The organism is Streptococcus sp. SPS1 (assembly GCF_030439915.1).
GTDB lineage: Bacteria > Bacillota > Bacilli > Lactobacillales > Streptococcaceae > Streptococcus.
The window spans coordinates 57,672-99,151 of record NZ_JAQFJG010000008.1; the positions used below are offsets into that span (position 1 = coordinate 57,672).

The 41,480-nt window shown below is 37.2% G+C and carries 41 protein-coding genes, 1 tRNA gene, 1 rRNA gene and 2 pseudogenes (1 of these 45 only partly in view); 34 read left to right on the forward strand and 11 right to left on the reverse strand.

The annotated features are described in order from the left end of the window. The 5 genes from PCY12_RS07035 to pheT all read left to right on the forward strand — a co-directional run. A protein-coding gene (locus tag PCY12_RS07035; protein ID WP_301352191.1) for a beta-glucoside-specific PTS transporter subunit IIABC crosses the window boundary here: on the forward strand, nucleotides 1-206 show its 3' portion. Its footprint begins 1,633 nt before the window's first position; the window shows 206 of its 1,839 coding nt (coding positions 1,634-1,839); its start codon lies beyond the left edge, outside the window; its stop codon occupies nucleotides 204-206. Nucleotides 207-218: 12 nt separating this feature from the next. Further along, entirely contained in the window at nucleotides 219-1,634 is a 1,416-nt protein-coding gene (locus PCY12_RS07040) for a glycoside hydrolase family 1 protein (protein WP_173282612.1), read from the forward strand. Between the two features lie 590 nt (nucleotides 1,635-2,224). Continuing rightward, on the forward strand, nucleotides 2,225-3,271 hold the full coding sequence (gene pheS, locus PCY12_RS07045) for a phenylalanine--tRNA ligase subunit alpha (protein ID WP_112445101.1): 1,047 nt from the start codon (nucleotides 2,225-2,227) through the stop codon (nucleotides 3,269-3,271). Continuing rightward, the gene (locus tag PCY12_RS07050) at nucleotides 3,271-3,780 is read left to right on the forward strand and encodes an N-acetyltransferase (protein WP_301352192.1); all 510 of its coding nucleotides are present in this window, start codon (nucleotides 3,271-3,273) and stop codon (nucleotides 3,778-3,780) included. Before pheS ends, PCY12_RS07050 begins: the two co-directional genes overlap by 1 nt. A gap of 76 nt (nucleotides 3,781-3,856) precedes the next feature. Beyond that, complete coding sequence (gene pheT, locus PCY12_RS07055) at nucleotides 3,857-6,262, forward strand: phenylalanine--tRNA ligase subunit beta (RefSeq protein WP_301352193.1); 2,406 nt, start codon at nucleotides 3,857-3,859, stop codon at nucleotides 6,260-6,262. On the opposite strand, the gene PCY12_RS07060 is transcribed toward pheT, so the two are convergent. Next, on the reverse strand, nucleotides 6,259-6,381 hold the full coding sequence (locus PCY12_RS07060; protein WP_301352194.1) for a hypothetical protein: 123 nt from the start codon (nucleotides 6,379-6,381) through the stop codon (nucleotides 6,259-6,261). The genes pheT and PCY12_RS07060 overlap by 4 nt on opposite strands. Before the next feature lie 116 nt (nucleotides 6,382-6,497). On the opposite strand from PCY12_RS07060, the gene PCY12_RS07065 reads away from it, so the two are divergent. The 23 genes and pseudogenes from PCY12_RS07065 to rpsI all read left to right on the forward strand — a co-directional run bounded on the left by PCY12_RS07065 (nucleotide 6,498) and on the right by rpsI (nucleotide 26,411). Further along, nucleotides 6,498-7,391: an ABC transporter ATP-binding protein gene (locus tag PCY12_RS07065; protein WP_301352195.1), complete on the forward strand. Its 894-nt coding sequence runs from the start codon at nucleotides 6,498-6,500 to the stop codon at nucleotides 7,389-7,391. Then, entirely contained in the window at nucleotides 7,388-8,587 is a 1,200-nt protein-coding gene (locus PCY12_RS07070; RefSeq protein WP_301352196.1) for an ABC transporter permease, read from the forward strand. The genes PCY12_RS07065 and PCY12_RS07070 overlap by 4 nt, the downstream gene beginning before the upstream one ends. A gap of 262 nt (nucleotides 8,588-8,849) precedes the next feature. After that, on the forward strand, nucleotides 8,850-10,457 hold the full coding sequence (locus PCY12_RS07075) for a CTP synthase (protein ID WP_301352197.1): 1,608 nt from the start codon (nucleotides 8,850-8,852) through the stop codon (nucleotides 10,455-10,457). Between the two features lie 120 nt (nucleotides 10,458-10,577). Next, nucleotides 10,578-11,651: an N-acetylmuramoyl-L-alanine amidase family protein gene (locus PCY12_RS07080; RefSeq protein ID WP_301352198.1), complete on the forward strand. Its 1,074-nt coding sequence runs from the start codon at nucleotides 10,578-10,580 to the stop codon at nucleotides 11,649-11,651. 204 nt (nucleotides 11,652-11,855) lie between these two features. After that, nucleotides 11,856-12,155, forward strand: coding sequence for a DUF4651 domain-containing protein (locus PCY12_RS07085; protein WP_301352199.1), 300 nt, complete (start codon nucleotides 11,856-11,858; stop codon nucleotides 12,153-12,155). After that, nucleotides 12,152-12,469 (forward strand): thioredoxin family protein, encoded by a 318-nt coding sequence (locus tag PCY12_RS07090; RefSeq protein WP_301352200.1) that lies wholly within the window; start codon nucleotides 12,152-12,154, stop codon nucleotides 12,467-12,469. The genes PCY12_RS07085 and PCY12_RS07090 overlap by 4 nt, the downstream gene beginning before the upstream one ends. A gap of 14 nt (nucleotides 12,470-12,483) precedes the next feature. Then, nucleotides 12,484-13,110: a YtpR family tRNA-binding protein gene (gene ytpR / locus PCY12_RS07095; RefSeq protein WP_301352201.1), complete on the forward strand. Its 627-nt coding sequence runs from the start codon at nucleotides 12,484-12,486 to the stop codon at nucleotides 13,108-13,110. Nucleotides 13,111-13,151: 41 nt separating this feature from the next. Further along, a complete protein-coding gene (locus tag PCY12_RS07100) occupies nucleotides 13,152-13,913 on the forward strand; it encodes an SDR family NAD(P)-dependent oxidoreductase (RefSeq protein WP_301352202.1) in 762 nt (253 codons plus the stop codon). Nucleotides 13,914-13,990: 77 nt separating this feature from the next. Further along, entirely contained in the window at nucleotides 13,991-14,386 is a 396-nt protein-coding gene (locus tag PCY12_RS07105) for a single-stranded DNA-binding protein (protein WP_000282442.1), read from the forward strand. A gap of 87 nt (nucleotides 14,387-14,473) precedes the next feature. Continuing rightward, nucleotides 14,474-15,439, forward strand: a complete 966-nt coding sequence (locus tag PCY12_RS07110) for a substrate-binding domain-containing protein (protein WP_020903141.1) — start codon at nucleotides 14,474-14,476, stop codon at nucleotides 15,437-15,439. After that, nucleotides 15,439-16,776 carry a sensor histidine kinase gene (locus PCY12_RS07115; protein WP_301352204.1) on the forward strand — a complete coding sequence of 446 codons (1,338 nt, stop codon included), beginning with the start codon at nucleotides 15,439-15,441 and terminating at the stop codon, nucleotides 16,774-16,776. The genes PCY12_RS07110 and PCY12_RS07115 overlap by 1 nt, the downstream gene beginning before the upstream one ends. Beyond that, nucleotides 16,751-17,434, forward strand: a complete 684-nt coding sequence (locus PCY12_RS07120; RefSeq protein ID WP_033683129.1) for a response regulator transcription factor — start codon at nucleotides 16,751-16,753, stop codon at nucleotides 17,432-17,434. Before PCY12_RS07115 ends, PCY12_RS07120 begins: the two co-directional genes overlap by 26 nt. Further along, entirely contained in the window at nucleotides 17,431-18,723 is a 1,293-nt protein-coding gene (locus PCY12_RS07125) for an extracellular solute-binding protein (protein WP_301352206.1), read from the forward strand. The genes PCY12_RS07120 and PCY12_RS07125 overlap by 4 nt, the downstream gene beginning before the upstream one ends. 160 nt (nucleotides 18,724-18,883) lie before the next feature. Then, nucleotides 18,884-19,321 (forward strand): PTS fructose transporter subunit IIA, encoded by a 438-nt coding sequence (locus PCY12_RS07130; RefSeq protein WP_301352208.1) that lies wholly within the window; start codon nucleotides 18,884-18,886, stop codon nucleotides 19,319-19,321. Nucleotides 19,322-19,347: 26 nt separating this feature from the next. Further along, a complete protein-coding gene (locus tag PCY12_RS07135) occupies nucleotides 19,348-19,842 on the forward strand; it encodes a PTS sugar transporter subunit IIB (protein WP_020903146.1) in 495 nt (164 codons plus the stop codon). Between the two features lie 23 nt (nucleotides 19,843-19,865). After that, the gene (locus tag PCY12_RS07140) at nucleotides 19,866-20,708 is read left to right on the forward strand and encodes a PTS sugar transporter subunit IIC (RefSeq protein WP_061864587.1); all 843 of its coding nucleotides are present in this window, start codon (nucleotides 19,866-19,868) and stop codon (nucleotides 20,706-20,708) included. Beyond that, entirely contained in the window at nucleotides 20,689-21,543 is an 855-nt protein-coding gene (locus PCY12_RS07145) for a PTS system mannose/fructose/sorbose family transporter subunit IID (RefSeq protein ID WP_033683132.1), read from the forward strand. The genes PCY12_RS07140 and PCY12_RS07145 overlap by 20 nt, the downstream gene beginning before the upstream one ends. A gap of 299 nt (nucleotides 21,544-21,842) precedes the next feature. Further along, nucleotides 21,843-22,127, forward strand: a complete 285-nt coding sequence (groES, locus tag PCY12_RS07150) for a co-chaperone GroES (RefSeq protein ID WP_301352210.1) — start codon at nucleotides 21,843-21,845, stop codon at nucleotides 22,125-22,127. 15 nt (nucleotides 22,128-22,142) lie between these two features. Next, a complete protein-coding gene (groL, locus tag PCY12_RS07155; protein ID WP_301352212.1) occupies nucleotides 22,143-23,765 on the forward strand; it encodes a chaperonin GroEL in 1,623 nt (540 codons plus the stop codon). 138 nt (nucleotides 23,766-23,903) lie between these two features. Further along, on the forward strand, nucleotides 23,904-24,671 hold the full coding sequence (locus PCY12_RS07160) for an epoxyqueuosine reductase QueH (protein WP_000567567.1): 768 nt from the start codon (nucleotides 23,904-23,906) through the stop codon (nucleotides 24,669-24,671). Between the two features lies 1 nt (nucleotide 24,672). After that, nucleotides 24,673-25,351: pseudogene (locus PCY12_RS07165) on the forward strand (IS630 family transposase); the annotation flags it as partial. Nucleotides 25,352-25,553: 202 nt separating this feature from the next. After that, the gene (gene rplM / locus PCY12_RS07170) at nucleotides 25,554-26,000 is read left to right on the forward strand and encodes a 50S ribosomal protein L13 (protein WP_001044624.1); all 447 of its coding nucleotides are present in this window, start codon (nucleotides 25,554-25,556) and stop codon (nucleotides 25,998-26,000) included. Between the two features lie 18 nt (nucleotides 26,001-26,018). Further along, the gene (rpsI, locus tag PCY12_RS07175; RefSeq protein WP_000075964.1) at nucleotides 26,019-26,411 is read left to right on the forward strand and encodes a 30S ribosomal protein S9; all 393 of its coding nucleotides are present in this window, start codon (nucleotides 26,019-26,021) and stop codon (nucleotides 26,409-26,411) included. 107 nt (nucleotides 26,412-26,518) lie between these two features. On the opposite strand, the gene PCY12_RS07180 is transcribed toward rpsI, so the two are convergent. The 6 genes from PCY12_RS07180 to PCY12_RS07200 form a co-directional block, all read right to left on the reverse strand. Continuing rightward, nucleotides 26,519-27,736, reverse strand: coding sequence for a site-specific integrase (locus PCY12_RS07180; protein ID WP_301352214.1), 1,218 nt, complete (start codon nucleotides 27,734-27,736; stop codon nucleotides 26,519-26,521). Between the two features lie 68 nt (nucleotides 27,737-27,804). Further along, entirely contained in the window at nucleotides 27,805-28,029 is a 225-nt protein-coding gene (locus PCY12_RS07185) for a helix-turn-helix domain-containing protein (protein ID WP_301352227.1), read from the reverse strand. A gap of 471 nt (nucleotides 28,030-28,500) precedes the next feature. Continuing rightward, complete coding sequence (locus PCY12_RS07190) at nucleotides 28,501-29,613, reverse strand: Rep family protein (protein ID WP_367316720.1); 1,113 nt, start codon at nucleotides 29,611-29,613, stop codon at nucleotides 28,501-28,503. 279 nt (nucleotides 29,614-29,892) lie between these two features. Further along, a complete protein-coding gene (locus PCY12_RS10340) occupies nucleotides 29,893-30,237 on the reverse strand; it encodes a hypothetical protein (RefSeq protein ID WP_367316722.1) in 345 nt (114 codons plus the stop codon). Then, on the reverse strand, nucleotides 30,213-31,244 hold the full coding sequence (locus PCY12_RS10345; RefSeq protein ID WP_367316723.1) for a cell division protein FtsK: 1,032 nt from the start codon (nucleotides 31,242-31,244) through the stop codon (nucleotides 30,213-30,215). Before PCY12_RS10345 ends, PCY12_RS10340 begins: the two co-directional genes overlap by 25 nt. Next, nucleotides 31,237-31,581 (reverse strand): hypothetical protein, encoded by a 345-nt coding sequence (locus PCY12_RS07200; RefSeq protein ID WP_301352215.1) that lies wholly within the window; start codon nucleotides 31,579-31,581, stop codon nucleotides 31,237-31,239. The genes PCY12_RS10345 and PCY12_RS07200 overlap by 8 nt, the downstream gene beginning before the upstream one ends. 758 nt (nucleotides 31,582-32,339) lie before the next feature. Here PCY12_RS07200 and PCY12_RS07205 point away from each other — a divergent pair. Both PCY12_RS07205 and PCY12_RS07210 read left to right on the forward strand, forming a co-directional pair. After that, nucleotides 32,340-32,876 (forward strand): hypothetical protein, encoded by a 537-nt coding sequence (locus PCY12_RS07205; RefSeq protein WP_301352217.1) that lies wholly within the window; start codon nucleotides 32,340-32,342, stop codon nucleotides 32,874-32,876. A 94-nt stretch (nucleotides 32,877-32,970) separates the two neighbouring features. Next, the gene (locus PCY12_RS07210) at nucleotides 32,971-35,565 is read left to right on the forward strand and encodes an N-6 DNA methylase (RefSeq protein WP_301352219.1); all 2,595 of its coding nucleotides are present in this window, start codon (nucleotides 32,971-32,973) and stop codon (nucleotides 35,563-35,565) included. Between the two features lie 323 nt (nucleotides 35,566-35,888). On the opposite strand, the gene PCY12_RS07215 is transcribed toward PCY12_RS07210, so the two are convergent. Next, on the reverse strand, nucleotides 35,889-36,311 hold the full coding sequence (locus tag PCY12_RS07215; protein ID WP_301352221.1) for a tyrosine-type recombinase/integrase: 423 nt from the start codon (nucleotides 36,309-36,311) through the stop codon (nucleotides 35,889-35,891). Between the two features lie 192 nt (nucleotides 36,312-36,503). Between PCY12_RS07215 and tnpA the strand changes: the two are divergent. Next, nucleotides 36,504-37,018, forward strand: a pseudogene (tnpA, locus tag PCY12_RS07220) (IS200/IS605 family transposase). A 404-nt stretch (nucleotides 37,019-37,422) separates the two neighbouring features. On the opposite strand, the gene PCY12_RS07225 reads toward tnpA, so the two are convergent. The 3 genes from PCY12_RS07225 to PCY12_RS07235 all read right to left on the reverse strand — a co-directional run bounded on the left by PCY12_RS07225 (nucleotide 37,423) and on the right by PCY12_RS07235 (nucleotide 39,607). Next, on the reverse strand, nucleotides 37,423-37,956 hold the full coding sequence (locus PCY12_RS07225; protein ID WP_000775316.1) for a DUF402 domain-containing protein: 534 nt from the start codon (nucleotides 37,954-37,956) through the stop codon (nucleotides 37,423-37,425). A gap of 88 nt (nucleotides 37,957-38,044) precedes the next feature. After that, nucleotides 38,045-38,821, reverse strand: coding sequence for a recombination regulator RecX (gene recX / locus PCY12_RS07230; RefSeq protein ID WP_301352223.1), 777 nt, complete (start codon nucleotides 38,819-38,821; stop codon nucleotides 38,045-38,047). A gap of 9 nt (nucleotides 38,822-38,830) precedes the next feature. Beyond that, nucleotides 38,831-39,607, reverse strand: coding sequence for an aminoglycoside 3'-phosphotransferase (locus tag PCY12_RS07235; RefSeq protein WP_049511264.1), 777 nt, complete (start codon nucleotides 39,605-39,607; stop codon nucleotides 38,831-38,833). 56 nt (nucleotides 39,608-39,663) lie between these two features. Here PCY12_RS07235 and rlmD point away from each other — a divergent pair, with 56 nt between their 5' ends. From rlmD to PCY12_RS07250, 3 genes are all read left to right on the forward strand, one after another. Then, complete coding sequence (rlmD, locus tag PCY12_RS07240; RefSeq protein WP_138702682.1) at nucleotides 39,664-41,019, forward strand: 23S rRNA (uracil(1939)-C(5))-methyltransferase RlmD; 1,356 nt, start codon at nucleotides 39,664-39,666, stop codon at nucleotides 41,017-41,019. A gap of 61 nt (nucleotides 41,020-41,080) precedes the next feature. Continuing rightward, nucleotides 41,081-41,152: transfer RNA gene (locus tag PCY12_RS07245), tRNA-Glu, on the forward strand. A gap of 242 nt (nucleotides 41,153-41,394) precedes the next feature. Next, a 16S ribosomal RNA gene (locus PCY12_RS07250) occupies nucleotides 41,395-41,480 on the forward strand; the annotation flags it as partial.

The window sequence follows — 41,480 nt, forward strand, 5'->3', positions numbered from 1 at the left end:
AAGGTTTTATTAGTCATGTAGAAGAAGGAGACAGAGTTTTCAAAAATCAGTTGATTTTTGAAATGGACTTAAATTTAATCAAGAGTAAAGGCTACGAAACAGTTACACCAGTAATTGTAACGAATACCAACGATTTTCTAGATGTATTAGTATTACCTAATAATCAGACAATCGAGCATTCTAAGGAATTACTGGTAATATTATAATGGAGGAAAGTTATGGCCATTTTTCCAGATGATTTTCTTTGGGGTGGAGCTGTTGCAGCTAATCAAGTAGAGGGAGCATATAATGAAGATGGTAAGGGATTATCAGTTCAGGATGTGTTACCCAAAGGTGGATTAGGAGAAGCAACAGAAAATCCTACAGAAGATAACTTAAAACTGTTAGGTGTTGATTTTTATCATAAATATAAGGAAGATATATCCTTGTTTTCTGAAATGGGCTTTAATGTTTTTCGTACTTCTATTGCATGGAGTAGAATTTTTCCAAAAGGAGATGAGGAAGAACCTAACGAAGCTGGTTTGAAATATTATGATGAATTGTTTGATGAGCTACATGCTCACGGGATAGAACCACTTGTAACTCTTTCACACTATGAGACTCCATTATATTTAGCAAGAAAATATCATGGATGGGTTGATAGGAGAATGATTCATTTTTATGAAAAATTTGCTCGAACAGTTTTAGAAAGGTATAAAGATAAAGTTAAATATTGGCTTACATTTAACGAAGTAAACTCTGTTTTGGAATTACCATTTACTAGTGGAGGAATAGATATACCTAAGGAGAATCTTTCGAAACAAGAATTATATCAAGCTATACATCATGAATTAGTTGCCTCGAGTTTGGTTACAAAAATTGCTCGTGAGATTAATTCAGAGTTTAAGGTGGGATGTATGGTATTAGCTATGCCAGCTTATCCAATGACTCCAAATCCAAAAGATGTATGGGCGACTCATGAGTATGAGAATCTAAATTATCTATTTTCAGATGTGCATGTTAGAGGTTATTATCCGAATTATGCAAAAAGATATTTTAAGGAACATGACATTAACATAGAGTTTGCAGCTGAAGATACAGAGTTATTAAAAAATTATACTGTAGATTTTTTATCGTTTAGCTATTACATGAGTGTGACTCAATCTGCTCTTCCAACACAGTATAATTCAGGAGAAGGGAATATTATTGGTGGTTTAGTAAATCCTTATTTAGAGTCTTCTGAGTGGGGATGGCAAATTGATCCAATTGGACTACGTATAATTTTAAATAGATATTATGACCGTTATCAAATCCCATTATTTATAGTAGAAAATGGATTAGGTGCTAAAGATCAACTAATAAAAGATGAACTTAATAACTTAACCGTCCAAGATGATTATAGAATTCAGTATATGAAAGAACATTTATTGCAAGTAGCTGAAGCTCTACAGGATGGTGTTGAAATTATGGGCTATACGTCTTGGGGATGTATTGACTGTGTTTCTATGTCCACTGCACAACTTTCTAAAAGGTACGGTCTCATTTATGTTGATCGAAACGATGATGGAAGTGGTACATTAAATCGATATAAGAAAATGTCTTTTACTTGGTATAAAGAAGTGATTGAATCAAATGGAGAATCCTTATTCAAATAGTTTTTTATTGATGACTAACTATTATCACGGTTAAGGCAAAATCTCATTAAATATGAAATAAAGAGATTTGGAAGACATCAAATTCTAAACCTCTTTATTTTATAGGGGGATTAATTAATTTAATTTTGTTACAGAGAGCCGATTATAAATAGTTAACTTAGGATAGATTGGTTATATATAGTAGACTGAATCTAAAATAGTACGAAACAATTGCTAAAACATTTATAGAAATTAATTTTACTTTCCCAATCGATTTGTTCTCATCTTATTTCAATCCGCTATAAAGTTAGATAAGAATAAGCTAACAAGCAGAAGTGAGATAGGTCTTGCAAGAATGGTAAAAATCTGATAAACTAAGTAGTAATTGAATAGAAATCTGCAAGACTAGTAACTCAAGGGAAGTATATCAGGGAGGAGAGCCGTGACTGTAAGCTCTCTATATGAAAGCTGGGTGAATTCACTTGCGCATGGATTTAGAAATGAAGGTCTGACTTGTCAGATGAAAACGGATGGTACCGCGTGTCAACGCTCCGAGTGGAGTTTTTGGCATGTGGTTTTCTTTTTATCTACGAGCGACTGATGGAGGAATTATGTCAACTATTGAAGAACAATTAAAAGCGCTTCGTGAAGAAACGCTGGCTAGCTTGAAGCAGATTACTGCTGAAAATGAAAAAGAGATGCAAGATTTGCGTGTCTCTGTCCTTGGTAAAAAGGGTTCGCTCACTGAAATCCTCAAAGGGATGAAAGATGTTTCTGCTGAGATGCGTCCAATCATTGGGAAACACGTCAATGAGGCTCGTGATGTCTTGACAGCAGCCTTTGAAGAAACAGCTAAGCTCTTGGAAGAAAAGAAAGTCGCTGCACAGTTAGCTAGCGAGAGTATCGATGTGACGCTTCCAGGTCGTCCAGTTGCTACTGGTCACCGTCATGTTTTGACACAAACTAGTGAAGAAATCGAAGATATTTTCATTGGGATGGGTTACCAAGTCGTGGATGGTTTTGAAGTAGAGCAAGACTACTATAACTTTGAACGTATGAACCTTCCCAAAGACCACCCAGCTCGCGATATGCAGGACACTTTCTATATCACAGAAGAGATCTTACTCCGTACCCATACGTCTCCTGTTCAGGCGCGTGCCATGGATGGCCATGATTTCTCTAAAGGTCCTTTGAAAATGATCTCACCAGGGCGTGTGTTCCGTCGTGATACGGACGATGCGACCCACAGTCACCAATTCCACCAAATTGAAGGCTTGGTTGTTGGGAAGAACATTTCTATGGCAGACCTTCAAGGAACCCTTCAATTGATTGTGCAAAAAATGTTCGGTGAAGAGCGTCAAATTCGTTTGCGTCCATCTTATTTCCCATTCACAGAGCCATCTGTTGAGGTGGATGTTTCTTGCTTCAAGTGTGGTGGAGAAGGCTGTAATGTATGTAAGAAAACAGGTTGGATCGAAATTATGGGAGCTGGTATGGTTCACCCACGTGTCCTTGAAATGAGTGGTATCGATGCGACTGTTTACTCTGGATTTGCCTTTGGTCTTGGTCAAGAACGTGTAGCTATGCTCCGTTACGGAATCAATGATATCCGTGGATTCTACCAAGGAGATGTCCGCTTCTCAGAACAGTTTAAATAATGATTAGAAAAGTAGAAAAGGCAGATATTGGGGTGTTATCCAAAATTGCCAAACAAACCTTTCGTGAAACATTTGCTCATGATAATACGGAAGAGCAGTTACAGGAATACTTTGAAGAGGCTTATAGTCTGAGAGTTTTGTCAACTGAGTTGGAAAATCCCGAATCCGAAACCTATTTCATTATGCATGAAGAGGAGATAGCTGGTTTTCTCAAAGTCAACTGGGGAAGTGCTCAGACTGAGAGAGAATTAGAGGACGCTTTTGAAATTCAACGTCTCTATGTGCTACAAAAATTCCAAGGATTTGGATTCGGTAAGCAACTGTTTGAATTCGCTCTTGAACTTGCTACAAAAAATAGTTTTTCTTGGGCTTGGTTAGGTGTTTGGGAGCATAATACAAAAGCTCAAGCGTTTTATAATCGATATGGTTTTGAAAAATTTAGCCAACATCATTTTATGGTTGGTCAAAAAGTAGATACGGATTGGTTACTGAGAAAGAAATTAAGGTAAGAAGAGGATTCTTCTATTGAAATGATAGGAAAGGAAAAGAACTAGAGTGGCAACTGTCATTCTGGAGAACTAAATTATGCTTGTATCTTATAAATGGTTAAAAGAATTGGTGGACATTGATGTGCCATCACAAGAGTTGGCTGAAAAAATGTCAACTACAGGGATCGAGGTAGAAGGTGTCGAATCACCTGCTGCTGGTCTCTCAAAAATTGTCGTCGGTGAGGTCTTGTCTTGCGAAGATGTGCCAGAAACTCACCTCCATGTTTGTCAGGTTAACGTTGGCGAAGAAGAAGCCCGTCAAATCGTTTGTGGTGCACCGAATGTGCGTGCTGGCATCAAGGTTATGGTGGCTCTTCCAGGAGCTCGCATCGCTGAAAACTACAAAATCAAAAAAGGAAAAATCCGTGGTTTAGAGTCACTTGGAATGATCTGTTCGCTTGGCGAATTGGGAATTTCTGACTCAGTTGTGCCTAAGGAATTCGCAGATGGCATCCAAATCTTGCCAGAAAATGCCGTTCCAGGTGAGGAAGTCTTCTCATATCTAGACTTGGATGATGAAATCATCGAACTTTCTATCACACCCAACCGTGCAGACGCTCTTTCTATGCGTGGGGTAGCTCACGAAGTGGCAGCCATCTATGACAAGGCGGTCAACTTTAAAGAATTTACTCTAACAGAAACTAATGAAGCTGCGGCAGATGCCCTTTCTGTAGGTATTGAGACAGACAAGGCGCCTTACTATGCAGCTCGAATCTTGGACAATGTGACTATCGCACCAAGTCCACAATGGTTGCAAAACCTTCTCATGAATGAAGGAATCCGTCCAATCAATAACGTAGTGGACGTGACTAACTACATCCTTCTCTACTTTGGTCAACCAATGCACGCCTTTGACTTGGATACCTTTGAAGGGAGTGACATCCGTGTACGTGAAGCGCGTGCTGGTGAAAAATTAGTGACTTTAGATGGTGAAGAACGTGATTTGGACGTGAATGACCTAGTCATCACTGTAGCTGACAAGCCAGTAGCTCTTGCAGGTGTTATGGGTGGTCAAGCAACAGAAATCTCTGAAAAGTCTAGTCGTGTCGTCCTTGAAGCTGCAGTCTTCAACGGAAAATCAATCCGCAAGACTAGCGGACGTCTCAACCTTCGTTCTGAGTCATCTTCTCGCTTTGAAAAAGGCATCAATGTGGCAACAGTTAATGAAGCACTTGATGCGGCAGCTAGTATGATTGCCGAACTTGCAGGTGCAACTGTGCGTAAGGGCATCGTTTCAGCGGGTGAGCTTGATACCTCCGATGTGGAAGTTTCTTCAACTCTTGCTGATGTTAACCGTGTCCTCGGAACTGAGCTTTCTTACGCGGATGTAGAAGACGTCTTCCGACGTCTTGGCTTTGGCCTTTCTGGAAATGCAGATAGCTTTACAGTCAGCGTCCCACGTCGCCGTTGGGATATCACCATCGAAGCGGACCTCTTTGAAGAAATCGCTCGTATCTATGGCTATGACCGCTTGCCAACCAGTCTTCCAAAAGATGACGGTACAGCTGGTGAATTGACTGCGACACAAAAACTTCGCCGTCAAGTTCGTACGATTGCTGAAGGGGCAGGTTTGACAGAAATCATCACCTACGCTCTGACAACTCCTGAAAAAGCAGTTGAGTTTACGGCTCAACCAAGTAACCTTACTGAGCTTATGTGGCCAATGACCGTGGATCGTTCTGTCCTCCGTCAAAATATGATTTCTGGTATCCTTGATACGGTGGCTTATAACGTAGCTCGTAAGAACAAAAACTTGGCCCTTTACGAGATTGGAAAAGTCTTTGAACAAACAGGTAATCCAAAAGAAGAACTTCCAAATGAAATCAACAGCTTTGCCTTTGCCTTGACAGGCTTGGTTGCTGAAAAAGATTTCCAAACAGCAGCAGTTCCAGTTGATTTCTTCTATGCTAAGGGAATCCTAGAAGCGCTATTTGCTCGTTTGGGACTAGAAGTGACCTATACAGCAACATCTGAAATCGCTAGCCTTCATCCAGGTCGTACAGCAGTCATTTCACTCGGTGACCAAGTTCTTGGTTTCCTTGGCCAAGTGCATCCAGTCACCGCTAAGGCTTACGATATTCCAGAAACGTATGTAGCTGAGCTCAACCTTTCAGCCATCGAAGCTGCCCTTCAAACTGCTGCTCCATTTGTAGAAATCACGAAATTCCCAGCAGTCAGCCGTGACGTTGCCCTTCTCCTCAAGGCAGAAGTGACTCACCAAGAAGTTGTGGACGCGATCCAAGCTGCCGGTGTGAAACGTTTGACAGATATTAAACTCTTTGACGTCTTCTCAGGCGAAAAACTAGGACTTGGTATGAAGTCAATGGCTTATAGCTTGACCTTCCAAAATCCAGAAGATAGCTTAACGGACGAAGAAGTCGCACGCTACATGGAAAAAATCCAAGCATCGCTCGAAGAAAAAGTCAATGCAGAAGTGCGTTAACTCATCAATCCATCCTTCGGGGTGGATTTTTGCTTTTCAAATAACAATTCAGGATCAAAAATAGACAGTTGAGGAGCAGAGAAGATAAATTGGAGTTTACCAGTGTATAATGTACTCATAACTCAAAGTACCCTAAGATTTTCTACTAAAATGAGGATGATAAAAATGGACGGAAAGCATTGTAAAGGCTATCAAAAAGGAGTATAATGAGTGCAAGACATTTCGGAGGTGAAAGATGCTAGAAGTAAGAAGTCTAGAGAAAAGTTTTGGATCCAAGCAAGTTTTGTTTGGTATTGATTTTCAAGCGCGACCAGGTCGTATTTTGGGATTAGTCGGGAAAAACGGTGCTGGGAAGACAACGATTTTCCATAGTATTTTGAAGTTTTTAGAATATCAAGGAGAAATCAGTCTGGATGGTCAGGATATTCATCAGGAGACCTATGCTCGGATTGGCTATTTGCCTGAAGAACGCAGTCTCATGCCTAAATTGACAGTCCTTGAACAAGTTCGCTACTTGGCGACTCTAAAAGGCATGGATGCCAAGGAGGTCAAGGAAAAACTCCCTCAATGGATGAAGAAGTTGGAAGTGAAAGGAAAGCTGACAGATAAAATTAAGAGTCTGTCAAAAGGAAATCAGCAGAAGATTCAGCTCATTATTACTCTGATTCATGAGCCAGACTTGATTATCCTGGATGAGCCTTTCAGTGGATTGGATCCAGTCAATACAGAATTGCTCAAGCAAGTCATTTTTCAAGAAAAAGAACGTGGGGCAACCATTATCTTTTCTGACCATGTCATGACTAACGTCGAGGAGCTTTGTGACGATATTCTCATGATCCGAGATGGTCGTGTGGTCTTGCATGGACCCGTTCAGGATGTTCGCAATCAATACGGGAAAACACGTCTCTTTGTTTCAAGTGAACGAAGCAAGGAAGAATTGGAAAAACTTCCTCATGTCAAACAGGTGAGCTTGACCAAGCAAGGCAGTTGGAAATTGATTTTGGAGGATGAGAGCGCTGGAAGAGAACTTTTCCCAATCTTGACTCAGGGGCAGTATATCGCAACCTTTGATCAACAAGCGCTAACAATCGATGAAATCTTTAAACTAGAATCAGGGGTGGAAGTATGAGAAATATGTGGGTTGTAATCAAGGAAACCTATCTTCGACATGTCAAATCGTGGAGTTTCTTCTTTATGGTGATTTCACCGTTCCTCTTTTTAGGAATCTCTGTAGGAATTGCCTATCTCCAAGGCTCTTCAATGGCTAAAAATGATAAAGTGGCAGTAGTGACAACAGTACCGTCTGTAGCAGAAGGGCTGAAGAATGTAAATGGTGTTAACTTTGACTATAAAGACGAAGCAAGTGCAAAAGAAGCGATTAAAGATGAAAAATTAAAAGGCTATCTGACCATTGATCAAGAAGATAGTGTTCTAAAGGCCGTTTATCATGGCGAAACATCGCTTGAAAATGGAATTAAATTTGAGGTTACAGGTACACTCAATGAACTGCAAAATCAGCTTAATCGTTCAACGGCCTCCTTGTCTCAAGAGCAGGAAAAACGCTTAGCGCAGACGATTCAATTCACAGAAAAGATTGATGAAGCCAAGGAAAATAAAAAGTTTATTCAAACAATGGCAGCAGGCGCCTTAGGATTCTTTCTTTATATGATTCTGATTACCTATGCGGGTGTAACTGCTCAGGAAGTTGCCAGTGAGAAAGGCACCAAAATTATGGAAGTCGTCTTTTCTAGCATAAGGGCTAGTCACTATTTCTATGCGCGGATGATGGCTCTGTTTCTGGTGATTTTAACGCATATCGGGATTTATGTTATAGGTGGTCTGGCAGCCATTTTGCTCTTTAAAGATTTGCCATTCTTGGCTCAGTCTGGTGTTTTGGATCACTTGGGAGATGCTTTCTCACTGAATACCTTGTTCTTTATCTTGGTCAGTCTCTTTATGTATGTAGTATTGGCAGCCTTTCTAGGTTCTATGGTTTCTCGTCCTGAGGACTCAGGGAAAGCCCTGTCGCCTTTGATGATTTTGATTATGGGTGGTTTTTTTGGAGTGACAGCTCTAGGTGCAGCTGGTGACAATCTTATCTTGAAGATTGGTTCTTATATTCCCTTTATTTCGACTTTCTTTATGCCATTTAGAACCATTAATGGCTATGCAGGGGGAGTAGAAGCATGGATTTCACTTGTGATTACAGTGATTTTTGCAGTGGTAGCAACAGGATTTATCGGACGCATGTATGCCAGCCTAGTCCTTCAAACGGATGATTTAGGGATTTGGAAAACCTTTAAACGTGCCTTAGCTTATAAATAGAAGAGCCTCGCGAAAGCGAGGAATAAAAGTTAGCTATTGACAATTATCCTATTTTTAGGTATCATATTGTTCGGGCACCTCTTTTAGAGGTCGGGGCTCCCTAGTTCTTAGGGAGCTATTTTTGTTTTTTCAAGAAGTTATCTTCTTGTATTTTAGTTGTGAATCTGGTGCAGTCGTCCCAGATTATTCTTATTAGTAGGGTCTTGTTTTCTATGTCCCCTCGTAGTTAACAAGACCTTGAGGATTTTAGAAAGAGGAATCTATGTCTACGAAATATATTTTTGTAACTGGTGGTGTGGTATCGTCTATTGGGAAAGGGATTGTGGCAGCGAGTCTGGGTCGTCTCTTGAAAAATCGTGGTCTCAAAGTAACCATTCAAAAGTTTGATCCTTATATCAATATCGATCCGGGAACTATGAGCCCTTACCAGCACGGGGAAGTTTTTGTGACAGATGACGGAGCTGAGACAGATTTGGACTTGGGTCACTATGAACGCTTCATCGATATCAATCTCAACAAATATTCCAACGTGACAACTGGTAAAATTTACAGTGAAGTTCTTCGTAAAGAACGCCGTGGAGAATACCTTGGGGCAACTGTTCAAGTCATTCCTCATATCACAGATGCTTTGAAAGAAAAAATCAAGCGTGCCGCTCTAACGACTGACTCTGATGTCATTATCACAGAGGTCGGTGGAACTGTTGGGGATATCGAGTCCTTGCCATTCCTAGAGGCCCTTCGTCAGATGAAGGCAGATGTGGGTGCAGATAATGTCATGTACATTCATACAACTTTGCTTCCATATCTCAAGGCAGCTGGTGAAATGAAAACCAAACCAACTCAACACTCTGTAAAAGAATTGCGTGGATTGGGAATCCAACCAAATATGTTGGTTATTCGTACAGAAGAGCCAGCTGGTCAAGGAATTAAAAACAAACTGGCCCAGTTCTGTGATGTGGCACCAGAAGCCGTTATCGAGTCTTTAGACGTTGAACATCTTTACCAAATTCCGTTGAATTTGCAGGCACAAGGTATGGACCAGATTGTCTGTGACCATTTGAAATTAGACGCACCAGTAGCAGATATGACAGAGTGGTCAGCTATGGTGGACAAGGTCATGAACCTGAAAAAACAAGTCAAGATTTCCCTTGTCGGTAAGTATGTGGAGTTGCAAGATGCTTACATTTCTGTGGTTGAAGCCTTGAAACACTCTGGTTATGTCAACGACGCAGAAGTTAAGATCAATTGGATCAATGCCAATGATGTGACAGCAGAGAATGTGGCAGAGCTTTTGTCTGATGCGGACGGAATCATCGTACCAGGTGGTTTTGGTCAACGGGGTACTGAAGGGAAAATCCAAGCCATCCGCTATGCGCGTGAGAATGATGTTCCAATGTTGGGAGTCTGCTTGGGAATGCAGTTGACTTGTATCGAGTTTGCTCGTCACGTTTTGGGTCTTGAAGGTGCCAATTCTGCAGAGCTTGCACCAGAAACAAAATACCCTATCATTGATATCATGCGTGATCAGATTGATGTTGAGGATATGGGTGGAACCCTTCGTTTGGGACTTTATCCATCTAAGTTGAAACGTGGATCTAAGGCAGCGGCCGCTTATCACAATCAAGAAGTGGTGCAACGCCGCCACCGTCACCGTTATGAGTTTAACAACGTCTTCCGTGAGCAGTTTGAGGCAGCAGGCTTTGTCTTCTCAGGAGTTTCTCCAGATAATCGTTTAGTAGAAATTGTGGAAATTCCAGAAAATAAATTCTTTGTAGCGTGTCAGTATCACCCTGAACTGTCAAGTCGTCCAAACCGCCCAGAAGAACTATACACTGCCTTTGTCACTGCAGCAGTTGAGAACAGCAATTAGCTAGATTATAACCTTTGAGAACAATCTCAGAGGTTTTTTTGCTTGCATATTTAGGATATGAGTTGCAAAATAAAAACATAGTGATATAATTAACATAAAAAATCCTAAGGAGGATATACAATGAAAAAAATCACATTATTTGGTTTGTCTCTAGCTGGTCTAGCTTTACTAGCTTTCCCTCATTCGGGAAAGGCCTTCGATCTTGAAGAAGAGTGGGTTATTAAGGGTGGCGTTAAGTATCAAGATGGCAAGATTCTTCGGTTTAACAATGGTCATGAAGTGGATATTAAAGTTTTAGATTTGCCAAAAACCGAGAAAATCGAGTGGACAGTCAGTCTCAATGGTCAAGATCAGACTGTCAATTTCCTAGGTCAAGAAAAGGACAAGTCTATGGTCGGTACAGAGGGGCGTTACCTGAATTTCTACGTACCTTATGGCTATAGAGGAGATATCAAGGTAGAAGCCAAGAGCGGAAATGAAGTAAAGACCTGGTCCACTAAAGTGGTAGATGACGTTTATAATGGTGGAAAGAGTGGTTACTACCGTATTGAAGAATCAAATAATCAATACACCTACCTTGATACTAAATGGGACTATCAAACCAAGACCTACACAGCTACCTTACCAGAAACTGTCAATGGTCAAAAAGTCTATGCTTGGGAAGACTATGATCATGGTGAGTTAAAACTTACAAAACCAGAATCTATTAGTCATTTCTACAAAGGGGGAGGAGCCTTCAGAGAACTTTATCCAATTGTGAAAGCAGAAAGCTGGCTAAAATCAGACCAAAACTGGTACTATCAAAAACAGGGTCAATTAGTGCAGAATGCTTGGGTTAAAGACAAGGGAACTTGGTACTTTATGAATGATAAAGGAGTCATGTTCAATCAAACTTGGCTTTATCAAGGTAGCAACTGGTATGCCTTTAAATCATCAGGAGCCATGATTGCGAGTGATTGGCTTTACGATCAAGGCAAGTGGTACTATTTATCAACTTCAGGAGCCATGAAAGCCAGCACTTGGGTTTATGACAAGGGAGAATGGTATTATGTAAGTTCTTCTGGTGCCATGATTGCGAATGATTGGGTCAAAGACAATGGCCAGTGGTATTATCTAGCTTCATCAGGTAAGATGCTTCGCAATACCTACACGCCTGATGGTTACTACGTTGGCAACTCAGGTGCCTGGCAATAAGAATAATACTCTTCGAAAATCTCTTCAAACCACGTCAGCTTCATCCACAACCTCAAAGCAGTGCTTTGAGCAACCTGCGGCTAGCTTCCTAGTTTGCTCTTTGATTTTCATTGAGTATAAGAAGTCCTTTTCCTTAAAGGAAGAGGCTTTTTACTTGCTTTTCTGCTGCTTCCTCATTTGTCCTAAAGCCTTTTTTGTGTTAAAATGAATGGTATGAAAGCTAAAAAAATGTGGATGGCAGGTCTGGCTCTGCTTGGTATTGGGAGCCTTGCCCTTGCTACGAAAAAAGTTGCAGATGACCGTAAGCTCAGGAAGACTCAGGAAGAGTTGACAGCGATTGTACGAGACCATTTTTCAGACATGGGGGAAATTGCGATTCTCTATGTTCAAGTTTATGAAAGCAGTCTGGAGAGCTTGGTTGGTGGCGTCATTTTTGAGGATGGCCGTCATTATACCTTTGTCTATGAAAATGAAAACTTAGTCTATGAGGAGGAAGTCTTATGATACAACCAGCAAGTTTAGAAGAATTGGCATCTTTGGTGGAAAAAGAGGGCAAGAAGGTCTTTCTTTTTGTGGCAGACTGGTGTGGCGATTGTCGTTATATCTATCCTGCCTTACCAGAAATTGAGGAGACCAATCCAGAGTTCACCTTTATTCGAGTGGATAGAGACCAGTATATGGATTTGGCCACACTCTGGGATGTATATGGAATTCCTAGCCTTGTTGTTCTAGAAAAAGACAAGGAAATTGGTCGTTTTGTTAATCGCGACCGTAAAAGCAAACAACAAATTAATGACTTTTTAGCAGGACTGAAATAGGAGAAAAGGAAACAATGATTTTTACATATAACAAAGAACATGTCGGTGATGTCCTTATGGTCATCGTGAAAAATAGCGGAGATGCCAAACTGGATGTGGAGCGCAAAGGCAAGGTAGCCCGTGTTTTCCTCAAAGAAACTGGGGAAACAGTGGCTTGGAATATTTTTGAAGTTTCAAGTTTATTTGAAATTGCAGAGCGCGGTCAAGTCTTTTTATCAGATGAGCAAGTCGCTCGTTTGAACCAAGAATTACAAACGGAAGGTTTTGCAGAAGAAATTGTCAATGACAAGGAACCTAAGTTTGTTGTTGGTGAAATTGTCGAGATGGTAGCTCATCCAGATAGTGACCACCTCAACATCTGCCAAGTTGCAGTCGCAAGTGACAAGACAGTGCAAATTGTTGCAGGGGCTCCTAATGCGCGTCTTGGGTTGAAAACCATTGTAGCTCTTCCTGGAGCAATGATGCCCAAAGGCAATCTTATTTTCCCAGGTGAACTTCGTGGTGAAAAGAGTTTTGGAATGATGTGCAGTCCTCGTGAATTGCATCTGCCAAATGCTCCGCAAAAACGTGGTATTATTGAATTATCAGAAGATCAAGTTGTTGGAACTCCATTTGATCCAGCTAAACACTGGACTGCCTAAGAAGTTGTTAGTATCTGATAGATCAGCTAGAGGGAAATAAGATGGCAAAAAATGTTGTGATTACAGGAGCGACATCAGGCATTGGTGAAGCGATTGCGCGTGCTTATCTGGAGCAGGGTGAGAATGTCGTTCTAACTGGACGACGGATAGACAGACTAGAAATCCTCAAGTCGGAGTTTGCAGAAACTTTTCCAAATCAAACAGTTTGGACTTTTCCGCTAGATGTCACGGATATGAACATGGTAAAGACTATCTGCTCTGATATTCTAGAAACGATAGGTCAGATTGATATTCTGGTCAACAATGCAGGACTGGCTCTAGGTTTAGCACCCTATCAGGATTATGAAGAGCTGGATATGTTGACAATGTTGGATACCAATGTTAAGGGTTTGATGGCGGTTACTCGCTGTTTCTTGCCAGCAATGGTAAAAGTCAATCAAGGACATATCATCAATATGGGCTCAACCGCAGGAATCTACGCCTATGCTGGTGCCGCTGTTTACTCAGCTACCAAGGCAGCGGTTAAGACCTTTTCAGATGGTCTGCGAATTGATACCATCGCAACGGATATCAAGGTGACGACCATTCAGCCTGGAATTGTCGAAACAGATTTTTCGACGGTACGTTTTCACGGTGATAAAGAACGAGCTGCGTCCGTTTACCAAGGAATAGAAGCTTTGCGATCTCAGGATATCGCAGACACAGTAGTCTATGTGACCAGTCAACCTCGTCGTGTGCAGATTACAGATATGACCATTATGGCCAATCAACAAGCTACAGGTTTCATGGTTCATAAAAAGTAAAAAATTTCCTCGAAAAGTTACAAATTTCTGTAACTTTTTTTGAGTTCTTACGAATAGATAAGTAGGAGGAAGAAAATATGTATAATAAAGTTATCTTAATTGGACGTTTAACGTCTACACCAGAATTGCACAAAACCAACAATGACAAGTCAGTAGCGCGAGCAACTATCGCTGTAAATCGTCGTTACAAAGACCAAAACGGGGAACGCGAAGCTGATTTTGTCAATATGGTCCTATGGGGCAGACTAGCAGAAACTTTGGCAAGCTACGCAACCAAAGGTAGTCTCATTTCCGTTGATGGGGAATTGCGTACCCGTCGCTTTGAGAAAAATGGTCAGATGAATTATGTAACCGAAGTCCTTGTGACAGGATTCCAACTCTTGGAAAGTCGTGCCCAACGTGCCATGCGTGAAAATAATGCAGGCCAAGATTTGGCAGATTTGGTCTTGGAAGAGGAAGAATTGCCATTTTAAGAATTAAAAAGTCTGAGTTGGTCTCAGGCTTTTTTATAATGTCTAAATGTGTTACAATGAACTAGTTGAAACTTTTTGGAGGTTGGAATGAGTAGAGAATATACAAGAACAATCGTCAAAATTATATTTTGTACAGTAGTCGTATTTGTTTTTGCGATTTATACTCATGTGAGTCAGACAGATCCTATTCCGGGACAAATAAAAGTTGGAGCGACTTATATGACGATGAATAGTGAATTTTATAGACATTTACATAATGAGATTCAACGCTATTCTGATTCAGAAGGTCAGATATTGTATACTCGGGATGCAGAGATGAGTGAAGAAAAACAGAGTAAACAAATTGATGAGTTTATAGAGAAGCGAGTGAATGTTATTGTTATTAATCCGGTTAAGAGTGATAGCGAGCAAATTGTAGAAGCGTTAAGTAGGGCAAAGAATTTTGGAATTAGAGTTATAGCAGTAGATAGTCAGTTGAATAATATAAAAGTTGATACGAGCATAGTTTCTGATAATTACCATGCTGGGATATTAATTGCCAAGGATTTGATGAAACGTACCTCAAATGCTCATATTCTTTTGTTAACGCACAAAGATGCTTTATCAGCTAATCAGAGAATAACTGGTTTTTTGGATACAATAAAATCAGAAGAACATTATCAAATTATCTCAGAAAGAGAAACAGTTGGTCAAACAGAGTATGCTATGACTACTGTAGGTGATGCCTTATCTGAAGGTTTACAATTTGATGCTATAGTGGCTTTAAATGATAGAGCAGCTATAGGAGCTTTAGCAGCAATTAAAGAATTGAAAGTAACTTCAAAAAAACTTATTTACGGAATAGATGGTTCACCAGATATGAAGCATTTATTAGCTACAACAGATGAAGTTACGGGAACGGTTGCTCAATTTCCATCTCATATGGGTAGAAAAGTATCGGAAACAATAGATTTATTAGTAAAAAAAGAAGAAGTTGAAGAATTATATACTATACCTGTACAATTTGTTGATAAAAATAATATAATTCAGTTTGATATTAATGGGTGGCAGTAATGAAACAGGTAAAAGGTGTCCAGTACTCTATAATTTTGCTTTTATTAATTAATTTTCTAACCATTATATACAATGGAGCTTTGTATATACAGATTACAAACTATGTAATTTCAAAGGGACAGATGATACTCTTATTGGGAGAATTAAACAATATTTCAAAATCACCTGACCAGATTTTTTGGTATTCAATTATTTTTTTTGTCGGTATTATTTTTATATCTACCTATAAAATGTATTCAACTGAGAAAAAGTGGCCAATTTTTTCAAAATGGAATTTGTTTGAAATAGTATTAATGATTGGTGTTATATGGTCACAAAATCTGTCATACAATGGAATAATATTATTAGTTTTTGCTGATATATTCTATAGTTCAAGAGAGTTTCAAGACTCTGATAGTAAACGTTCTTGGATTATTTTTATTTTCTTGAGTTTTTTAATATTACTTTTAACCGACTATGAAATCTTGTCTCTATTTATAAAAGTTCCATCTCTAGCTACCTATATCCAATTTTATCCATCTTCCATACGAGGTGTAGTGTTATTTTTAGAAAATGCATTGACATCATTAAATGTTATTATTTTCATCATCTCTTTATTGTCTTATATCCTATATGTGATTAAAGAACATCATAATATTGAGGAAGAGCTTAAAATGTTATCTAGAGTCAACACTGAATTGAATCATTACATATCGTTATCAGAGAAAATCGCTGAAGATCGAGAAAGGAAAAGAATTGCTCGAGAAATTCATGATACTCTAGGGCATGCGTTGACAGGGATTTCAGCAGGGATTGATGCTGTTTCTGTACTAATTGATGTTCATCCTATCCGTGCTAAAGAACAGTTGAAAAATGTTTCAAATGCAGTTAGAGAGGGGATAAAAGATGTTAGGGGATCATTACAGAGACTGAGACCAGGAGCTTTGCAAAATAATGGTTTAAAAGATGCTCTAATATTAATGATTAGTGAGTATGAGTCTCTATCAAAACTCTCTGTCGATCTAAAATATGAATGGGGAAATATTGATTTAGATGTTATGCAGGAAGATACTATTTTTAGGATTATACAAGAATCTATGACAAATTCTGTTCGTCACGGACATGCTAGTAAAATGAGCATTCGCTTTATAAGTGAGGATAACAACATAATAGTTTTGCACGATAATGGAATAGGTTTTGACGATTTACAAATTGGGTATGGCTTGAAACAAATGAGAGAGCGAGTTTCTATTTTAGGTGGTTCTATACATTTTGAAAATAGGGAAGGATTTTACACTAAAATAGTTTTTCCAAAAATAGGAGGTGAAGTATATGATAAAGGTAATGATTGCAGATGATCAGGCGTTAATTAGAGAGTCCTTGCAGATCATTTTATCAGTATATGCTGATATTGATGTTGTATCCGTCGTTGGTGATGGTATTGAAGCTATGGACAACATCATGACTGTAAAACCGGATATAATTTTAATGGATATTAGAATGCCCAGAATGGACGGAGTATTGGCTACAAAAGAAATCAAAAAACGTTTTCCAAATATAAAAATTATAATCTTAACAACATTTGATGACGACGAATTTATTTTTAGTGCTTTAAAATATGGTGCATCTGGCTATTTATTAAAAGGAGTTTCAACAGACGAGTTATACCAAGCCATTCAGACAGTGTATAAAGGTGGAGCTATGATTAATCCTAATATAGCTAGTAAGGTATTTCAATTGTTCTCGCAGATGGCACAGACCAATTTTTCTATTACTGTGAAGGAAGAGAATATTGAAAATATATCACTGACAGAATGGAAAATTATTCAGCAAGTGGCATTTGGAGAATCAAATAAGGAAATTGCCAGTAATCTTTTTTTATCCGAGGGAACAGTGCGCAATTACCTTTCTATCATTCTTTCAAAACTAAATTTGAGAGATAGGACACAGTTAGCCATATGGGCTGTACAAACAGGTGTGACACAAAAGAATTTTTCGAAGGAAATGGATAAATGAAAGTAAAGCAATTGTTTCTAGCGATACTGTTTGTGTTAAGTTGCTTGAGTTTATTTCTTATTTGGGAAAACAAGCAGATAAAGATTATTAGACTGGGTTTTTATTCTGATTCTAGTTGGGGAATTCCTACAGGGAATAACAGCTATGTACTAGATGAGGCTATTAAGAAATTTGAAGAGCTTCATCAAGGGGTTAAAATTGTATATGATTCAGGTATTCCTAAGGAGGAGTATTCTAATTGGATTTCAAGTCAAATTTTAAAAGGTTCTGAACCGGATGTATTTCTATTATCAAGCGACCAATTATCTTTATTTGCATCAAAAGGTATTTTAAAAAAACTAAATTCCTATCTGTCTCAAGAAGATGCCTCTAATTTCTATGATGTATCTTTGCAGGCAGCAAAATACGGAGATGATTTATACGGTCTTCCATATGAAAGCAATCCCATGTTGATGTGTGTAAATCAAGATTTACTTTTAAGAGAGGGCATTGAAATTCCTAAAGTAGGGTGGACACTGAAAGATCTATATGAGATTAGTAAAAAAATTACAAAAGATACCGATGGAGATGGAATCGTTGATCAATTTGGGATAACAGGATATAGTTGGAAAGAATCTCTAGCAGCCTTTGGAGTTACTATTTCTGAGAGTGGGATTCCTCGTATAGATTCGTCAGAAATGAAGGATGCTTTATCCTATATAAGGGGATTGAATCAATTAAACGGACGCTACAAAGTAACCTATAAAGATTTTGATGAAGGACATGTGGCCTTTTATCCAATGAGTTTGGCACAATATCGTACATATAAACCTTTTCCTTATCATGTGGCCAAATATACAAATTTTAACTGGACATGTATTTCGTTGCCAACGACTAAGGAAGACATTCGTTCGACTGTAACAGATACTTACTTATACGTGGTTTCTTCGCGTGCTCGCAATTCAAACCTTGCCGTATCATTTATAGAATTTTTAACAATTAATCGTGAGATTCAACAAAATTTATTTAATAAAGGTCAAGGAAGCTCAGTATTACCAGAGGTAGTAACTAGTTTGAAGAGTGAAGAGTTGATGAAGAAAGGAATGATTGGTCAAAATGCCTTAACAACTACTTCATTGGATTATATAATGAAAAATTCAATTACAACTATTTCAAAAGGAATAGATTCAAAATCATTGGTTGGAATAGAAGAAAGATTAGAAGCATTATCTATGGATGAAAATAACACGGATATTGAAGGTAGCCTTATTAAGTTACAAAAAGAACTAGATATAGGAATCCTTAAATAGATATCAAGATTATTATTTCTTAAATAATACGAACATGGCAGACGTCTTTATTGACATTTGTCATTTTTTTATTGACATTTATCAATAAACTTTTGTGACATTTAACAATTATAAAGTGAAGATAAGGATGATAGAATGAAATCAATAAAAGGAGGGAAATATGAAGTATTTGATATTAGTCAGTCATGGAGGACTCGCAGAGGGATTGAAATCATCTCTTTCTATGTTTGCTTCGGATAAGGTAGATGATGTCATAGCAATTGGCTTAAAAGATGGAGAAAGTCTTGCAGGTTTTTCTGTAGAGGTCAAGAATGTTATGGAGTCTCTGAATGAAAATGATTCTGTTCTTGTTTTAGCAGACATTGTTGGTGGAAGTCCTTTAACAACTGTTGCAACAGTATTAGAAGAATTTGGAAAATTAGAGAATGCAACTATTTTGGGAGGTATGAACTTAACAATGGCACTTACAGCAGTGGTGATGAAAGACATTCTGACTGGAAGTGAACTTGTTTCTACGATATTAAACGAATCATCATCGGCTCTACAGGAATTTGAAGTCGGATCGGATGATAATCTTAATGAAGAAGACGATATTTAGTTATATAAGGAAAGGAATAAAAAATTATGGTAGTAACATTTGTACGAATTGACGATAGAATGATTCATGGACAAACAGTCACTAGATGGGCAAAAGAACATCCATGTGATGGATTAATTGCAGTAAATGACGCTGCTGCATCTAATAAGGTTTTAATTCAGGCATATAAAGGTGCGTCAGATAAAAAAACATTTGTTTGGACAAAGGAAGCGTTTAAAGAAAAATCATCTAAAGTAACAGAATCGGATAGTAGATATTTTTTAATTACTAAGAATCCAATTGATATGAAAGAAATTTTAGTAGACCAGGGCTTTATTCCAGGAGATGTTAAAGAGATTATTGTAGGACCTGCTAACGATAGACCAGGTGCTATCAAGTTGGGAAATAATCAATCAATTACTCAAGAGGAAGCAGTTGCACTAGAAGCAATTGAAAAAGCAGGATATAAAGTTAGATTCCAATTATTACCAGATGTATCTATTGGCTATTGGAGTGATTTTAAATCAAAATTTGGATTTTAATAATGAAATAAGGAGACAAAATGATGGAAATTTCTTGGATTCAAGCAGCTCTTTTAGGATTGTTTGCAAGTTTAGCATCGATGCCAGGTATGGGGGGATCCAGTATTGGTAACTATACTTTGGGGCGTCCATTAGTTGGTGGTTTAATTGTAGGTTTAATATTAGGAGATATAACAACAGGGGTAATCGTTGGTGTGGCTTTGCAGGTATTATATATTGCCTTAGTGACACCTGGTGGAACTGTATCTGCCGATGTACGGGCAATTTCTTATATCGGAATTCCGTTATCTATCCTATTTGTTCATGCAAATAATATTTCAGGTGAAGTAGCGATTGCAGCAGCAGCAGCGCCAATTGGAGCTGCGGTTGGAACAATTGGAACTGTTTTATTCTATGGTACAGCTACTATGAATTTGCTTTGGCAACACATTGGATGGAAAGCTGTAGAGAAAGGTGATTTTAAGAAGTTATATGCTGTTGATTGGGTATATCCTTGGATTTCACATTTTATCTTTTCTTTCTTACCAACAATGATTATTACAAAATTTGGACCAGATATGGTTGATCTTATGAAATTATATCTTCCGATGGATGGTTTTGTAATGAAGTCTCTATTTACTGTAGGAGCACTCCTTCCATGTGTGGGTATTGCAATACTTTTGAAACAAATTGTTACAAAAACAACAGACTTTATTCCTTTCTTTGTCGGGTTCACGTTAGCAAAATCTTTAGGCTTGAACTTAGTAGCAAGTGGTGTTGTGTCATTAATTTTTGCAGTAATTTATTATGAATTAGAAGTTATTAAATCTGCCCGTACGACAGCAGTTATCAGTGATATGGGATTTGATGAAGAGGAGGATATTTAGAATGAGTCGAAAAAAAATATCAAGAAAAACATTGACAAAATCATTTCACCACTGGTTCTATGGACATCTGACATGTTTTTCTCAAGAACATATGCAAACTTTTGGATATTTAACTTCTATGCTTCCAATTGTAGAAGAAATGTATGATACTAAGGAAGAGCAAAAAGAAGCTATGCAAACATACACAGCATTCTTTAATACTGAGCCGCAGTTGGGTTCTCTAGTAGTTGGGATAACAGCTGGTTTGGAAGAAGCGCGTGCAAATGGAGATGCCGTAGATAGTGAGACCATCAATGGAATGCGAGCCGGTCTAATGGGGCCTATTGCAGGTATTGGAGATTCACTTATTGTAGGAACATTAATTCCTGTTCTTTTGGGGATAGCTCTAGGTCTTTCTAAAGGAGGAAATATTTCTGGTGCAATATTCTATATTATTGCATGGAATCTATTAGTCTATCTTGGAATGCGTTTTGCTTATTTTAAAGGATATGAACTTGGAGATAAAGCAGTAGAATTTTTAGTAGGTCCTAAAGGTCAGGCGCTAAGAAAATCAATTAGTGTTGTTGGTGGTATGGTCATAGGAGCTGTTGCAGCAACTTGGGTATCTGTCACTACGGCGCTAGAGCTGAAAAATGGAGATGGAGAAACATTTTTAAACTTACAAGAAAAGATTGATGGTGTTTATCCAGGTCTTTTAACAGCAGGTTTTATTGTTCTATGTTGGTGGCTGATGGCTAAAAAGAAAGTTTCTCCAAATTGGGTGATGCTATTATTGGTAGTTATTGCACTTGTAGGAGTAGCCTTAGGATTTTTCAATCCAGGATTGAAATATTAATAGTATGTAAAAAAGCAACGGTTTATAATCGTTGTTTTTTATATATGCGTAATATAAGGATTTAGAGTTTCGGTATTTTTTATAAAAGAATTAACGAAAATACTAATTTCATAAATCATGTTCGTTAAAATTCTACATTATTAAAGTGCAAAATTAGGATAAAGAAATTTATATATTCATCCTCAGAAAGTCAGACTTTTTTCTTGACTATTTCTGACCAAGTGATACAATAGAACTATGATTTAGCACTCGGGTCTAAAGAGTGCTAATGCTATCTATCTCATTATGGAGGAAATCAGATGTTGAAACCATTAGGGGACCGTGTGGTCTTAAAAGTAGAAGAAAAAGAACAAACTGTTGGAGGCTTTGTTCTTGCAGGATCAGCTCAAGAAAAAACAAAAACAGCCCAAGTTGTAGCTACTGGACAAGGTGTTCGTACCTTGAACGGTGACTTGGTGGCTCCAAGTGTCAAGGTTGGAGATCGTGTCTTAGTTGAAGCTCACGCAGGTCTTGATGTCAAAGATAGCGATGAAAAGTACATCATCGTAGGCGAAGCTAACATCTTGGCAATCATTGAAGAATAGAAGGAGAAAGTAAGTATGTCAAAAGAAATTAAATTTTCATCTGATGCTCGTTCAGCTATGGTTCGTGGTGTCGATATCCTTGCAGATACTGTGAAAGTAACCTTGGGACCAAAAGGTCGTAATGTCGTTCTTGAAAAATCATTCGGTTCACCACTCATTACCAATGATGGTGTGACCATTGCTAAAGAAATCGAATTGGAAGACCATTTTGAAAATATGGGTGCCAAATTGGTATCAGAAGTAGCTTCAAAAACCAATGATATCGCAGGTGACGGGACTACAACTGCAACTGTTTTGACCCAAGCAATTGTCCGTGAAGGAATCAAAAACGTCACTGCAGGTGCCAATCCAATCGGCATTCGTCGTGGGATTGAAACAGCAGTTGCCGCAGCAGTAGAAGCCTTGAAAAACAACGCCATCCCTGTTGCCAATAAAGAAGCTATCGCTCAGGTTGCTGCCGTATCTTCTCGTTCTGAAAAAGTAGGCGAATACATTTCTGAAGCCATGGAAAAAGTTGGCAAAGACGGAGTCATCACTATCGAAGAGTCACGTGGTATGGAAACAGAGCTTGAAGTCGTAGAAGGAATGCAGTTTGACCGTGGTTACCTTTCACAGTACATGGTGACAGATAGCGAAAAAATGGTGGCTGACCTTGAAAATCCGTACATCTTAATTACCGACAAGAAGATTTCAAATATCCAAGAAATTTTGCCACTCCTCGAAAGCATTCTCCAAAGCAATCGTCCACTTTTGATTATTGCAGATGATGTGGATGGTGAAGCTCTTCCAACTCTTGTATTGAACAAGATTCGTGGAACCTTCAACGTGGTAGCAGTCAAGGCACCTGGCTTTGGTGACCGTCGCAAAGCCATGCTTGAAGATATCGCCATCTTAACAGGCGGAACAGTTATCACAGAAGACCTAGGTCTTGAGTTGAAAGATGCGACAATTGAAGCTCTTGGTCAAGCAGCGAGAGTAACTGTGGACAAAGATAGCACTGTTATCGTAGAAGGTGCTGGAAATCCTGAAGCTATTTCTCACCGTGTTGCAGTTATCAAGTCTCAAATCGAAACTACAACTTCTGAGTTTGACCGTGAAAAATTGCAAGAACGCTTGGCCAAATTATCAGGTGGTGTAGCGGTTATTAAGGTTGGAGCCGCAACTGAAACTGAGTTGAAAGAAATGAAACTCCGCATTGAAGATGCCCTCAACGCTACTCGTGCAGCTGTTGAAGAAGGAATCGTTGCAGGTGGTGGAACAGCTCTTGTCAATGTTATTCCAGCTGTTGCTGCCTTGGAATTGACAGGAGACGAAGCAACGGGTCGCAATATTGTTCTCCGTGCTTTGGAAGAACCTGTTCGTCAGATCGCCCACAATGCAGGATTTGAAGGATCTATCGTTATCGATCGTTTGAAAAATGCTGAAGTTGGTACAGGCTTCAACGCAGCAACTGGCGAGTGGGTCAACATGATTGAAGAGGGAATCATCGACCCAGTTAAAGTGAGCCGTTCAGCCTTACAAAATGCAGCATCTGTAGCCAGCTTGATTTTGACTACGGAAGCAGTCGTAGCCAATAAACCAGAACCAGTGGCCCCAGCTCCAGCAATGGATCCAAGCATGATGGGCGGCATGATGTAAGCTTTCTGTAGATAGCAACTTATAAAAAACACAAAAGGAGGGAATGGCTATTCCTCCTTTTTTATGATATTCACTTCTAAATTGATTTGAGCTCTCCTAACTTATATGATAAAATAAGACTAGAAAAAGGAGAAGAACATGATCGATGTAGAAGAAATTCTGAGCAAGATGAACCCCAATCAGAAGATTAATTATGACCGTGTTATGCAGAAGATGGTACAAGTATGGGAGAAAAATGAGCAACGGCCAACCATTCTCATGCATGTTTGCTGTGCCCCTTGCAGTACCTATACCCTAGAATATTTGACTAAGTATGCAGATGTGACTATCTATTTTGCTAATTCTAATATCCATCCCAAGGCAGAATACCATAAGCGTGCCTATGTTACCAAGAAATTTGTCAGTGATTTCAATGAGCGGACAGGAAATACGGTCCAGTACCTAGAAGCTCCCTACGAACCAAATGAATACCGAAAACTAGTTAGAGGACTAGAGGAGGAGCCTGAAGGTGGCGACCGTTGTAAGGTTTGCTTTGACTACCGCCTGGATAAAACAGCGCAAGTGGCTATGGATTTGGGCTTTGACTACTTTGGCTCAGCCTTGACTATCAGTCCTCATAAAAATTCTCAAACCATCAACAGCATCGGAATTGATGTGCAAAAGATTTATACCACCCACTATCTTCCAAGTGATTTCAAGAAAAATCAAGGCTACAAACGTTCAGTGGAGATGTGTGAAGAGTATGATATCTATCGTCAATGTTATTGTGGATGCGTCTATGCCGCCCAAGCCCAGAATATTGACTTGGTTCAAGTTAAGAAAGATGCTACAGCTTTCTTGCTGGATAAGGATGTTGAAAAAGACTATTCCCACATCAAATTTACAGTTACGAAATTAGATATATAAGGAGTTAGGTCGTTCCTATACACGTGATGCCTTCTATCAACTGTTGAAGCGCCATGGTTGGCGAAATATTACGCCACGTCCAGAACATCCTAAGAAAGCAGACGCTCAAACAATTGTCGCGTCTAAAAATAAAATCTCAATTCAAGAAGACAAGAAAGCGTTTTAAAACTAGTAGACGTTTTCGTAAGGTTCGCTTGATGTATCAAGATGAAGCTGGTTTCGGTAGAATCAGTAAACTGGGATCTTGTTGGGCTCCAATAGGAGTACGTCCACATGTCCATAGTCACTATATACGAGAATTTTGCTATTGTTATGGAGCTGTTGATGCCCATACAGGTGAATCATTTTTCTTAATAGCTGGTGGATGTAATACTGAGTGGATGAACACTTTTTTAGGAGAACTTTCACAAGCTTATCCAGATGATTATCTTTTACTCGTTATGGACAATGCTATATGGCATAAATCAAGTACCTTAAAGATTCCGACTAATATTGACTTTACCTTTATTCCTCCATACACACCAGAGATGAACCCCATTGAACAAGTGTGGAAAGAGATTCGTAAACGTGGATTTAAGAATAAAGCCTTTCGAACTTTGGAAGATGTCATGAATCAACTTCAAGATGTCATACAAGGACTGGAGAAGGAAGTGATAAAGTCCATCGTTAATCGGAGATGAACTAGAATGCTTTTTGAAAACGGTTTGAGAAGTTACCGAAAAATATTTTTCATATCTATTGACTTTTAGGGGTGAAATTTGGTATTATAGTAGGCGGTATTGTTTACCCCATTTGAAAGGCCCCGGAACCTTCCAAATACTTTTCGATGGGAAGGAACACCCATCACCGTAAACAAAAATCGAACTATATATAGGAGAAATCATGAACAAAACAACATTTATGGCTAAACCAGGCCAAGTTGAACGTAAATGGTACGTAGTTGACGCAACTGATGTACCACTTGGACGTCTTTCTGCAGTAGTTGCTAGCGTACTTCGCGGAAAAAACAAACCAACATTTACACCACACACTGATACAGGTGACTTTGTGATTGTTATCAATGCTGAAAAAGTTAAATTGACTGGTAAAAAAGCAACTGATAAAATCTACTACACTCACTCAAACCACCCAGGTGGATTGAAACAAATCTCTGCAGGTGAACTTCGTTCTAAAAATGCAGTACGTTTGATCGAGAAATCAGTTAAAGGTATGCTTCCACACAATACTCTTGGACGCGCTCAAGGTATGAAGTTGAAAGTATTTGTTGGAGCTGAGCACACTCACGCTGCACAACAACCAGAAGTTCTTGACATTTCAGGACTTATCTAAGGAAAGGAACAATAAAGTATGTCACAAGCACAATATGCAGGTACTGGACGTCGTAAAAACGCTGTTGCACGCGTTCGCCTTGTTCCAGGGACTGGTAAAATCACTGTTAACAAAAAAGATGTTGAAGAGTACATCCCACACGCTGACCTTCGTCTTGTAATCAACCAACCATTCGCAGTTACTTCAACTGCAGGTTCATACGACGTTTTCGTTAACGTTGTAGGTGGTGGATACGCTGGTCAATCAGGAGCTATCCGTCACGGTATCGCTCGTGCCCTTCTTCAAGTAGACCCAGACTTCCGCGATTCATTGAAACGCGCAGGACTTCTTACACGTGACTCACGTAAAGTTGAACGTAAGAAACCAGGTCTTAAGAAAGCTCGTAAAGCATCACAATTCTCAAAACGTTAAGAACCAGCTACAATACAGCATTTACAACACTTCATGGTTCACACCATGGGGTGTTTTTTGGTGATTTTAGCAAAATTCACACCTTTTTTCACACCAAATTCACACCATTACTTTTTTAGATTACGATAGGCAATCTCTCCAACAGCCATTGGAATAACATTCGAAGTATTGACATAAGTCTTTGTTGTAATCGTGTCACTATGGGTTAGAGCTTCAGAAATAGCTTCAATAGACGTTCCAGCCTGTTTTGCTAATGTTGCTCCTGTATGTCGTAATTTATGAGGTGTAGCATGTTTAAGTTTTGGATGACGACGTTTGACAGATTTCATTTTATTATTAAGATAGTCAGAGTGTAGAGGGCTATTAACATTACCCTTCATATCGATATAAGTAAAGACATATTGTTCATCGGATTGTATAATTCCAAACTTTGATAGTTCAGCCTTTTGATGTTTTTTCCATTCTTTAAGCAATTCAATCAACTCAATAGGGATTCGGAAAGTGGTTTTTTTATTCCCTTTGGTAGACTTTGGATTTTTGTATTTATCTAAAGCTTGTACCAGTTGAATTTCCTGTTTACTTGTATTGATATGCTTCCATTGTAAAGCGTAGCTCTCTGATTTTCTATCTCCCAAGAAAAAGGTGGTATAAAACAAAACATAGTCTTTGAATAGAATTTTTCCAGTCTCTAAATCCTTTTCAAAAGCTGTAAACCATGCTTGGAGTTCTTCTTGAAATAGATATAAATCTTCGTCTTTTTTAGCATCTTCTAACTTGATTTTCTTAGTGACTTTGATACGACTTATTGTTTTAGATAAGCGGTTAGTTTCTATATACTCTAATTCTTCTGCCCAATCAAAGATAGAATTAACGTAGCTTCTAATAACTTTGAAATTTGCATATTCATTGGCTTTTTGAGTTAATAAATTTAAAACAACTGGCTTATTTTGATTGAGAAACTCAATAGAATAGTTGCCCAGCATAGGTAATATATGCTTTCTAAATACAATTTCAGTACCAGTTATAGTAGCTTTAGAAGGTGGTTTGGCAGTAGAAGTAGTCTGACCTGATTTGTAGGATTCCCACCAAACGTTTTGATAGAAATCTGAAAAGAGGATAGCACCGCTATTCTCTATTGAAGCAGACTCTCCACTAAGAATTTTATCAATCTTGTTTTGAAATTCTAGTTCGTATTTTTTTGCTTCACTCCTTGTTTTGAACCGTTTTTCAATCACTTTCTTATCAACACCTAGTGAAGGTTTAACTTCCTCAGGAATGTAGATGCGTAATCGATAGGTTCCGTTTTTAGTTTTTGTAATTGACATAGTATTCTCCTTTTCAATTGAGCTAGAAAAATACCGTGATTTCATTATAACAAACCACGGTAGAAATGCTACTGATTTTGTAACCAGCGATTGATTTCTTTTTTATCGAATCGAACTGTTTTACCAATACGAATGATAGGGAAACCTTTCTGAATCCAACTATCAAGTGTATTATTGGAAATTCCTAGATAGTCGCAGGTTTGTTGTTTGTTCAAAAATGGACTATTAAGATTGCTGTTGTTCAACCGATTTTCGATTTCTTGCTTGATTAAGTCAGCAATCAAAAGCTGAATTTGATGAATCTGTTCATCTGGTAGAATAACTTGCCATTTGTTTACCTCGCTTGATTATTTAGTAGTAGTGTGAGATAATAGCAATAATAGAAGTAGCTATTGCTATTTTTGTTGAGTATTTGGGTTATCATTGTTGGTTTGGTCGCTTGCATTGATAACCTTTTTTGATTTGTTCCATTGCATATTCTTTATAATCTGTTTTACAAGGATATTGGTTGCATCGTTTTGGTCAAATTGCCCAATATTTGAGAACTTGAAAGAATAATGTCTAGGTTCATACCATGGCACTTCGATTTTTGAATTTGAAGCTGTATGTTTTACGGGAATAGAAAACAGGAACATATCTTCTATCTGAATCAGATAATCAATCCGTCTAATATAGTATATTGAAGTTGAAATAGTACACTCTAGTTTCTAAAACATTGCTAGAAGTTAGGTTAAATTTCCCGATCAATTTGTACATTTTTTATTTCATTTCACTATAAATTGTCCAGGGTCTTCTCCATTGTTTCCTTTAGCTTGCTCAAAGAAAGATAAAGGTTCCTTAGTATTTGTAATAATGATGACTTTAGCTGAACCCATTTTGTTATGGTAACGTGCTGATATAGGACTTATCATGTAGGGGTCGAGCAATTTTAACCAGTCAGATACGGTCAGACTGTCCCCCTTTATATCATCAAGAAATAGAATATCTTGACCATTGTATTCGTCAAAAGCGTTAGTAGAAGCAGTCACGCAATAATCCCAGTTTTCACCATATTTGTTGGCGATACTCTGCAAAAGTTTGATCAGTTTTTTGCTATATTGCGTTTTTCCTACACCACTATCGGCATTTATATAGAGAACTGTCTTTTTGAAATTTCCTAGTTCAAGTTCAGCAATTGTCCTAAAGCTTTTTCGCTCTCCTGCTGTATCCAAAGCTTCATTTACTTTTCGCTTATGTTGTCCATAGATAGCGTAATAATCATCCGTAAGCAAAATATTACTTTTGGTAATTTCTCCGGACAATATCTTTTCAATTAACCAATCAATGCTAAGGTCTGTTTCCTTAGCTTTTTTGGTCGCACGACCTTTAACCCACGTTTCCATACACCTATGATAAACGCTAGTGTAGTTTTCACCTTTTACGGTTACGACTTCGTCTGGTTTGTATTGATATTTGCTTTCGTCCTTCGCATGGACTAAGTAGGCTAAACAATTATTATATCCGTATCGACCAGACTTTAGTTTTTCTAGATATTGCGGTTCAATCCCGATAGATAGTGCGAGTTTTGATAATGAAGCACCTTTCTCAAATTTTAATAATGCATGTATGTGTTCAGTTTTATTTTCGATGACATTTTGCATTTTTTCAGAATCCCAAATGGATACTGTATCTTTATCATGCTTAATGATGTACGCCTCTTTGACACTGATATTATCCTCTTCAAGTTTTTTGGTAATCATTTCAAGCAATGGACGACAGTCGCCCTCTTTTGCTTGTTGAAGATGAGTCTTATAATCAGAAGATAACCAATGTTCATCTTCCAGTTGTTGGACCAGCATGATAGCAGTTAGGTTTGCTTCTTTTTTATTTTTGTTCATTATTAAGAACTCCTTATTTTAATTATTCCTCTAACTATTCCCTAGATAAATCAAGAGATTGACTTTTTATAAATCGCTCAAACCCTTGATATTCCTAGGTTTTTGAATATGCACGGCACTTGACAAGCCCAGTGCCGTGCAGGCGTAAAAATAGTTAGATTTAAAAGTGCTTCATCTTTTTCAAAGATGACCGACCTTGTGACTCGTCGGCTTCGTCATGAATCCATTTGTTGATCCAACAGATTTCTCTAGTTGGAATAACAGATGGATTGTTTCCCCCTAATAATCAAACCAAGGGGTTTCATAAAAGTGTGGAACTTCCCATTTTTTACCAGAGCCAATAATACGAGCTACTCCTTGCCCTTTTCCATAACTGCGTTTAGGCATGTCTGCGAATCCACTCATCAAATATTTACGTTCCTCGGCGGAGTCAGCTGCCCCTCCGAGCATAATTACAGCATCTGAACAATTTACACGAGCAAGTGAAGGAAGGAATCCTTCTTTTGTCGCAAATTGGCTAATAGCTATAATATGGATACCAGAAGAGCCACCAGTGGCAGATAGGCGGTTAATAGCAGTAGTCCACCGTGAAGTGATTTTCAGGGTTTTATCAACTTTATCCAATGATTCAAGTGAAGCATTAGATTCCCTAACTCGTCGAAAAATAAAGCAATATCGGGCATATCTTCCATTTCTAGATATTTGTCTTTACCCGCTTTATTGATTTTTGCTAGTCGGTCATCCATAACGGTACACCAATATTCGGCACGTTTAACAATCTCGATAGGTTCTGATTGACCATTAAATTCCTTGACGTATCGGTCGTATTTAGCAGAATTGTATTCAACTGTCCAACCTTGAAGCAACATAAGTCTAGCTAAGTAACGCCCAGCTAGAACAGACTTGCCTGCACGTGTACGGGCAATGATAGATATTCTGGGTACAATATCCGAATGCCATATTAGGTTTTTTGATAGCTTTATTGCATGTTTATCATCGTTTACAAATGGCTTTAATGAATCTGTATTGTCTTTTACAATCAAGCGCTGTGAAGTAAGTGTATCTTCGAAATAGAAAATGATAAAACTGTCGCCGGCTGTGAGTTCTGAAGTGATTACTGCAAATCTTTGATACTTCCCTGCTAGTATTCCAGATACACGCTGTTCAAATTTTTCACGGTCAGCACGTTCCCAGTTTGCGATATTTTCGATGGCTATATACCCATCTATTAAGGTTTCATTGACCCAGACAGAAATTTCGGGCATTTCATCTCCGTATCTAGTGGAGTTTGAAAGTTTTAGAACATCGGTTATTTGTTTATCATTAAATAGTTTTTTGAGTTTTTTTGAGAGTTGTCTAGCGTTACTAGACATATTAGGGATGGTAATTGTGGAAACTTCTTCACGCTGAATCCATGTGACGATAAAAAGAATTACAAGGATACAATCTAGCACGAGAGCAATAAAAAATGGTACGGTTATAAAAGTAGATATGGTTGGTATAGTATAGCGTACAAAATTTATTGCCCCAGTTAATACTACAGTATTCGCAAAAGCTATCAGAGAGACTTGATAGCTTTGCATTTTACTGTTTTTAGTAGCTTTAATTCTTCTACGTTTTCGTCTAAGCACTTCGCTGTACCAGTTCTACTGAATCTGCAGCATACCAACCAAGCCCATTCTGAAGAGCACCGCCACGAACGTTGTAAAATTTTAAAGTTTTACCAAAGTGAGCATCTACTTTGTTTTTGGTTTTGATGGTATATTGTAAATCATTTTTTACATCAGTAATGTTATACTTGTATTTACCATCTTCAGTTTCTTCCGCAGGAGATATTGAATATACAATAAGTTCAGGGATTACATCTGTTGTATATTCATTTCCGGTTTTATCGCTTACGAATGGTTTTACTTGTGTTGTTTGTTTTAAAACCTCGGACAAAGGTTTAATCCAAGTTGGTTTTGACATTTCTGGTTCCTCCAATTTTCTAAAATTGTCTAAAAATTCTTTTTAGACGAGTTATCAAGATATATTCGTGAAAAATCTGAAAGATTAATTCACTTGTTAACATACATTCAATTTCTGAACTATGTTCAATAGATAAAGTTATAAATGATATATCATTTTTTGAATACCATAACTTTATTAATTCAACAGGGACTTTCTCAAAATACCAATCTTTAGTTTGATATTGGTATGTAACTGTAGAAAGTTTGGTCATACGATACATATATAGGTAACGTAATTTGCTTTGAAAGAATTTTTTCAATAGTCTTCCACCTTTCTAATGTAATTGTAGGATGTCTCTCACTCATACCTTGCAATTACATTATACAATAAAAATAATAATAAGCAAGAAGTCTAACAGCTTTATAAAAACATAACGTGTTACAAATATGATTAAATTAGTTACAAAAATGAAATTCTGTTGTAAGCCTTTTTGTAAATAATGATTATTACAATGGTTATAGAATTACATAAAGGAATTTATAGAAAAGGGAATATTATATCTAGCAAGTCAAAAATAATATAAAGAAGTAAAAATGTAATGAACATTTCATGTTTTAAATAATATCATTGTAAACAAGAACTTCTTCTTTTGATTACATTATAATATAAAACAATGGATTTGCAACATATAAAAATTTGACAAATAAATAAAACGTGTTACAATATAAATATTAAAAATTACATTTTTAATAGATGTTAAGAAAGGGAGTCGAATAATGACAATAAAAGAATTTATTGAGTTGCATCAAGCTATTTATAGATTAGAGAAAAATACCTTTAATAAGATTAAAACAAAGGTTTCAAGAGAATTACAAAATATCCCATCTTGGTTTAAATTGCAAGAAACACAAACTGTAGGAAAAACAACAGCTTATATTTTAGATGAGGAAACTAAAAATGCATTGACTATAGCAATGAGACCATATTTTCAGAAATTAGCCCGTATTCAATCAGAGGATTTGAACCAATCCATTAAAGTTACAGAAACTGATATAGAAACAGGTTTTGTTAGAGATAGTAGAACATCTGATGAAGGCTACCATTATACAGTTCCGAAAGAAGATAAAATGTATGTTATGATAGAATCGCTTTTTAATGAACGTTTTGAACTTGATGAACATGCATGGAATGAAGATTATAATACTCATCAAATTTTTATGTCTGATGAAGAAGTAGCGTTGTCGGATAGTGTAGTTATAGCTAGCTATAGATTAAAAAATCCTATCCAAAACTACGTGAAAAGAAAAGATTAGATTTAAGAAAAACACAGAGAAAAGTATCTCTATGTTTTTTTTTATGATAAAATAATGGTGATATTTTATTTTCATTATGAAGGAGTTTGTACAGATGCCTAAAGGAAAAATTCAATCAGTAGAACCGATGGTAGCTGACTTGGTTAATGGTTGGCTAAAATCGTATAGTTTAAATTACAAGTTAGAGCAAGAATCGTTAAATACAGATATAGATAATGCACTAGATGAGTATTTATCAAAAAGTGGAGGAAAGGGAGGAAATCGCCCAGACGTTAAATTATTGTTAGAAGATAAATATACAGATAAATGGCCAATTCTAATTGAATACAAAGGATACAAAGATAAATTAGAAAAATTAGATGATAGTGGTCAGATATATAATAAAAAAGCTAATAATGAACCACATTTTTCTAATATTAAATCCTATGCTGTTAATGGAGCTGTGCACTATGCAAATGCGATGTTACATTATACAGCTTACTCTGATATTATTTCTATTGGTGTTACTGGTTATAAAGATGAAGAAGGAGAAATTCAGACTCAGATTGGTGTATATTATGTTTCAAAAAAGAATTTTGGCATAGGACAAAAAGTAGGCGACTATTCAGACCTCTCTTTTTTAAAAGAAGAACATTTTGATAATTTTATCGAAAAAATTAAATCTTTAGAGTTAACGGTTGAAGAAGTTGAAAAACTAAGAAATCAAAGAGAAAAAGAAATCGATTTAAGTTTAACAAAGTTGAATAATGATATATATCAAAGTGAGAAGGGCTTAGGAGAAAACGATAGAGTTTATCTAGTTGCTGCATCTATAATTTCAACTTTAGGAGTACCCAAAAAGGTTAAACCATTAGGGAAAGATGAATTACGTTCTTCTGAGGAAGTGGGTAATACTGATGGAGATATAATTATTAGAAAAGTAAATTCTTTTTTAAATGAGAAAAATTTACCAAATGCAAAAGTTGAAATGATTATTCGAACCTTACAAAATACACTTACTACAGAAAATATAAATAAACCCGTTAATGGTGAGAGCCAGTTGAAACGTGTGTTTTGTAAAATTGTAGATGATTTAGGGATATACTATAAGATAGGGCTAAACACAGATTTCACGGGTAAATTATTCAATGAAATGTATTCATGGTTAGGATTTACTCAAGACAAGTTAAATGATGTTGTTCTGACTCCTTCTTATGTCTCTACCTTGTTAGTAAAGCTAGCACGTATTGATAAAGATTCATATGTTTGGGATTTTGCTACAGGTTCTGCAGGCTTGTTAGTTGCAGCAATGAATGAAATGTTAAATGATGCTAAGGAAAAAATTACATCTCCGGATGAGCTGTACAAGAAACAAGCAGAAATAAAAGCAAATCAATTATTAGGTTTAGAGATTTTACCATCGGTGTATATGTTGGCTATTTTAAATATGATTATGATGGGAGATGGGTCTTCGAATATATTAAATAAAAATTCTCTGACACAATTTAATGGAAACTATGGTTTTGGTGATAATAATAATAATAAAAAATTTCCAGCTACAGCTTTTATTCTAAATCCTCCGTATTCCGCTGAGGGAAATGGCATGATTTTTGTTCAAAAAGCTTTATCTATGATGGATAAAGGATATGCTTCAGTAATTATTCAAGGAAGTGCAGGAAATGGAAAAGCTTCTGAAATTAATAAAGAGATTTTGAAAAGTAATACTTTGTTAGCAAGTATTAAAATGCCAACTGACCTATTTGTAGGAAAATCAAATGTTCAAACTTACATTTATGTTTTTAGGGTCGGTGAGCCTCATGATAATAAGGATGTTGTTAAATTTATTGATTTTACTAATGATGGTTATAGTAGAAGTAATCGTAGAAAGTCTAATAGTAATTTGAAGGATGTAGAACATGCACGTGAGAAATATCAAGAGGTAGTTGATTTAGTTAAGTATGGTAAAAATCAATTAAATTATCTTACTGATAATGAATATTATGAAGGTAATATTGATGTAAATAAAGGGAATGATTGGAATCAATCAACACCTCCAAATACTAGACCTAATTTAACTGATTTAGGCGCTACAGTTACAAATTTTTTTGCATGGGAATTTTTCAATGCGGTTTCATCAGTCGATTTTGAAAAAGACGATTATTCAAAAAAACTTATGGATAAACTGAGTAATCAGGAATGGTCAGAAATTCCTCTTGGCGAACTATTCAACATTCAGAGTACTGGTAGCTTTAATAAGAATGCTCTTACAGAGGGGGATGAATATGATTATGTAACAAGAACATCAAACAATCAAGGGATTTTACAAACGACTGGTTTTGTTAATGAAATAAATTTAAATGAATCTGGAGTCTGGAGTCTGGGGTTATTACAACTAGATTTTTATTATAGAAGAAGGCAGTGGTACGCGGGACAGTTTGTTAGAAAAATAATACCTACTTTTGATACAACTGAAAATAATGCTCTATTCTTTACAACTGTTCTAAATAAAACTAAACCAATACTTAGTCAAGTATTGGTGAGGGATATTGATAAAACATTTAAGAAAACAAAAGTTGCGATGCCTGTTAAAAATGGAAAAGTAGATTTTGAATTTATCGAGTTATTTGTTAATCAAATCAAAACAAAATTGGTATTAAATGTTGATAAAGTAATTACAGATTTTGGACTAGTGAGCAACAATGAAAATTAAATTTTATTGTTCTATTACAATATGAAAATATATAAATAATAACAATTTAAATGGTGTGAACTTTTTGGTAAAATCTAGCTCAATTCGTGTATTTTTAGGGCAAAATTCACACCATTCAGATGAAATTAGTTGAAATTGATTGAAATAATGCTTTTAGAGAAGCGGAGGAATATCTGATATTAAAGGCTTTTGAAATTTATTCAAACAAAAGTTGTTCCAACCAGGTCTTAAGAAAGCTCGTAAAGCATCACAATTCTCAAAACGTTAATCAATACGATTATATCAACGTTTCAAAGCACTCAAAAGTTTACCTTATTTTCACCTTATTGTTTTAGAGACTTTAAAGCAAATTCACCAACTGCTATAGGAACTACATTAGAAGTATTGACATAAATCTGAGTTGTTCCTGTGTCACTGTGTGTTAGAGCCTCAGAGATAGCTTCTAAGCTCATTCCTGCTTGTTTAGCAAGCGTGGCTCCTGTATGTCGCAGTTTATGAGGTGTAGCATGTGCCAGCTCTTTATGTCGCTTTCTGATGCTTTTCATTTTATTGTTTAGATAGTCAGCATGTAAAGGCTTGTTGATGTTTCCTCTTGTGTCGACATATGTAAAAACAAATTGTTCTGGATTACTGATGATACCAAATTTTGCTAGTTCATATTTTTGTTGCTCTTTCCAAGATGTAAGAAGCTGAAGTAAGTCATTAGAAATAGAGAAAATGGGAAATATTTCCATAATAAAACGCATAGTATCAAGTTTTTTCAATATCTGATATTATGCGTTTTTTCTGATTATGTGACTATTAGTCCGTCTCACTCCGCTAGGTGCGAGACAAAAACCACCCGCTATGCGGGTGCGCGTCGAAGGTTATACCAAAAAAACACCGAACGCGATACAATAAAGGTGTTCAAGCCAATTGTAAAGCGAAAGGAGAAAAATATGGCACAAAAAGCACATAGTTTATCGTACACAAAGTGGAGGTGTTCTATCACATTGTGTTCACCCCTAGGTATAGACGAAAAGTTATCTATAATCAATATCGAAGTAGTTTAAGCGAAATATTTCATCGCTTGTGTAGTTATAAAGGAGTTGAAATTATCGAGGGTCACTTGATGCCAGACCATGTACACATGTTAGTCAGTATTCCACCAAGGATAAGTGTTTCGAGTTTCATGGGTTATTTAAAAGGCAAAAGTGCACTCATGATGTTTGACAAACACGCCAACCTCAAGTACAAGTTTGGGAATCGGCATTTTTGGGCGGAAGGTTATTATGTGAGTACGGTTGGACTCAATGAAGCCACAATTAAGAAATATATCCAAGATTAAAGAAATTATCCAGTGGATAATTTCTTCATGAGTATGAAAATTTGAGAACGAGTAAAGCATGATATAGCACTAGATAAATTAAGTGTAAAAGAATATGAGGATCCCTTTAGGGATGGTGGTAAGTAATACTAAAGCCTCTTTGAGAGGCAAGTGACGAGTCAAGAGCAATAAGGCTTGAACAAAGTGAAAGCCAGCGTCTTTAGGCGCTGGCTGGTAATTTGGGCTTATAGCCCTGGGACAAACCACCCGTTTGACGGGTGATCATGATTCAGTCCGAGGTTGGGAAAAAGTCTTTAAAATCAGAAAAACGCATAGTATCAGGTATTAAAAAACTTGATATTATGCGTTTTATTATGGGAATACACTTCATTTTCTCCTGAAATTGAGTTTTTGTCCAACCTCATGATTTGTTATGCAAAAAAATAGAAGACAGGATAGAGAATCACTTTGATGACCTCAATCATATCTCCTATTCAAATAGTTAGCTCACTAACTTAATGACATTGGGCTTTCACCCTAGTTTGACAACTTTACCGATTCTTTAGTTCTACATAGCGCTTGTACCAAATGTTTACATAGGCTTCTGAGAAAGGACCACGTCCATTGTTAATCCAATCAACAAGAATTTTGACATGTTCTTTTAAAATATAGTCCAAGTCATCAGAATAATTCATTTTGCGTTTGTGACGCTCATACTCCTCAACGTCCAAAAGACGTTTTTCCCCATCTGTAAAAATTTTAACATCCAAATCGTAATCAATATACTTCAGTGCTTCTTCATCCAGATAGTAGGGGCTAGCCATATTGCAATAATAGGAAATTCCATTATCACGAATCATGGCAATGATATTAAACCAATATTTCTTGTGAAAGTAAACAATAGCCGGTTCTCGAGTGACCCAACGACGACCATCACTTTCGGTAACAAGTGTATGATCGTTGACACCAATAATGGCGTTTTCTGTTGTTTTTAGTACCATGGTGTCCCGCCAAGTTCGGTGGAGACTCCCATCATGCTTATAACTTTGAATTGTAATAAAGTCGCCTTCTTTTGGAAGCTTCATAACTAACCAACTTTCTACAATTTATAAGTTTATCATTTACTATTGTACCATAAAATTACCTAAAATCTGTGAATTTCACTTGGAAATATTAAAGATATTCTCTAAGAGCGCTTGCTATATCCGAAAAATCGTAGCCTTTTCGTGCTAAAACTTGAGTTAAACGCTGTTTAAGTTCGTATCCTTCATACTTTCGGGCATACTTAGCATATTGCTTATCAAGTTCCTTGAAGATGAGTTCTTGAGTCGTTTCTTCGTCGACTTGGCTATCTAAGTCGTCAAAGGCACTTTTAGCATCAGAATAGGAAAACCCCTTGTTAGTCAAGTTCTGGATAATCTTATCTTGCAGGGCACGAGCTGGAAGTTTTCCCTTATATTTTTTCAATAGTTTATTGGCTACACGTTGAGCAACTTCCGAAAAATCAAATTCTTTCAAGTTCTCTTCTATAGTAGATTTTGAAATTCCTTTTTGTGTTAATTTCTGAGTCAGTACATAAGGCCCCTTGTCTCCTGAAAGTTGATTGGCATTGATGATAGCATAAGCGTACTGGCCATCATTAATCCACTTATCTTCTTTAAGATTAATAATGACTTGAGAAACGATGTTTTCATCAATATCGTATTTTTTCAGATATTCTCTGACTTCTTTTTCAGTACGTGCTTTAAAGGATAAGTGGTAGAGGGCCAGATTCTTACCGTAAGAAAATTGGGCAAAGTCCTGAATCTCTTTCAATTCCTCTTCGCTTATCACCTTATCTCTCGATAACATAAAACGAACAATTGTATCTTCGGTGATGTAGCATTTGTCTCCATTATCAAGCTCCATCAGATAGAGTCTTTTTTTCTTTTCAAGTTTTGTGATTTTCATAATTTCCTTTCATCTAAATGCTTCGAAAGCTGCAACAAGTCGGAGTTTATCCATATCTACATATTCTCTACCGTAATAGTCGAGAAATAATTCAGCATACGTAGCATCTTGTAGGTTGTAATGAAGGGACCAAATTGCCCAAAAGAGGTCGATATGTCGGTCACTAAAACCGGCCAATCCCAAGTCAATAAAGCAAGAAAAATGCGAGGCATCCTTCAAGATGAAATTTGGCAGGCAGGCATCTCCATGAATAAAAGCATCAGCTTTGAGAAGGTGACCTTTCTCTTGTATCAGTTGGTAAGCTTCTTCACGACTGTGAATATGAAATTGAGGCAGAAGAGTCTTGTTATAAAAAGTCCCCTCCTGATAGTTTTTTAAGGCTTCTTCTTTATAACGCTTCAGATGATTTTCCGACGGAAAAGATTGTGGTTTAAGACTGTGAAGTTTGTTTAATGCTTGAGCCAGGGTTTGACAGAGTTTTTCGGGTTGATTTAAAAAAGAGAGAGCGTTGCTGCCAATGGCTTCTTTAGTCAGAAGGAAGTCCTTATTTGCTGATAAATAGGTAATCACTGGAGTTCCCAATCCTTCAGTTTCGAACCAACTTGCAATCTTAGCTTCTTGAGCTAATCTGCCTTTTTGATCTATTTTTAAATAGTAACCTGAATCTATATATAGGACAGTTGCACTTGAATGAGAAGAACTATCAGAGAGATTAGCTCCCTTGATATAGCTTCGTAATTGTTCAGGGAAATCTAGTATACTAAAGCGAGGTGTTTTTGAATTCATGCTTTTATTGTAACATATTCTTAAATATCTTAGAAACTCCATGGTATAATAGACCTATGAATCTAAAAATAAAACAAAAAATACCATTAAAAATCAAGCGCATGGGAATTAATGGTGAGGGAATCGGCTTTTATCAAAAAACATTAGTCTTTGTACCTGGAGCTCTTAAAGGTGAAGATATCTATTGTCAGATTACTTCTATTAAACGTAACTTTGTTGAGGCAAAATTACTGAAGGTCAACAAGAAGTCTAAATTTCGAGTTGTGCCAGCTTGTACTATTTACAATGAGTGCGGAGGCTGCCAAATCATGCACCTGCATTATGATAAGCAGCTGGAGTTCAAGACGGACTTGCTTCATCAAGCGCTGAAAAAATTTGCTCCTGCAGGATATGAAAACTATGAAATTCGTCCAACTATTGGAATGCAGGAACCAAAATATTACCGAGCTAAGTTACAATTTCAGACTCGAAAATTTAAGAATCAGGTCAAGGCGGGCTTATATGCACAAAACTCTCACTATTTAGTAGAGTTGAAAGACTGCCTGGTACAAGACAAGGAAACCCAAGTGATTGCTAATCGCCTAGCAGAATTGCTTACTTATCACCAGATTCCAATCACCGATGAGAGAAAAGTTCTAGGTGTTAGGACTATTATGGTCCGACGAGCAAGAAAGACTGGACAGGTTCAGATTATTATTGTTACAAATCGTCAGCTTAATTTAACCCAACTAGTAAAAGACTTAGTTAAAGATTTCCCAGAAGTTGTGACAGTAGCTGTGAATACAAATACAGCTAAAACCAGTGAGATTTATGGTGAAAAGACAGAGATTATCTGGGGACAAGAGAGTATTCAAGAAGGTGTACTCGATTATGAATTTTCACTATCTCCTCGAGCTTTCTATCAACTAAATCCTGAACAAACAGAAGTTCTTTATAACGAAGCGGTAAAAGCTTTGGATGTTACTAAAGAAGACCATTTGATTGACGCTTATTGTGGAGTTGGAACGATTGGATTTGCTTTCGCAAAGAAAGTTAAAACACTAAGAGGTATGGATATTATTCCAGAAGCCATTGAAGATGCCAAGCGAAATGCTAAAAGAATGGGATTTGACAATACTCATTATGAAGCTGGAACGGCAGAAGAGATTATTCCTCGTTGGTACAAGGAAGGCTACCGAGCAGATGCTCTGATTGTGGACCCACCACGTACAGGTCTGGATGATAAGTTATTAGATACTATTCTTACTTATGTACCAGAAAAAATGGTTTATATTTCTTGTAATGTTTCGACCTTGGCTCGTGATTTGGTACGCTTAGTAGAAGTCTATGATCTTCATTATATCCAGTCGGTCGATATGTTCCCACATACAGCTCGAACGGAAGCTGTTGTAAAATTAATAAAAAAATTTTAAAAAAGGTGTTGACAAAGTTAGAAAAGCCTGTATAATAGTAAGAGTTGAAAATAACAACTCTGGTCCGTTGGTCAAGGGGTTAAGACACCGCCTTTTCACGGCGGTAACACGGGTTCGAATCCCGTACGGACTATGGTATGTTGCGGTAGGAATACTTGATGAAAAAAAAGATTAAAAAAGTTTCAAAAAAGTGTTGACAAGCGAAAACGACTGTGATATACTAAACTAGTTGTCGCTTGAGAGAAGCAAGTGACAAAGACCTTTGAAAACTGAACAAGACGAACCAATGTGCAGGGCACTACAACAACTGTTGTAGTACTGAACAATGAAAAATAATAAATCTGTCAGTGACAGAAATGAGTGAGAACTCAAACTTTTAATGAGAGTTTGATCCTGGCTCAGGACGAACGCTGGCGGCGTGCCTAATACATGCAAGTAGAACGCTGAAGGAGGAGCTTGCT

Bases quoted from the DNA above. Each gene is read 5' to 3' on its own strand.
- PCY12_RS07040 (WP_173282612.1), top strand. From the start codon at position 219: ATGGCCATTTTTCCAGATGATTTTCTTTGGGGTGGAGCTGTTGCAGCT.
- pheS (WP_112445101.1), top strand. From the start codon at position 2,225: ATGTCAACTATTGAAGAACAATTAAAAGCGCTTCGTGAAGAAACGCTG.
- PCY12_RS07050 (WP_301352192.1), top strand. From the start codon at position 3,271: ATGATTAGAAAAGTAGAAAAGGCAGATATTGGGGTGTTATCCAAAATT.
- pheT (WP_301352193.1), top strand. From the start codon at position 3,857: ATGCTTGTATCTTATAAATGGTTAAAAGAATTGGTGGACATTGATGTG.
- PCY12_RS07060 (WP_301352194.1), bottom strand. From the start codon at position 6,381: ATGAGTACATTATACACTGGTAAACTCCAATTTATCTTCTCTGCTCCT.
- PCY12_RS07065 (WP_301352195.1), top strand. From the start codon at position 6,498: ATGCTAGAAGTAAGAAGTCTAGAGAAAAGTTTTGGATCCAAGCAAGTT.
- PCY12_RS07070 (WP_301352196.1), top strand. From the start codon at position 7,388: ATGAGAAATATGTGGGTTGTAATCAAGGAAACCTATCTTCGACATGTC.
- PCY12_RS07075 (WP_301352197.1), top strand. From the start codon at position 8,850: ATGTCTACGAAATATATTTTTGTAACTGGTGGTGTGGTATCGTCTATT.
- PCY12_RS07080 (WP_301352198.1), top strand. From the start codon at position 10,578: ATGAAAAAAATCACATTATTTGGTTTGTCTCTAGCTGGTCTAGCTTTA.
- PCY12_RS07085 (WP_301352199.1), top strand. From the start codon at position 11,856: ATGAATGGTATGAAAGCTAAAAAAATGTGGATGGCAGGTCTGGCTCTG.
- PCY12_RS07090 (WP_301352200.1), top strand. From the start codon at position 12,152: ATGATACAACCAGCAAGTTTAGAAGAATTGGCATCTTTGGTGGAAAAA.
- ytpR (WP_301352201.1), top strand. From the start codon at position 12,484: ATGATTTTTACATATAACAAAGAACATGTCGGTGATGTCCTTATGGTC.
- PCY12_RS07100 (WP_301352202.1), top strand. From the start codon at position 13,152: ATGGCAAAAAATGTTGTGATTACAGGAGCGACATCAGGCATTGGTGAA.
- PCY12_RS07105 (WP_000282442.1), top strand. From the start codon at position 13,991: ATGTATAATAAAGTTATCTTAATTGGACGTTTAACGTCTACACCAGAA.
- PCY12_RS07110 (WP_020903141.1), top strand. From the start codon at position 14,474: ATGAGTAGAGAATATACAAGAACAATCGTCAAAATTATATTTTGTACA.
- PCY12_RS07115 (WP_301352204.1), top strand. From the start codon at position 15,439: ATGAAACAGGTAAAAGGTGTCCAGTACTCTATAATTTTGCTTTTATTA.
- PCY12_RS07120 (WP_033683129.1), top strand. From the start codon at position 16,751: ATGATAAAGGTAATGATTGCAGATGATCAGGCGTTAATTAGAGAGTCC.
- PCY12_RS07125 (WP_301352206.1), top strand. From the start codon at position 17,431: ATGAAAGTAAAGCAATTGTTTCTAGCGATACTGTTTGTGTTAAGTTGC.
- PCY12_RS07130 (WP_301352208.1), top strand. From the start codon at position 18,884: ATGAAGTATTTGATATTAGTCAGTCATGGAGGACTCGCAGAGGGATTG.
- PCY12_RS07135 (WP_020903146.1), top strand. From the start codon at position 19,348: ATGGTAGTAACATTTGTACGAATTGACGATAGAATGATTCATGGACAA.
- PCY12_RS07140 (WP_061864587.1), top strand. From the start codon at position 19,866: ATGGAAATTTCTTGGATTCAAGCAGCTCTTTTAGGATTGTTTGCAAGT.
- PCY12_RS07145 (WP_033683132.1), top strand. From the start codon at position 20,689: ATGAAGAGGAGGATATTTAGAATGAGTCGAAAAAAAATATCAAGAAAA.
- groES (WP_301352210.1), top strand. From the start codon at position 21,843: ATGTTGAAACCATTAGGGGACCGTGTGGTCTTAAAAGTAGAAGAAAAA.
- groL (WP_301352212.1), top strand. From the start codon at position 22,143: ATGTCAAAAGAAATTAAATTTTCATCTGATGCTCGTTCAGCTATGGTT.
- PCY12_RS07160 (WP_000567567.1), top strand. From the start codon at position 23,904: ATGATCGATGTAGAAGAAATTCTGAGCAAGATGAACCCCAATCAGAAG.
- rplM (WP_001044624.1), top strand. From the start codon at position 25,554: ATGAACAAAACAACATTTATGGCTAAACCAGGCCAAGTTGAACGTAAA.
- rpsI (WP_000075964.1), top strand. From the start codon at position 26,019: ATGTCACAAGCACAATATGCAGGTACTGGACGTCGTAAAAACGCTGTT.
- PCY12_RS07180 (WP_301352214.1), bottom strand. From the start codon at position 27,736: ATGTCAATTACAAAAACTAAAAACGGAACCTATCGATTACGCATCTAC.
- PCY12_RS07190 (WP_367316720.1), bottom strand. From the start codon at position 29,613: ATGAACAAAAATAAAAAAGAAGCAAACCTAACTGCTATCATGCTGGTC.
- PCY12_RS07200 (WP_301352215.1), bottom strand. From the start codon at position 31,581: ATGTCAAAACCAACTTGGATTAAACCTTTGTCCGAGGTTTTAAAACAA.
- PCY12_RS07205 (WP_301352217.1), top strand. From the start codon at position 32,340: ATGACAATAAAAGAATTTATTGAGTTGCATCAAGCTATTTATAGATTA.
- PCY12_RS07210 (WP_301352219.1), top strand. From the start codon at position 32,971: ATGCCTAAAGGAAAAATTCAATCAGTAGAACCGATGGTAGCTGACTTG.
- PCY12_RS07215 (WP_301352221.1), bottom strand. From the start codon at position 36,311: ATGCGTTTTATTATGGAAATATTTCCCATTTTCTCTATTTCTAATGAC.
- PCY12_RS07225 (WP_000775316.1), bottom strand. From the start codon at position 37,956: ATGAAGCTTCCAAAAGAAGGCGACTTTATTACAATTCAAAGTTATAAG.
- recX (WP_301352223.1), bottom strand. From the start codon at position 38,821: ATGAAAATCACAAAACTTGAAAAGAAAAAAAGACTCTATCTGATGGAG.
- PCY12_RS07235 (WP_049511264.1), bottom strand. From the start codon at position 39,607: ATGAATTCAAAAACACCTCGCTTTAGTATACTAGATTTCCCTGAACAA.
- rlmD (WP_138702682.1), top strand. From the start codon at position 39,664: ATGAATCTAAAAATAAAACAAAAAATACCATTAAAAATCAAGCGCATG.